This window comes from Mycobacterium celatum (assembly GCF_002101595.1).
In the GTDB taxonomy this organism is placed as follows: Bacteria; Actinomycetota; Actinomycetes; order Mycobacteriales; family Mycobacteriaceae; genus Mycobacterium; species Mycobacterium celatum.
On record NZ_LQOM01000010.1, the window covers coordinates 1 to 55,531 of the forward strand.

At 67.5% G+C, this 55,531-nt stretch carries 59 protein-coding genes and 1 riboswitch (1 of these 60 cut by a window edge); of the genes, 25 read left to right on the top strand and 34 right to left on the bottom strand.

Annotated features, from left to right (window positions below):
• Positions 1-12: 12 nt before the first annotated feature.
• Positions 13-231 (bottom strand): hypothetical protein, encoded by a 219-nt coding sequence (locus tag AWB95_RS01030; protein WP_169714619.1) that lies wholly within the window; start codon positions 229-231, stop codon positions 13-15.
• 412 nt (positions 232-643) lie between these two features.
• On the opposite strand from AWB95_RS01030, the gene AWB95_RS22830 reads away from it, so the two are divergent.
• On the top strand, positions 644-1,780 hold the full coding sequence (locus tag AWB95_RS22830; protein WP_142358465.1) for a hypothetical protein: 1,137 nt from the start codon (positions 644-646) through the stop codon (positions 1,778-1,780).
• 21 nt (positions 1,781-1,801) lie between these two features.
• Here the strand turns inward: AWB95_RS22830 and AWB95_RS01035 are convergent, their stop codons facing one another.
• Both AWB95_RS01035 and AWB95_RS01040 read right to left on the bottom strand, forming a co-directional pair.
• The gene (locus tag AWB95_RS01035) at positions 1,802-2,218 is read right to left on the bottom strand and encodes a type II toxin-antitoxin system VapC family toxin (RefSeq protein WP_062538846.1); all 417 of its coding nucleotides are present in this window, start codon (positions 2,216-2,218) and stop codon (positions 1,802-1,804) included.
• Complete coding sequence (locus AWB95_RS01040) at positions 2,215-2,463, bottom strand: FitA-like ribbon-helix-helix domain-containing protein (RefSeq protein WP_062538845.1); 249 nt, start codon at positions 2,461-2,463, stop codon at positions 2,215-2,217. The genes AWB95_RS01035 and AWB95_RS01040 overlap by 4 nt, the downstream gene beginning before the upstream one ends.
• Before the next feature lie 158 nt (positions 2,464-2,621).
• On the opposite strand from AWB95_RS01040, the gene AWB95_RS01045 reads away from it, so the two are divergent.
• Positions 2,622-2,876, top strand: a complete 255-nt coding sequence (locus tag AWB95_RS01045; protein WP_062538844.1) for a DUF2191 domain-containing protein — start codon at positions 2,622-2,624, stop codon at positions 2,874-2,876.
• Positions 2,876-3,103 carry a PIN domain-containing protein gene (locus AWB95_RS23425; protein WP_198157749.1) on the top strand — a complete coding sequence of 76 codons (228 nt, stop codon included), beginning with the start codon at positions 2,876-2,878 and terminating at the stop codon, positions 3,101-3,103. Before AWB95_RS01045 ends, AWB95_RS23425 begins: the two co-directional genes overlap by 1 nt.
• 20 nt (positions 3,104-3,123) lie before the next feature.
• Here the strand turns inward: AWB95_RS23425 and fadA6 are convergent, their stop codons facing one another.
• From fadA6 to ipdE1, 4 genes are read right to left on the bottom strand one after another with little or no spacing between them, the layout of a single operon-like run.
• The gene (gene fadA6 / locus AWB95_RS01055; protein WP_062538843.1) at positions 3,124-4,272 is read right to left on the bottom strand and encodes a steroid 3-ketoacyl-CoA thiolase FadA6; all 1,149 of its coding nucleotides are present in this window, start codon (positions 4,270-4,272) and stop codon (positions 3,124-3,126) included.
• Positions 4,265-4,852: a TetR family transcriptional regulator KstR2 gene (kstR2, locus tag AWB95_RS01060; protein WP_062538842.1), complete on the bottom strand. Its 588-nt coding sequence runs from the start codon at positions 4,850-4,852 to the stop codon at positions 4,265-4,267. Before kstR2 ends, fadA6 begins: the two co-directional genes overlap by 8 nt.
• On the bottom strand, positions 4,849-5,637 hold the full coding sequence (gene ipdF, locus AWB95_RS01065) for a (5R,7aS)-5-hydroxy-7a-methyl-1-oxo-2,3,5,6,7,7a-hexahydro-1H-indene-carboxyl-CoA reductase (protein ID WP_085167460.1): 789 nt from the start codon (positions 5,635-5,637) through the stop codon (positions 4,849-4,851). Before ipdF ends, kstR2 begins: the two co-directional genes overlap by 4 nt.
• A complete protein-coding gene (gene ipdE1, locus AWB95_RS01070; protein WP_062538841.1) occupies positions 5,634-6,782 on the bottom strand; it encodes an acyl-CoA dehydrogenase IpdE1 in 1,149 nt (382 codons plus the stop codon). Before ipdE1 ends, ipdF begins: the two co-directional genes overlap by 4 nt.
• 88 nt (positions 6,783-6,870) lie before the next feature.
• On the opposite strand from ipdE1, the gene fadD3 reads away from it, so the two are divergent.
• From fadD3 to AWB95_RS01100, 6 genes are read left to right on the top strand one after another with little or no spacing between them, the layout of a single operon-like run.
• Positions 6,871-8,391, top strand: a complete 1,521-nt coding sequence (gene fadD3 / locus AWB95_RS01075; RefSeq protein ID WP_062538840.1) for a 3-((3aS,4S,7aS)-7a-methyl-1,5-dioxo-octahydro-1H-inden-4-yl)propanoate--CoA ligase FadD3 — start codon at positions 6,871-6,873, stop codon at positions 8,389-8,391.
• Positions 8,392-9,525, top strand: a complete 1,134-nt coding sequence (locus AWB95_RS01080; protein WP_085167462.1) for an acyl-CoA dehydrogenase family protein — start codon at positions 8,392-8,394, stop codon at positions 9,523-9,525. It begins immediately after the preceding gene.
• Positions 9,522-10,475 (top strand): acyl-CoA dehydrogenase family protein, encoded by a 954-nt coding sequence (locus AWB95_RS01085; RefSeq protein ID WP_085167464.1) that lies wholly within the window; start codon positions 9,522-9,524, stop codon positions 10,473-10,475. Before AWB95_RS01080 ends, AWB95_RS01085 begins: the two co-directional genes overlap by 4 nt.
• A complete protein-coding gene (gene ipdE2 / locus AWB95_RS01090; protein ID WP_062538904.1) occupies positions 10,472-11,413 on the top strand; it encodes an acyl-CoA dehydrogenase IpdE2 in 942 nt (313 codons plus the stop codon). The genes AWB95_RS01085 and ipdE2 overlap by 4 nt, the downstream gene beginning before the upstream one ends.
• A 9-nt stretch (positions 11,414-11,422) precedes the next feature.
• On the top strand, positions 11,423-12,586 hold the full coding sequence (locus AWB95_RS01095; protein ID WP_062538903.1) for a pyridoxal phosphate-dependent aminotransferase: 1,164 nt from the start codon (positions 11,423-11,425) through the stop codon (positions 12,584-12,586).
• Positions 12,583-13,836 carry a hypothetical protein gene (locus AWB95_RS01100; RefSeq protein ID WP_062538902.1) on the top strand — a complete coding sequence of 418 codons (1,254 nt, stop codon included), beginning with the start codon at positions 12,583-12,585 and terminating at the stop codon, positions 13,834-13,836. The genes AWB95_RS01095 and AWB95_RS01100 overlap by 4 nt, the downstream gene beginning before the upstream one ends.
• On the opposite strand, the gene AWB95_RS01105 is transcribed toward AWB95_RS01100, so the two are convergent.
• Genes AWB95_RS01105 through hsaA form a run of 5 tightly spaced genes read right to left on the bottom strand, consistent with a single transcriptional unit; the run spans position 13,833 to position 17,846 of the window.
• Complete coding sequence (locus AWB95_RS01105; protein ID WP_062538901.1) at positions 13,833-14,279, bottom strand: Rv1419 family lectin; 447 nt, start codon at positions 14,277-14,279, stop codon at positions 13,833-13,835. The two genes, AWB95_RS01100 and AWB95_RS01105, sit on opposite strands and share 4 nt — an antisense overlap.
• A gap of 48 nt (positions 14,280-14,327) precedes the next feature.
• Positions 14,328-14,894, bottom strand: coding sequence for a 3-hydroxy-9,10-secoandrosta-1,3,5(10)-triene-9,17-dione monooxygenase reductase subunit (gene hsaB, locus AWB95_RS01110; protein ID WP_062538900.1), 567 nt, complete (start codon positions 14,892-14,894; stop codon positions 14,328-14,330).
• The gene (gene hsaC / locus AWB95_RS01115) at positions 14,891-15,796 is read right to left on the bottom strand and encodes an iron-dependent extradiol dioxygenase HsaC (protein ID WP_062538899.1); all 906 of its coding nucleotides are present in this window, start codon (positions 15,794-15,796) and stop codon (positions 14,891-14,893) included. The genes hsaB and hsaC overlap by 4 nt, the downstream gene beginning before the upstream one ends.
• The gene (hsaD, locus tag AWB95_RS01120) at positions 15,796-16,662 is read right to left on the bottom strand and encodes a 4,5:9,10-diseco-3-hydroxy-5,9,17-trioxoandrosta-1(10),2-diene-4-oate hydrolase (protein WP_062538898.1); all 867 of its coding nucleotides are present in this window, start codon (positions 16,660-16,662) and stop codon (positions 15,796-15,798) included. Before hsaD ends, hsaC begins: the two co-directional genes overlap by 1 nt.
• Complete coding sequence (gene hsaA / locus AWB95_RS01125) at positions 16,659-17,846, bottom strand: 3-hydroxy-9,10-secoandrosta-1,3,5(10)-triene-9,17-dione monooxygenase oxygenase subunit (RefSeq protein WP_062538897.1); 1,188 nt, start codon at positions 17,844-17,846, stop codon at positions 16,659-16,661. Before hsaA ends, hsaD begins: the two co-directional genes overlap by 4 nt.
• Before the next feature lie 119 nt (positions 17,847-17,965).
• On the opposite strand from hsaA, the gene AWB95_RS01130 reads away from it, so the two are divergent.
• Positions 17,966-19,033 (top strand): ferredoxin--NADP reductase, encoded by a 1,068-nt coding sequence (locus tag AWB95_RS01130; protein ID WP_062538906.1) that lies wholly within the window; start codon positions 17,966-17,968, stop codon positions 19,031-19,033.
• Between the two features lie 25 nt (positions 19,034-19,058).
• Positions 19,059-19,586 carry a hypothetical protein gene (locus AWB95_RS01135; RefSeq protein ID WP_180276023.1) on the top strand — a complete coding sequence of 176 codons (528 nt, stop codon included), beginning with the start codon at positions 19,059-19,061 and terminating at the stop codon, positions 19,584-19,586.
• 111 nt (positions 19,587-19,697) lie between these two features.
• Here the strand turns inward: AWB95_RS01135 and AWB95_RS01140 are convergent, their stop codons facing one another.
• Complete coding sequence (locus AWB95_RS01140; protein WP_085167465.1) at positions 19,698-21,800, bottom strand: acyl-CoA dehydrogenase family protein; 2,103 nt, start codon at positions 21,798-21,800, stop codon at positions 19,698-19,700.
• Between the two features lie 239 nt (positions 21,801-22,039).
• Here AWB95_RS01140 and kstR point away from each other — a divergent pair, with 239 nt between their 5' ends.
• Positions 22,040-22,645: a cholesterol catabolism transcriptional regulator KstR gene (kstR, locus tag AWB95_RS01145; RefSeq protein WP_163659790.1), complete on the top strand. Its 606-nt coding sequence runs from the start codon at positions 22,040-22,042 to the stop codon at positions 22,643-22,645.
• A gap of 9 nt (positions 22,646-22,654) precedes the next feature.
• Here the strand turns inward: kstR and AWB95_RS01150 are convergent, their stop codons facing one another.
• A complete protein-coding gene (locus AWB95_RS01150) occupies positions 22,655-23,728 on the bottom strand; it encodes an Rv3575c family transcriptional regulator (protein ID WP_062540359.1) in 1,074 nt (357 codons plus the stop codon).
• 19 nt (positions 23,729-23,747) lie between these two features.
• Positions 23,748-24,593: a sulfurtransferase gene (locus AWB95_RS01155; RefSeq protein WP_085167467.1), complete on the bottom strand. Its 846-nt coding sequence runs from the start codon at positions 24,591-24,593 to the stop codon at positions 23,748-23,750.
• Positions 24,594-24,610: 17 nt separating this feature from the next.
• Here AWB95_RS01155 and AWB95_RS01160 point away from each other — a divergent pair, with 17 nt between their 5' ends.
• Genes AWB95_RS01160 through AWB95_RS01170 form a run of 3 tightly spaced genes read left to right on the top strand, consistent with a single transcriptional unit; the run spans position 24,611 to position 27,543 of the window.
• The gene (locus AWB95_RS01160) at positions 24,611-25,372 is read left to right on the top strand and encodes a LamB/YcsF family protein (RefSeq protein ID WP_085167469.1); all 762 of its coding nucleotides are present in this window, start codon (positions 24,611-24,613) and stop codon (positions 25,370-25,372) included.
• Positions 25,372-26,292 (top strand): MBL fold metallo-hydrolase, encoded by a 921-nt coding sequence (locus AWB95_RS01165; protein ID WP_062541673.1) that lies wholly within the window; start codon positions 25,372-25,374, stop codon positions 26,290-26,292. Before AWB95_RS01160 ends, AWB95_RS01165 begins: the two co-directional genes overlap by 1 nt.
• 6 nt (positions 26,293-26,298) lie before the next feature.
• Positions 26,299-27,543 carry an SLC13 family permease gene (locus AWB95_RS01170; protein ID WP_062541674.1) on the top strand — a complete coding sequence of 415 codons (1,245 nt, stop codon included), beginning with the start codon at positions 26,299-26,301 and terminating at the stop codon, positions 27,541-27,543.
• Here AWB95_RS01170 and AWB95_RS01175 read toward each other — a convergent pair.
• The 6 genes from AWB95_RS01175 to carD all read right to left on the bottom strand — a co-directional run bounded on the left by AWB95_RS01175 (position 27,537) and on the right by carD (position 32,501).
• A complete protein-coding gene (locus tag AWB95_RS01175) occupies positions 27,537-28,397 on the bottom strand; it encodes a glycerophosphodiester phosphodiesterase family protein (RefSeq protein WP_062541675.1) in 861 nt (286 codons plus the stop codon). The genes AWB95_RS01170 and AWB95_RS01175 overlap by 7 nt on opposite strands.
• Before the next feature lie 75 nt (positions 28,398-28,472).
• Complete coding sequence (gene rlmB, locus AWB95_RS01180) at positions 28,473-29,408, bottom strand: 23S rRNA (guanosine(2251)-2'-O)-methyltransferase RlmB (protein WP_085167471.1); 936 nt, start codon at positions 29,406-29,408, stop codon at positions 28,473-28,475.
• The gene (gene cysS / locus AWB95_RS01185) at positions 29,398-30,810 is read right to left on the bottom strand and encodes a cysteine--tRNA ligase (protein ID WP_062541876.1); all 1,413 of its coding nucleotides are present in this window, start codon (positions 30,808-30,810) and stop codon (positions 29,398-29,400) included. The genes rlmB and cysS overlap by 11 nt, the downstream gene beginning before the upstream one ends.
• 70 nt (positions 30,811-30,880) lie before the next feature.
• Positions 30,881-31,351 carry a 2-C-methyl-D-erythritol 2,4-cyclodiphosphate synthase gene (gene ispF, locus AWB95_RS01190; protein WP_085167473.1) on the bottom strand — a complete coding sequence of 157 codons (471 nt, stop codon included), beginning with the start codon at positions 31,349-31,351 and terminating at the stop codon, positions 30,881-30,883.
• On the bottom strand, positions 31,348-32,016 hold the full coding sequence (gene ispD / locus AWB95_RS01195) for a 2-C-methyl-D-erythritol 4-phosphate cytidylyltransferase (protein ID WP_062541701.1): 669 nt from the start codon (positions 32,014-32,016) through the stop codon (positions 31,348-31,350). The genes ispF and ispD overlap by 4 nt, the downstream gene beginning before the upstream one ends.
• Complete coding sequence (carD, locus tag AWB95_RS01200; RefSeq protein ID WP_045382876.1) at positions 32,013-32,501, bottom strand: RNA polymerase-binding transcription factor CarD; 489 nt, start codon at positions 32,499-32,501, stop codon at positions 32,013-32,015. Before carD ends, ispD begins: the two co-directional genes overlap by 4 nt.
• Positions 32,502-32,775: 274 nt before the next feature.
• Here carD and AWB95_RS01205 point away from each other — a divergent pair, with 274 nt between their 5' ends.
• From AWB95_RS01205 to disA, 3 genes are read left to right on the top strand one after another with little or no spacing between them, the layout of a single operon-like run.
• Positions 32,776-33,351 carry a copper chaperone PCu(A)C domain-containing protein gene (locus AWB95_RS01205; protein ID WP_062541702.1) on the top strand — a complete coding sequence of 192 codons (576 nt, stop codon included), beginning with the start codon at positions 32,776-32,778 and terminating at the stop codon, positions 33,349-33,351.
• 35 nt (positions 33,352-33,386) lie between these two features.
• Complete coding sequence (gene radA, locus AWB95_RS01210) at positions 33,387-34,802, top strand: DNA repair protein RadA (protein WP_062541703.1); 1,416 nt, start codon at positions 33,387-33,389, stop codon at positions 34,800-34,802.
• Positions 34,803-34,816: 14 nt separating this feature from the next.
• Positions 34,817-35,926 (top strand): DNA integrity scanning diadenylate cyclase DisA, encoded by a 1,110-nt coding sequence (gene disA / locus AWB95_RS01215; RefSeq protein WP_085167475.1) that lies wholly within the window; start codon positions 34,817-34,819, stop codon positions 35,924-35,926.
• 4 nt (positions 35,927-35,930) lie between these two features.
• Here the strand turns inward: disA and AWB95_RS01220 are convergent, their stop codons facing one another.
• Genes AWB95_RS01220 through AWB95_RS01230 form a run of 3 tightly spaced genes read right to left on the bottom strand, consistent with a single transcriptional unit; the run spans position 35,931 to position 39,917 of the window.
• A complete protein-coding gene (locus tag AWB95_RS01220; RefSeq protein ID WP_238600937.1) occupies positions 35,931-36,734 on the bottom strand; it encodes a hypothetical protein in 804 nt (267 codons plus the stop codon).
• A gap of 20 nt (positions 36,735-36,754) precedes the next feature.
• Entirely contained in the window at positions 36,755-39,598 is a 2,844-nt protein-coding gene (locus tag AWB95_RS01225) for an MMPL/RND family transporter (protein WP_085167479.1), read from the bottom strand.
• Complete coding sequence (locus AWB95_RS01230; protein ID WP_062541591.1) at positions 39,591-39,917, bottom strand: hypothetical protein; 327 nt, start codon at positions 39,915-39,917, stop codon at positions 39,591-39,593. The genes AWB95_RS01225 and AWB95_RS01230 overlap by 8 nt, the downstream gene beginning before the upstream one ends.
• Positions 39,918-40,050: 133 nt before the next feature.
• On the opposite strand from AWB95_RS01230, the gene AWB95_RS01235 reads away from it, so the two are divergent.
• The 3 genes from AWB95_RS01235 (at position 40,051) to AWB95_RS01245 (ending at position 42,311) form a co-directional block, all read left to right on the top strand.
• A complete protein-coding gene (locus AWB95_RS01235; protein WP_062541592.1) occupies positions 40,051-41,253 on the top strand; it encodes a sensor histidine kinase in 1,203 nt (400 codons plus the stop codon).
• Positions 41,254-41,255: 2 nt separating this feature from the next.
• Entirely contained in the window at positions 41,256-41,921 is a 666-nt protein-coding gene (locus tag AWB95_RS01240; protein ID WP_062541593.1) for a response regulator transcription factor, read from the top strand.
• A gap of 63 nt (positions 41,922-41,984) precedes the next feature.
• On the top strand, positions 41,985-42,311 hold the full coding sequence (locus AWB95_RS01245; protein WP_062541594.1) for a DUF732 domain-containing protein: 327 nt from the start codon (positions 41,985-41,987) through the stop codon (positions 42,309-42,311).
• A gap of 3 nt (positions 42,312-42,314) precedes the next feature.
• Here AWB95_RS01245 and AWB95_RS01250 read toward each other — a convergent pair whose 3' ends face one another.
• Positions 42,315-42,941, bottom strand: a complete 627-nt coding sequence (locus AWB95_RS01250; RefSeq protein ID WP_062541595.1) for a carbonic anhydrase — start codon at positions 42,939-42,941, stop codon at positions 42,315-42,317.
• Between AWB95_RS01250 and AWB95_RS01255 the strand changes: the two genes are divergently transcribed.
• The gene (locus AWB95_RS01255) at positions 42,940-43,842 is read left to right on the top strand and encodes an HhH-GPD family protein (protein ID WP_085167489.1); all 903 of its coding nucleotides are present in this window, start codon (positions 42,940-42,942) and stop codon (positions 43,840-43,842) included. The genes AWB95_RS01250 and AWB95_RS01255 overlap by 2 nt on opposite strands.
• Here the strand turns inward: AWB95_RS01255 and AWB95_RS01260 are convergent.
• The gene (locus tag AWB95_RS01260; RefSeq protein ID WP_099539719.1) at positions 43,822-44,595 is read right to left on the bottom strand and encodes an alpha/beta fold hydrolase; all 774 of its coding nucleotides are present in this window, start codon (positions 44,593-44,595) and stop codon (positions 43,822-43,824) included. The two genes, AWB95_RS01255 and AWB95_RS01260, sit on opposite strands and share 21 nt — an antisense overlap.
• 14 nt (positions 44,596-44,609) lie before the next feature.
• On the opposite strand from AWB95_RS01260, the gene mhuD reads away from it, so the two are divergent.
• The 3 genes from mhuD (at position 44,610) to nicT (ending at position 47,522) form a co-directional block, all read left to right on the top strand.
• Positions 44,610-44,927, top strand: coding sequence for a mycobilin-forming heme oxygenase MhuD (gene mhuD, locus AWB95_RS01265; protein ID WP_045382847.1), 318 nt, complete (start codon positions 44,610-44,612; stop codon positions 44,925-44,927).
• Positions 44,902-46,263, top strand: a complete 1,362-nt coding sequence (locus AWB95_RS01270; RefSeq protein ID WP_062538944.1) for a serine hydrolase — start codon at positions 44,902-44,904, stop codon at positions 46,261-46,263. Before mhuD ends, AWB95_RS01270 begins: the two co-directional genes overlap by 26 nt.
• Positions 46,264-46,317: 54 nt before the next feature.
• Positions 46,318-46,408: riboswitch (adenosylcobalamin (AdoCbl) riboswitch) on the top strand.
• 37 nt (positions 46,409-46,445) lie between these two features.
• Positions 46,446-47,522: a Nickel transporter NicT gene (gene nicT, locus AWB95_RS01275; protein WP_062538943.1), complete on the top strand. Its 1,077-nt coding sequence runs from the start codon at positions 46,446-46,448 to the stop codon at positions 47,520-47,522.
• A 34-nt stretch (positions 47,523-47,556) separates the two neighbouring features.
• Here nicT and clpC1 read toward each other — a convergent pair whose 3' ends face one another.
• The 8 genes from clpC1 to AWB95_RS01315 form a co-directional block, all read right to left on the bottom strand.
• On the bottom strand, positions 47,557-50,112 hold the full coding sequence (gene clpC1 / locus AWB95_RS01280; RefSeq protein WP_062538942.1) for an ATP-dependent protease ATP-binding subunit ClpC: 2,556 nt from the start codon (positions 50,110-50,112) through the stop codon (positions 47,557-47,559).
• Between the two features lie 212 nt (positions 50,113-50,324).
• Positions 50,325-50,660, bottom strand: a complete 336-nt coding sequence (gene lsr2 / locus AWB95_RS01285; RefSeq protein ID WP_045382835.1) for a histone-like nucleoid-structuring protein Lsr2 — start codon at positions 50,658-50,660, stop codon at positions 50,325-50,327.
• Between the two features lie 118 nt (positions 50,661-50,778).
• Positions 50,779-52,278, bottom strand: coding sequence for a lysine--tRNA ligase (gene lysS / locus AWB95_RS01290; RefSeq protein WP_062538941.1), 1,500 nt, complete (start codon positions 52,276-52,278; stop codon positions 50,779-50,781).
• Positions 52,279-52,302: 24 nt separating this feature from the next.
• On the bottom strand, positions 52,303-53,127 hold the full coding sequence (locus AWB95_RS01295; RefSeq protein ID WP_062538940.1) for a type III pantothenate kinase: 825 nt from the start codon (positions 53,125-53,127) through the stop codon (positions 52,303-52,305).
• 2 nt (positions 53,128-53,129) lie between these two features.
• A complete protein-coding gene (gene panD / locus AWB95_RS01300; protein ID WP_062538947.1) occupies positions 53,130-53,537 on the bottom strand; it encodes an aspartate 1-decarboxylase in 408 nt (135 codons plus the stop codon).
• Positions 53,537-54,451 (bottom strand): pantoate--beta-alanine ligase, encoded by a 915-nt coding sequence (gene panC, locus AWB95_RS01305; RefSeq protein WP_062538939.1) that lies wholly within the window; start codon positions 54,449-54,451, stop codon positions 53,537-53,539. Before panC ends, panD begins: the two co-directional genes overlap by 1 nt.
• On the bottom strand, positions 54,448-55,335 hold the full coding sequence (locus AWB95_RS01310) for a Rossmann-like and DUF2520 domain-containing protein (protein WP_085167481.1): 888 nt from the start codon (positions 55,333-55,335) through the stop codon (positions 54,448-54,450). The genes panC and AWB95_RS01310 overlap by 4 nt, the downstream gene beginning before the upstream one ends.
• A 116-nt stretch (positions 55,336-55,451) precedes the next feature.
• On the bottom strand, positions 55,452-55,531 hold the 3' end of the coding sequence (locus AWB95_RS01315; protein ID WP_085167491.1) for a DUF6779 domain-containing protein. 1,309 nt of this gene lie beyond the right edge of the window; the window shows 80 of its 1,389 coding nt (coding positions 1,310-1,389); its start codon lies off the right edge, out of view; it ends in the stop codon at positions 55,452-55,454.

Sequence of the window (55,531 nt, forward strand, 5' to 3'; positions counted from 1 at the left end):
AGCCCTGACCGCCTAAACTGCCAGCCGAAGGGTCACGCGATCGAGCGAACTCTTACACCACGCCTCCGGACTTGGCCTGATCCCGTCCAGCCATGGTTGCTCCGGTAGCGCTAAGTAGTTCTGCGGATTTCTGCTCAGGTGCTCACTCCACGGGTTGCCGGTGATCGCACACAGCTTGCCGATACCGACCTGTAGGGCGGCCAGGTCGTCGACACGGAACGAGAGCCACATGGCTTCTCGCTGGTAGATCGGAGCATCACCCCGCCATGGTGCAGCGGAACACGCGGTAGTTCGTGGGGGCTCCATCGAGCGGTGGGTTGCATTCGGCAAAAGCGCAATTGACGACGCTTACCGGCTGCGGCTGACCGCGAGCCGACTACTCGAGACACAAGTTGTCCCGGTTATCGAACAGCTCGGTCCCGAGGTTTGCCTTGAAGTACCACATGTTGTCGTGCAATCGGGACGCGTCTTTTACGCCGCGTGGTCGGTAAACGAACTCGGCATTTCAGGCCGAAGCGCCACGCCGTTGGTTAACACCGACAGTGTTCTTGCACGCGTGGTGGCCCGCGAATTCCCGGCGGCCACACAACTACCCCACCCCCTCGATGGGACGCCGAGCCAAGTGCAGCGTGTTGTCGCATCGATGCCACAACCACATACAGTCACGCTTGAGATGCGCTGGCATCGCATGGGGCGCGACGTTGCGGTTTCAGATGTCGGGCTTATCACCCGCACACTCAATGGAACTGCGGTCGACGAGTCGGTAACGGCGTGGGATGGCGCCGACATCACGCCGACCTGGGTAGCCGAAGCCTGGGAGCCGGTACCGACGCTTCGTGCACACGCGGCGACGAACTCGGTCGAAGCCGTCATCGTCGAAATCGCGTCACTGCTTGCACTGGGTATTCACGTTGACGATCAATCAGGGTGGTACGCCATATCGATCTCGCAACAAGCGCCCGCGGCGACAGCGCTCGCACGGTGGATTCGCGTCAGCGACGCGGACGACGTCAGCGTTTTCACCGATCCGGCGAAGATCATCCGCTCATCGATAACAAACGCGACGGACGTCTCTGTCAGAGTGCACCCGCTGGGCTCTGTCAAGCCGACCTCTGGGCAGCCGCATCCCCGAACAACCTCCGATGCGCTGGCTGCCTGGTTACCGAATGCGCGGGTAGTGACACCCAACCTTGGCGAACTGCCGCAAGAAATCCGCATCTTGCTGGAGCAGCGTTTCAAGACTTCGGCGACTCGAACCACGTTGCTTATCGGTGCCCGCGTCGCGGAAGTCGTCACCGTTGAGGACGGCCAAGTCTGGCACTACGCAACGAATCTTATGCCAGGCCAGACGGATGCTCGTCGATCCGACAGCATTACACGGGTTTTGCGAGACGAAGGCGTCATCGATCGTGAGGGCCACTTTGGCCCTGACGGGTCGAAATGCCCTTACTGCGAAGGCAGGATCTGCCCAATTTGTGCAGACGATATGGCCTCATGTGACTGTTGCAGCCAACCGATTTGCCGACGGTGCATTCATGAGCCGCAGCCCGGCCTCTGGCTCTGCCCGGCTTGCGCCACGATCCGCCCACCGACCCGCAATGAGGCCCGTCAACATGGACGGATCGTATCGACGCGACACATGCTTATCGGAATCGACGCCCAACACGTCGTCGCTGTGGAGCATGCGAAACACCGATGGCATCGGCGAGGAGCAGATGGCGAAAAGCACGCTATCGCTAGCCCTTCTGTCTCAAAGTTCCTAAGCGAGCGCTTGCCCTGAATCCGCCGGGGCCGCCGCCGTTCATCCCCACGGGTTGACCAGATGGACTCCAGTTTCCGCGAAATGTCGGGTGTTGCGTGTGGCAAGTGCCGCGCGGCGGGATGTTGCGATGCCGGCGATCTGGACATCGCGAATCTCCACCGTGCGGCCAGCGCTCTGGCGCGTCGCTGCAATGGACCCGGCGGCGAGAGCTGCCGATTGGTCGAAGGGCTGGACACGACCATTGAGATCCTCGGCCAGCAGTTGCGAAAACATCTGCTCAAGGCGCTTGCGGCGCCGCCCGCGTTCCAATAGCTCGATGCCGGTGCGTATTTCGAAGACCGTGATCGAAGTAGTCCATATCGACTCGACGGGTTGATCGTCGAGCCATTCCACGACTCGCGGATCAGGGGTGCGCTGCATCAGCGCCGAGAGCACATTGGTGTCGAGCAGAATCATGACTCGAACTGCGCCGGCTGTACCGGCTGGCCCCGTAGCTCGGATATCTCTTGTCTGAGGCCCACACCAGAAAAGCGGGCGGCGATGCGTGAGCCCAGCCTCGCGGGCGGTTCATCGACGCTTCGCACCGCGTTACGCAGGATTTCGCGGACCTCTTCCTCGGTACTGCGCCCGTGCTGGCGGGCCAGGCGCTGCAGTTTGTTTTTGGTGTCGTCGTCGAGCTGACGGATCAGGATCTGTGCCACAACTAAATGCTATCATGCTATCAAATTTGCGGGCCGATCATTTCCACGCACCTTCCCCGCAGGTCAGCCACCGACCATCCCCGCGATCGACGATGGTGCGCCAATTCGCCTGATCTTTGGTCCGCAGCTGCCAATGAGCTTGGTGTACCCGTGCGCGCATGACTCGCATCACGGTCGACGTGAATGACGACTGGCTCAACGCCGCCAAAGAAGTGCTCGGCACCGACACCAAGGTCGCAACCATCAATGCGGCCCTGCGTTCTTTCGCGCTGCGCACGCAAGCCCGCAAGATCGTCGCCGCTCTCGACAGTGTCCCCATGGACTTCACCGATTCGCCGAACTCGTGGCGCTACGGCGCCGGCCGCGACCTGACTCGACTCGAACAGGAGGCACGGGAACCTGAAACGGTCTGATGGCGGGTGACGTCTACCTGGCCGACACAATGAACCGGGCATTGAATGTACATCGCGAGCTGGCCACCACCAGCCAGCACCGCCATTTCCGGCTACCAGACCTGATCATAGCGGCGACAGCGGAGCTAAACGGGGCCACCGTCCTGCATTACGACGCCGATTATGACCGCATCGCCGCCGTGACAGGCCAGGCGACCGAATGGGTGGCGGCCAAGGGATCGCTGTAATGCCCTAACCAGCTGCATGCTTACAGCCGCTCGATGATCGTGACGTTGGCCGTGCCGCCGCCCTCGCACATCGTCTGCAGGCCGTAGCGACCGCCGGTGCGCTCCAACGTGTTGAGCATCGTGGCGAACAGCTTGGCCCCGGTGGCGCCCAGCGGGTGACCTAAAGCGATCGCTCCGCCGTTGGGATTCACCTTTGCCGGGTCGGCCTTGATCTCCTTGAGCCAGGCCATCACCACCGGCGCGAACGCCTCGTTGATCTCGACGGTGTCGATGTCGTCGATGGACAGCCCGGTCTTCTCCAGCGCGTAGCGGGTGGCCGGGATCGGGCCGGTCAGCATGAACACCGGGTCGGCACCGCGGGCACTGATGTGGTGGATGCGGGCGCGGGGCGTGAGCTTGTGGTCCTTGACCGCCTGCTCGGAGGCCAGCAGCACCGCGCTTGCACCGTCCGAAATCTGGCTGGCCACTGCCGCAGTCAGCCGCCCGCCCTCCGACAGCGTTTTCAGCGCGGCCATCTTCTCCAGCGACGTCTCGCGCGGGCCCTCGTCGATCCGGAAACCGTCCACGTCGACGATCTCGTTGTCGAAGTGCCCGCCGCGGATCGCCGCGAGCGCGCGCTGGTGGCTGGTCAGCGCGAATCGCTCCATCTCCTCGCGGGAGATGTTCCACCGCTCGGCGATCAACTCCGCGCCGCGGAACTGCGAAATCTCCTGGTCGCCGTAGCGGTGCAGCCAGTGCTTCGACTCGTTCGTCGGCGAGGTGAAGCCGAATTCCTTGCCCACCACCATCGCCGACGCGATCGGGATCTGGCTCATGTTCTGCATGCCACCGGCCAGGATCACATCGGCGGTCCCGGACATAATCGCTTGCGCACCAAAGGAAACCGCCTGCTGGCTGGAGCCGCATTGCCGGTCGACGGTGACGCCGGGGACCTCCTCGGGATAACCGGCCGCCAGCCACGCGTTGCGGCCGATGTTGCCGGCCTGCCCGCCGAGGGCGTCGACGCAACCGACGATCACGTCGTCCACCGCCGCGGGGTCGACGTCGACGCGGCCGAACAGCCCGTGAAAAGCGGCCACCCCCAAGTCGATCGGATGTACGCCGGCCAGTGATCCGTTGCGCTTGCCGACAGCGGTCCGCACAGCATCGATGACATAGGCCTCAGGCATTTTCAGCTCCTTCTTTGGTGATTCCGCCGAGCACGATGGCGAGGTATTGGCGGCCCACCTGTTCGGCGGTGAGCGGTCCGCCGGGTTGATACCAGCGCACCGACACCCAGGTGGTGTCGCGGATGAATCGGTAAACCAGGTCGACGTCGAGGTCGGGCCGAAAATAGCCCTCTTCGATGCCTTGTCGCAGCACCTCGACCCACATCTTGCGCTGTTCTTTGTTGCGTTGCTCGATGTAGGAGAACCGCGGCTGCGACTGCAAGCGTTTGGCCTCGTCCTGGTAGATGACGACCTGCGCATGGCGGTGTTCGATCGCGTCGAACGACGCCATGAACAGTCCCTTGAGCCGCTCCAGCGGATTGGGTTCGGTGTCAACGATTTCCTGGTAGCGCGCGAATAGCCAGTCCAGAAATCCGCGCAGCACTTCGTCGACCATCTCCTCCTTGGAGGAGAAGTGGTGATACAGGCTGCCGGACAGGATGCCGGCGCCGTCGGCGATGTCGCGCACCGTGGTCGCGCGCAGGCCTCGTTCGGCCATCATCGTCGCGGCCAGTTCGAGAAGTTCCTCGCGGCGGGTCATGGGTGCTGGCTCGAAACCGAAATCACTTCTCCAGTCAGGTAACTGGAGTAGTCACTGGCGAGGAAGGCGATCGTGGCCGCCACCTCCCACGGCTCGGCGGCCCGCCCGAACGCCTCCTCGGCCGACAGCCGGTCGAGCAGCTCCGGCGAACTGGTCTTGTCCAGGAACTTGTGCCGGGCGATGCTGGGTGACACCGCGTTGATCCGCACGCCGTAGTCGACGGCCTCGATCGCGCTGCACCGTGTCAACGCCATCACGCCGGCTTTGGCTGCGGCGTAGTGCGCCTGCGAATGCTGTGCCCGCCAACCCAATACGCTGGCGTTGTTGACGATCACGCCGCCATGGTCGGCGTCGCGGAAGTAGCGCAGCGCCGCCCGGGTGGCTCGGAACACCGACGAGAGCGTGACGTCGAGCACCCGGTCCCATTCTTCGTCGGTCATGTCGACCACCGGGGTCTGCCCGCCCAGCCCGGCGTTGTTGACCAGGACGTCGACGCGGCCCAATCGCGCCGTGGCCGAGGCGATCAGGGCGTCGACCTGCACGCTGGAGGTGACGTCGCACAGCACGTGCTCCACCCGGCCGAGGCCCAGCGCGGAGAGCTCGTCGGCGATCTCGGTGAGGCGCCGTTCGTGGTGGTCGGAGACGACGACGTCGGCGCCCTCGAGCAGCGCGCGGCGCGCGGTCGCCGATCCGATGCCGGTGCCCGCCGCCGCGGTGACGATCACGACTTTCCCGGTCAGAAGTCCGTGTCCGTCAATCTCTTTCGGCGCGACGGCTAACGTCATCCTTTAACCTCTCGGGGTAGGCCGAGCACCCGCTCGGCGATGATGTTCCGCTGGATCTCGTTGGAGCCGCCGTAGATGGTGTCGGCGCGGGTGAACAGGTAGAGCCGCTGCCACTCGTCGAAGTCACCGTCGGCCAACACCAGGCCGGCCTTGCCCTGCACTTCCATCGCGATCTCGCCGAGTTCTCGATGCCAGTTGGCCCACAACAGCTTTGACACGTTGTCTTGTCCGGGCTGCTCAGCGTCCATGGTCGCCAGCGCGTACGACCGCATCGCCCGTAGGCCCGCCCAGGATCGGGTGAGCCGTTCGCGGATCAACGGATCATCGGCGGCGCCAGTGCGTTTGGCGAGTTCCACCACGCCGTTCAGCTCGCGCGCGTAGACGATCTGCTGCCCGAGCGTCGACACCCCGCGCTCGAAGGTCAGGGTGCCCATCGCCACCCGCCACCCGTCGCCGGGCGCGCCGACCACCAGGTCGGCGTCGGTGCGGGCGTCGTCGAAGAACACCTCGTTGAACTCCGAGTCGCCGGTCAGCTGCACGATGGGCCGGATCTGCACCCCGGGCTGGTCCAGCGGCACCAGCAGATACGACAACCCGGCGTGGCGCTTGGAGCCCTTCTCGGTGCGCGCGATCACGAAGCACCACTGCGCCCAGTGCGCCAGCGACGTCCACACCTTCTGCCCGTTGATCACCCACTGGTCGCCGTCGAGCACCGCCGTGGTGGACACATTCGCCAGGTCGCTGCCCGCGCCCGGCTCGGAGTAGCCCTGGCACCACAGTTCGGTGACGTCGAGGATCCGCGGCAGAAACCGGCGCTGCTGGTCGGGTGTGCCGTATTCGATCAGCGTCGGCCCGAGCAGCTCCTCACCGAAGTGGTTGACCTTGGCGGGCGCGTTGGCGATCGCGTATTCCTCGTAGAACGCGACCCGGTGCGCGACCGACAGGCCGCGTCCGCCGTGCTCGACGGGCCAGCCCAGGCAGGTCAGCCCGGCCTTGGCGAGATGCTGGTTCCAGGCGCGGCGCTCTTCGAACGCCTCGTGCTCGCGTCCCGGACCGCCGAGGCCCTTGAGCTTGGCGAATTCGCCGACCAGGTTCTCGGCCAGCCACTCCCGGACCTCGGCCCGGAACTCCTCGACCTGCTGCACCCCTGTAGGCTAACCTACCAAGCACTTGCTTTGTTAGTCCGGTGACGAATTCGCGGAAGAGCCGGGCGTTAAGTCCAGAGGAGCGTCGATGTCGAGCCAGCCGCGGACGATTCCTGCGGCACTGGATCGCATAGCGGGCGAGCTTCCCCGCCACAACGCGCTGGTCACGTCGGATCGCACGCTCACCTTCGCGGAGTTGCGCGACGAGGTGCGCCGGGCCGCGGCCGCGCTGATTGCGCTCGGCGTGGACCCCGGCGATCGGGTGGCGATCTGGTCGCCGAACACCTGGCACTGGGCGGTGGCCTGCCTGGCCACGCACTATGCGGGCGCCACCGTGGTTCCCCTGAATACCCGCTACACCCCCTCGGAAGCCGCCGATATCCTGGCCCGCACCGCCGCTCCGGTGCTGGTGGCGATGGGCGAGTTCCTCGGTTCGGACAGGGTCGCCGGCCTGGATCGCGGCGCCCTCCCCGATTTGCGGCACATCGTGCGGGTGCCGGTCGACAATGACGACGGGACGTGGGACGAATTCGTCGCGCACGGGACCGGCCTGCAGGCCGCCGACGCGCGCGCCGCCGCGGTCAGTCCCGACGACGTCTCCGACATCCTGTTCACCTCGGGAACCACCGGACGCAGCAAAGGCGTGCTGTGCGCGCACCGCCAGTCGCTGGCCGGGTCGGGGGCGTGGGCGGCCTGCGGCAAGATCACCGCCGACGACCGCTACCTGTGCATCAACCCGTTCTTCCACAACTTCGGCTACAAGGCGGGCATTCTGGCGTGCCTGCAGACCGGCGCCACGTTGATCCCGCAGCTGACCTTCGACCCCGAGCAGGCCATGCGCGCGGTGGCCGAACACCGGATCACGGTGCTGCCCGGTCCGCCCACCATTTACCAGACGCTGCTCGACCATCCCAAGCGCGGCGATTACGACCTGAGCTCGCTGAGGTTCGCGGTCACCGGCGCGGCGACCGTGCCGGTGGTGCTGATCGAGCGGATGCAGTCCGAACTCGACATCGACATCGTTCTGACGGCCTACGGCCTCACCGAATCCAACGGGTTCGGCACCATGTGCCGCGCCGACGACGACGCGGTCACCGTGGCCACCACCTGCGGGCGTCCGATCGCCGACTTCGAGCTGCGCATCGGCGAACAAAACGAGGTGCTGCTTCGCGGGCCCAACGTCATGCTGGGCTACCTCGACGACCCATCAGCGACCGCGGCTGCCATCGACGCCGACGGCTGGCTGCACACCGGCGACGTCGGGAAGCTCGACGCCGCAGGCAATTTACAGATCACCGATCGCCTCAAGGACATGTACATCTGCGGCGGGTTCAACGTGTACCCCGCCGAAGTGGAGCAGGTGCTGGCCCGGCTGGACGGTGTGCTCGACGCCGCGGTGATCGGCGTGCCCGACGAGCGGCTCGGCGAAGTGGGTCGGGCGTTTGTGGTAACGCGTCCGGGATTTGAGCTCGACGAGCAGGCGGTGATCGCCTACACCCGTGAGCATCTGGCGAATTTCAAGACCCCCCGTTCGGTGAGGTTTGTCGACACGCTGCCCCGCAACGCGGGCGGCAAGGTGGTCAAACCGCTACTGCGAGAGATGCCCTAGATGGACCTTGACTTCGACGACGAAACCCTGGCGTTTCAAATGGAGGTGCGTGAGTTCCTTGCCGCGCACCGTGATTCATTCCCCTCCAAGTCCTACGACACCGCCGAGGGCTTCGAGCAGCACCGGCGTTGGGACAAGGTGCTCTACGACGCCGGGTTGTCGGTGATCACCTGGCCGGAGCGTTACGGCGGCCGCGACGCGACACTGTTGCAGTGGGTGGTCTTCGAGGAGGAGTACTTCCGCGCGGGCGCCCCCGGGCGGGCCAGTGCCAACGGCACGTCGATGCTGGCACCGACATTGTTCGCGCACGGCACCGAAGAGCAACTCGACCGGGTGCTGCCGAAGATGGCCAGCGGCGAGGAGATCTGGGCGCAAGCATGGTCGGAGCCCGAGTCCGGCAGCGACCTAGCGTCGCTGCGGTCGACTGCCACGCGCACCGACGGCGGCTGGCTGCTCAACGGGCAGAAGATCTGGAGCTCGCGGGCACCGTTCGGCGACAAGGCATTCGGGCTGTTCCGCTCAGACCCTTCCGCCGAACGGCACCGCGGGCTGACCTACTTCATGTTCGACCTGAAGGCTGACGGGATCACCGTGCGGCCGATCGCCCAGCTCGGCGGCGACACCGGTTTCGGCGAGATCTTCCTGGACGACGTGTTCGTCCCCGACAACGACGTCATCGGCCAGGTGAACGACGGCTGGCGGGCCGCGATGAGCACGTCGAGCAACGAGCGCGGCATGTCGCTGCGCAGCCCGGCACGGTTCTTGGCCGCCGCGGAGCGGCTGGCCGGATTGTGGAAAGACAGCGGCGACAAGGCTTTCGGGGACCAGGTGGCCGACGCCTGGATCAAGGCGCAGGCCTACCGGCTGCACACGTTCGGCACCGTGACCAGGCTGGCCGAAGGCGGCGAGCTCGGCGCCGAGTCGTCGGTGACCAAAGTGTTCTGGTCGGACCTCGACGTCGCGCTGCATCAGACCGCGCTGGATATCCGCGGCGCCGACGGCGAGCTGGCCGACTCCTGGACCGACGGGTTGCTGTTCGCGCTCGGCGGCCCGATCTACGCCGGCACCAACGAGATTCAGCGCAACATCATTGCCGAGCGGCTGCTGGGCCTGCCCCGGGAGAAGACCAAATGAGATTCGACCTCGACGAAGGGCAGTGCGATTTCGCGGCCAGCATCGACGCGGCGCTCGCGGCGGCAGACGTCCCGGCCGCGGTGCGGGCCTGGGCCGCAGGCGACACCGCGCCCGGCCGCAAGGTGTGGGCGCAGTTGGCCGACCTGGGCGTCACCGCGTTGATGGTGCCCGAACGGTTCGACGGCATCGGCGCGCATCCGGTCGATCTGGTGGTCGCGGCCGAGCGGCTCGGACGTTGGTGCGTGCCGGGACCGGTCACCGAATCCATTGCGGTAGCACCGATTCTGCTTGCCGACGACGAGCGCTGCGCGGCGCTGGCCGCGGGCGAGCTGATAGCCACCGTCGCGCTGCCGCCGCAGGTGCCGCGGGCCGTCGACGCCGACACCGCGGGCCTGGTTTTGCTGGCCGGTGACGGACAGGTGAGTGCGGCTGAGCCCGGCGCATGCCACGAGTCCGTCGACCCCAGCCGTCGGCTCTTCGACGTCACCGCGGCCGGCTCGTCGTGGGCGGCCGATGTCGCGCGCGCCTACGAGTTCGGCGCGCTGGCCACCGCCGCCCAACTGGTCGGCGCCGGGCAGGCCCTGCTGGACGCCGCCGTCGAGTACGCCAAGCAGCGCACCCAGTTCGGCCGGGTGATCGGCTCGTATCAAGCGATCAAGCACAAGCTCGCCGACGTGCATATCGCGGTCGAGCTGGCCCGACCGCTGGTCTACGGCGCGGCGCTGTCGCTGGCCACCGGCTCACCGGACACTGTCCGCGACGTGAGCGCCGCCAAGGCCGCGGCGTCGGAGGCCGCGCTGCTGGCCGCCCGCTCGGCGCTGCAGACCCACGGGGCCATCGGCTTCACCGCCGAACACGACCTGTCGCTGTGGCTGCTGAGGGTCCAAGCGTTGCGGCCGGCCTGGGGCGATCCCGCCGCGCACCGGCGACGGGTATTGGAGGCCTTATGAGTGACGAACGAGAACTGCTGCGCGAGACCGTCGCGGCACTGGTCGCCAAACACGCGTCGCCGGACTCGGTCCGCCTGGCGATGGAATCGGAACGCGGCTACGACGAAACGTTGTGGCGGCTGCTGTGCGAACAAGTCGGTGCCGCCGCCCTGGTGGTACCCGAGGAATACGGTGGCGCCAGCGGCAGTCTCGGCGACGCCGCCGTCGTCGTCGAGGAACTCGGCAAGGCTCTGGTGCCCACCCCGTTGCTGGGCAGCACGCTCACCGAACTGGCGCTGCTCGCCGCCGACAAGCCGGACACCGACGCGTTGGAGCGGCTGGCTCAGGGCGCCGCGATCGGCGCCGTGGTGTTCGACCCCGACTACGTGGTGAACGGCGATATCGCCGACGTTGTTATCGCGGCCGACGGCGACAAACTCATCCGGTGGACCGCGTTCAGCGCCGAGCCCGTCGCCGCCATGGATCCGACCCGGCGGCTGGCCCGGGTTACCGCGCAGAGCACGGCGCCGCTCGGCGACGATCCCGGCCTCTCCGACACCGCAGCCATCCTGCTGGCCGCCGAGCAGATCGGCGCGGCGGCACGCTGCCTGGAGCTGACCGTCGCCTACACCAAGGAGCGGGTGCAGTTCGGCCGGCCGATCGGCAGTTTCCAGGCGCTCAAGCACCGGATGGCCGACCTGTACGTCGCGGTGCAGTCCGCGCGTGCGGTGGTCAACGACGCCGTCGCGAAACCATCGCCGACCTCGGCGGCGCTGGCCCGAGTGGCGGCCAGCGAAGCGTTGTACACGGTGGCCGCCGAAGGTATTCAGCTGCACGGCGGCATCGCGATCACCTGGGAACACGACATGCAGCTGTATTTCAAACGGGCACACGGCAGTTCGCAGTTGATCGGCCCGCCGCGCGAATACCTGCGCCGGCTGGAATCCGAAGTGTTCTAACGTGGCGCTATGAACGACCGCGTCGCGTTGCGCGCCGGGATCCCGCCGTTCTACGTGATGGACGTGTGGCTGGCGGCCGCCGAGCGTCAGCGGACCCATGGCGACCTGGTGAACCTGTCGGCGGGGCAACCCAGTGCGGGCGCCCCCGAGCCGGTGCGCACCGCCGCCAAAGCCGCGCTGGACAGCAGCCCGCTGGGTTACACGGTGGCGCTGGGCATTCCGGAGCTTCGCGCGGCGATCGCGGCGTCGTACCGAGACAGGTACGCGCTGGCGGTCAATCCCGACGAGGTGGTGATCACGACAGGGTCGTCGGGAGGGTTCCTGCTGACGTTCTTGGCGTGCTTCGACGTCGGCGACCGGGTGGTGGTCAGCAGTCCGGGCTACCCGTGCTACCGCAACATTTTGACGGCGCTCGGGTGTGAGGTGGTCGATCTCGAGTGTGGGCCGGAGACCCGATTTCAGCCCACGGCACAGATGCTGGCCGAACTCGACCCGCCGGTGGCCGGCGTGGTGGTGGCCAGCCCGGCCAACCCGACCGGCACGGTCATTCCGCCGGCGGAGCTGGCGGCGATCGCGTCGTGGTGTGATTCCGCCGGGGTGCGGCTGGTCAGCGACGAGGTCTATCACGGGCTGGTCTACGAGGGCGCGCCGGAAACAAGCTGCGCCTGGCAGACGTCGCGAAACGCGGTGGTGGTCAACAGCTTTTCCAAGTATTTCGCGATGACGGGCTGGCGGCTGGGCTGGCTGCTGGTGCCGGCCGAGCTGCGCCGCGCGGTGGACCGCCTGACCGGCAATTTCACGATCTGCCCGCCGGTGTTATCGCAGCACGCCGCCGTTGCAGCGTTCACCCCCGAGGCGGTGGCCGAAGCCGACGGACACCTGCACCAGTACGCAATCAACCGCAGGCTCTTGCTGGACGGTCTCCGCGGCATCGGCATCGACCGGCTGGCGCCCACCGATGGCGCCTTCTACGTCTACGCCGACGTGTCAGACTACACCGACGACTCGATGGCCTTCTGCTCGAAACTGTTGGCCGACACCGGTGTTGCGATTGCGCCCGGCATCGACTTCGACACCGTGCATGGTGGATCGTTCGTCCGGTTGTCGTTCGCGGGCCCGACCGGCGATATCGAAGAGGCGTTGCGGCGCATAAGGGTGTGGCTGCAAAGGTGAGCCTTGTCATCTCCGACCACGAACGGGCCGCACTGGCGCAGGTGAGTGAGTTCCCGTTGTTCGCGGCCATTACCGGACGGCGGTCACGGCGATTTCCCGTCGGCGGCCGGATCCCGGCCGGCGCGCTGGCCTACACCAGTCGACGGCCGGTCCAGCCGCTGTCGGAAGTCGAACGGGCGCTGATGATTTCGGTCACCGGCGGCGTCACCGGCTGGCACTACGGCATAACCCATAACCCGGGCTACGCGCCGTCACTGCCCAACTATTCGGGCAGCGCGACCGGTCGAACTTTCCCGTCGGCGGCGGGCTTTCACACCAGCCAGCTGTTCTTCACCGACGACACCGGCACGTACATGCTGCCCAGCCGCGACGCGCAGCCGCGCCAGTCCGACAGTATCGAGGACTGGATCAGCCACACTGCGGACTCGTATGTGCGGATTTCGGACACTCGCCTGGAGCTGCCGCGCGAGGAACCCCACATGGAGGGCCACAACCTCTGGATCGCCAACCACCCCGGCAGCCTGCTGGCATTTCCGGTGGCCGATCTCGCCGAGCACCTGATGGAAAACCTGTGGTTCTTCGCCGCCAACGGCTATCTGATCACCGATGACGTCACCGGTCGCAATATCCCGGGCACCGAACACTTTTCGTCACTACCCCATGCCGACGACCCGATCCCGTTGTCGTTTGTCGAGCAGTACACGCTGACGGAGGCGAGCGCAGAACTTGCCATCGCCGCCAACAACGGGGCCTTGGCGCTGCAGGCACTGGGACTGGGCGGCTGGATCTACGACGGCCTGAATCGATTGTCGGTGCTGGACGGGCTGGGATTCGTCGCAGACCAAGACGACCGTTGGCCCTTCCCGAACGTCACCGGGCTGCCCGGATACTTCGAGACGCTCAGCCCGCCGCATGTGCCGTCGGTCGCAGAAGGGGTGGACACGCTCGTCGCCCGCAAGTACGGCCCCGGTGGTCCCTTTCACCCGGACACACCCGGACCGTGGTCGGATACACCGACGGTGCGCGCCTCGGCGCTGCCGTTCGACGGTATACGGGAGCTCGTCACCCTCGAAGCGTCATATATCTACGACACCTTCGGCAAGTTGCCCGGCACCGTGCCGACCGTGCACGTGCTGATGTACCTACAGGCACAACACCTGGACACCGATTTCTACGACGAGTTCTTCGCGCCCGGCGCCTACCTGCCGACGCACGCCGAGCATCAGGCCCGCTGGCATTCCGAACGTTAATCCCACTGCTCGTCGGCCACGTCGGGAATGCAGTGGTAGGCGATCACCGGAGTGCCGGGCTGCGCCACGCCCCCGAACACATTGAGGCACGGACCGATCGGGCTGGTGATGTGGCCGTCGGGTTGGTGAGCCCACTGCTCGTTAGCCGTGTTGGCCTGACACGGCGCGAGGGTCACCGGGGTGTTATCCGCTGCGCCGCTGATGTTTACGCAATACCCCGGAAAGGCCGCGCTCTCGAGCTGCCCGGCAGAGTTGAAAAGCCACAGCTGGGATTTCGACCCGTCGCAGGGGTTGACCATCGTGGCGGCGTTGTTTCCGTTCGGACTGTCGAGGCACCAATTGCCCAGCCTGCTCCGTAACTGGACCGGGTCGGCACTCGCCACGCCTGCGCTCAGCAGCGCGGCACCCAAAACCGCGCCGACCAGGAGAACGATCCGGCGCATTTCAGTCCCATCATCGCACCGCAGCCGTCGCAGCGACAGACCAACGTCCTACAGCCAGGTGTCCTGGGTGGTCGTCGTCAGGAAGGCCTCGAGGTCGTCGCGCCACTGCGCCGGGGTGGTCTTGTCGGGTTCGATGCCGGTGTAGTCGCCGCGATAGAACAGCAGCGGCCGCGGCTTGATCTTGGGCACCTCGGACAGTGATTTCACCGCCCCGAATACCACGAAGTGGTCGCCGCCGTCGTGCACCGAGTGCACCGTGCAGTCGATGTAGGCAAGCGACCCGTCAATGACCGGCGAACCGAGTTCCGATGGGGTCCAGTCGATCCCGGCAAATTTGTCGGCCTCCTTGGAGCCGAACCGCGCCGAGATGTGCTTCTGCCCCTCGGTGAGCACGTTGACGCAGAACTTTCCGCTGGCCTCGATGGCCTGCCACGACCGCGACACCTTGGTGGGGCAGAACAGCACCAGCGGCGGCTCCAGCGACAGCGCCGCGAACGACTGGCAGGCGAAGCCGACCGGCGAGCCGTCGTGCACGGTGGTGATGATCGTGATCCCGGTGCAGAACTGACCCAGCACGTTGCGGAACGTGCGCGGGTCGATCGGCGCGGCGCTCACTGGTTCCGGGCACCTACCGTGAAGTCGTGGCCCCACAGGCTCACCGCGGTGCTTTCCCGGGCAATCCAGTCGCTGTCGTCGACTTTTCTTCCCTCACAACCGAATTCGACGTCGAATCCGCCGGGCGTCTTCATGTAGAACGACAGCATCAGGTCGTTGACGTGCCGGCCCAGCGTCGCCGACATCGGCACCTTGCGACGCAACGCCCGATCCAGGCACAGCCCGACGTCGTCGGAGTTCTCCACCTCGATCATCAGGTGCACGATGCCGCTCGGGGTCGGCAGCGGCAGGAAGGCGAGGCTGTGATGACGCGGATTGCAGCCGAAGAACCGCAGCCAGGCCGGGGCTCCGTCGGCGGGGCGACCGACCAATTGCGGCGGCATCCGCATCGAGTCGCGCAGTTTGAAGCCGAGCACGTCGCGGTAGAAGTGCAGCGCCTCGGCGTCGTCGCGGGTGGACAGCACCACATGGCCCAGGCCCTGCTCGCCGGTGACGAATTTGTGCCCGTACGGGCTGACGACCCGGCGGTGCTCGAGCGCGGCGCCGTGGAAGACCTCCAGGCAGTTACCCGACGGATCGGAGAATTGGATCATCTCGTCGACGCGCCGATCCGCCAGCTCGGCGGCGGTGGCTTCCTTGTACGGTGTGCCCTCGACGTCGAGGCGGTTGCGGATCTCTTGCAGCCCTTCGGCGTTCGCGCATTCCCAGCCGGCTGCAGACAGCCGGTCGTGTTCGCCGGGCAGGATCACCAGCCGGGCCGGGAAGTCGTCCATCCGCAGGTACAGCGCGCCTTCGGTGGTGCCGCTGCCCTCGACCATGCCGAGCACCTTCAGCCCGTATTCGCGCCAGGCCGCCACGTCGGTGGCCTCGATGCGCAGATAGCCCAGCGACCGGATGCTCATCACACGCCTCCCAGAAAGTCGATGGTCAGCTTGTTGAACTCGTCGAACTTCTCCACCTGTGCCCAATGTCCACACTGCCCGAAAACGTGGAGCTGCACACGCGGAATCGTCTTCACGGCGACCAGCGCGCCGTCGAGCGGGTTGACCCGGTCCTCACGGCCCCAGATCAGCAGCACGGGCTGGCGCAGCCGGTACACCTCGCGCCACATCATGCCGAGCTCAAAGTCGGCCCCAGCGAACGACTTTCCCATCGCGATCGTCGCGGCCAGCGATTCGGGTGTGCTGGCCAGCGCGAAGCGCTCCTCGATCAGCTCGGGCGTGATCAGCTTCTGGTCGTAGACCATCACCCGCAGGAAAGCCTCGAGGTTTTCCCGTGTGGGTTCGACGGAGAACTTGCCCAGCCGCTTGACCCCTTCGGTGGGGTCGGGCGCAAAAAGGTTGACGCTGAGCCCACCCGGGCCCATCAACACCAGCCGGCCGGCCCGGTCCGGGTAGTCGAGCGCAAAGCGGACGGCGGTGCCCCCGCCCAGCGAATTGCCCACGAGTGGAACACGTCCCAGCCCCAACTGGTCGAAAAGCCCGTGCAGCGCCCTGGCGGCGTAACGGTTGAACTGCCCGTGCTCGGCGCGTTTGTCGGAGTGGCCGTAGCCCGGTTGGTCGACGGCCAGCACGTGAAAATACTGCGCCAGCACGGCGATGTTGCGGGAGAAGTTCGTCCAGCTTGACGCCCCCGGGCCACCGCCGTGCAGCAGCACAATTGTCGGGCCGCTGCCGGCTTCGTGATAGTGCAGCTTCAGCGGCCCGTCGACGTCGACCTCGGCGAAGCGCGAGGTCGACTCGAACGTCAGCTCCTCGGTGGCGGTCATACCATCGTGTCGCCGGGCGGCAGCCCGAACTCGTGGTTCCCGAAGATCACGTAGGCCCGCTCGGGGTCGTTGGCGGCGTGCACCCGGCCGGCGTGTGCGTCGCGCCAGAACCGTTGGATCGGAGCATCGTTGGCCAGCGCGGTGGCGCCGGACGCCTCGAACAGGCGGTCAACGGAGGCGATCGCCCGGCCGGTGGCGCGTACCTGGTCGCGGCGGGCACGTGCCCGCAGCTCGAAGGGAATCTCCTTGCCGGCCACCAGACATGCGTACTCGTCGCTGACGTTGCCGATCAGCTGCCGCCACGCCGCGTCGATGTCGCTGGCGGCCTCGGCGATGCGGACCTTGGCGAACGGGTCGTCTTTGGCTTTCTCCCCCGCGAATGCCGCACGGATCCGTCTGCCCTGGTGCTCGACGTGCGCCTCGTAGGCGCCGTAGGCCATGCCGACAATCGGTGCCGAGATCGTGGTGGGATGCACTGTGCCCCAAGGCATCTTGTAGACAGGCGCGGTGTTGGTCTCATAACCGCCCGCGGTGCCGTCGTTCATCGCCTTGTAGGACAGGAAGCGATGGCGCGGCACGAATACGTCCTTGACGACGATCGTGTTGCTGCCGGTGCCGCGCAGCCCGACCACGTGCCAGACGTCTTTGATCTCGTATTCGGTACGCGGGATCAAAAAGCTGCCGAAGTCGACCGGCCGGCCGTCCTTGATGACCGGGCCGCCCAGGAAGCACCAGGTGGCGTGGTCGCAGCCCGACGACCAGTTCCACGACCCGCTGACCAGATAGCCGCCTTCGACGACGGTGCCGGCGCCCATCGGGGCGTACGACGAGGAGATCCGGACCGTCGGGTCCTCGCCCCATACCTCCTCCTGGGCCTTCTGGTCGAACAGCGCCAAGTGCCAGTTGTGCACCCCGATGATGGATCCCACCCAGCCGGTGGAGCCGCAGGCGCTGGCCAGCCGTCGCGCCGCCTCGTAGAACAGCGCCGGGTCGCATTGCAGGCCACCCCACTGCTCGGGCTGCAGCAACGTGAAGAAGCCGACCTCGTCGAGCGCCTTGACGGTCTCGTCGGGCAGTCGGCGCAGATCCTCGGTGGCCTGAGCGCGCTCGCGCAGCTGGGGAAGCAAGTCGTCGATGCCGGCTAGGACCGCCTGCGCGTCACGCTGTTGAATAGAGGCTGACATAGCAGCAAGACTAGAACACGTTCCGATTTGTGTCGAGCAGGGTATTCCTGCGGCAGGTAGCGCTACCTAGTGGGTTTTCTGTAACCTGTTCTAGTTATGACGGGAGGAAGGGCCGGGTGGTGACGGACATCGTTCCCGACGAGCCGCTCGGCAGCCACGTCCTGGAGCTGCAGGTCGCCGACGTCGTCGCCGAGACCGACGACGCGCGGTCTTTGGTGTTCGCCGTTCCGGACGGCGCAGATATTCCGGCCGACCGGCTGCGTTACGCGCCCGGCCAGTTCCTGACGCTGCGCATCCCCAGCGAACGCACCGGCTCGGTGGCCCGCTGCTATTCGCTGTGCAGCTCGCCGTTCACCGACGACGCGCTGACCGTCACCGTCAAGCGGGACAGGGACGGCTACGCGTCGAACTGGATCTGCGACCACGCCCACGCGGGCATGCGGATCCACGTGCTGGCGCCGTCGGGCAACTTTGTGCCCAAGACCCTCGACGACGACTTCCTGCTGATCGCCGGCGGCAGCGGGATCACCCCGATCATGTCGATCTGCAAGTCGGCGCTGTCGGAGGGCAGCGGACAAGTGGTGTTGCTGTACGCCAACCGTGACGATCGTTCGGTGATCTTCGGCGACGCGCTGCGCGAGCTCGCCGCCAAGTACCCCGACCGCCTGACGGTCGTGCACTGGCTGGAGTCGCTGCAGGGGCTGCCGAGCGCTACCGCGTTGGCGCAGCTGGCCGGCCCCTACACCGACCGGCAGGCGTTCATCTGCGGGCCCGGGCCGTTCATGCAGGCCGCACGGGAGGCCTTGGATGCGCTGAAAGTGCCTGCGGCCCAAGTACATCTCGAAGTGTTCAAGTCACTGGAGTCCGATCCGTTCGCCGCGGTGAAGGTCGAAGACTCCGGCGACGAGCCACCGGCTACCGCGGTGGTGCAGCTCGACGGCGAAACCCACACGGTGTCATGGCCGCGCGGCGCCAAGCTGCTCGACGTGCTGCTGGACGCCGGCCTCGACGCGCCGTTCTCCTGCCGCGAGGGCCACTGCGGCGCGTGTGCGTGCACCCTGCGCAAGGGCAAGGTGACCATGGAGGTCAACGACGTCCTCGAGCAGCAGGACCTCGACGAGGGCCTGATCCTGGCGTGCCAGTCGCACCCGGAGACCGATTCGGTCGAAGTCACTTATGACGAATAGCCGCGAGCGTTAGGTTCTTGTGGTGATCAAGCGGCTGGGTGTGGCACTGACGGGTCTCGTGGCGGCGTTGGCGTTGGCGTCCCCGTCGTCGGCGGCGAGCAATACCGCGACCACGTTGATGCCGGTCGACGAGGCGACCCAGCTGGAGACGCGCGTCCTGCTCGACTGCCATAAGCCGACCGGCAGCTGCGACTTCACCGTCGGGGCCGACTTGCGGACGCCCGACGGGGTGACCGGATTCCCGTCCGATCTCTGGGCGCGCCAAAGCACCGAATTCCGCTCGCCGAACCGGATGGCCTACCTCGACGTGCATGCCGACGGTCAGTACGAGCGGATCATGAAGCAGGGCGGCACCGACGTGATGACCGACATCTACATGGGTGAGGGCCCGCCGGAGAAATACCAGAGCAGCGGTCGGATCGACTCGACCGACTGGCACAACGGGCAACCGAAGACCGACGTGAGCGTCATCGTCTGCACGCACATCCAGGTGGTCTACAGCGGGGTCAACCTCACCTCGCCCAGCACCTGCGCGCAGACCACGTTTTCCTGAGTCGCGAAACGTCGCTCAGGGTCGTGATCCCGCACGAATCACGACCCTGGCAGCAATCTCGCGGGCACTAACCGCGCCTCGCCGTAATAGCTGGCATGCCCTGATTGACCGCTAGCCGCGCGGCAGGCCGAGCAGCCGTTCGGCGGCCACAGTCAACAGGATCTGCTCGGTCCCGCCGGCGATCGTCAGGCAGCGGGTGTTGAGGAAGTCGTGCACCGTCTTGTTCTCGACCAGCCCGCCTCCGTCGGACAGCTCCATCCGGAATTCGGACAGCGCCTGACGGTAGCGGACCCCAATCAGCTTGCGGGCGCTCGATTCTGCGCCGGGGTCCTGACCGCCCACAGCCAATTGGGCAATGCGCTGGTCTAGCAGCGAGCCGACTTGAGCCGACAGGATCAACGCGCCGAGCCGGTCCTGCTCGGCGGGATCGAGATCAAGCGCGGCGACCGTGCGAAGCAGCTCTTCCATCGGATTGCCCAGCGCGGTGCCGTGAGCCATCGCGACCCGCTCGTTGGCCAACGTGGTGCGCGCCAGCCGCCAGCCGTCGTTAACCGCGCCGACCACCATGTCGTCGGGCACGAACACGTCGTCGAGGAAGACCTCGTTGAACAGGTCGTCGCCGGTGATCTCGCGCAGCGGCCGGATCTCGATGCCGGGCGAGGACATGTCGACCAGGAAGTAGGTGATGCCTTTGTGTTTCGGGGCGTCGGGATCGGTACGCGCAAGACAGACGCCCCACTGCGCCTTGTGCGCCGCCGACGTCCACACCTTCTGCCCGGTCAGCTTCCAGCCGCCGTCGACGCGGACGGCCTTGGTTCGCAGCGACGCCAGATCCGAGCCGGCGCCCGGCTCGGAAAACAGTTGGCACCAAAGAATTTCACCGCGCAGGGTGGCCGGAATGAACTGCTCGATCTGGGCCGGTGTGCCGTGTTCGAGGATGGTGGGCGCAGCCCACCAGCCGATCACCAGATCCGGCCGCTCCACCCCGGCCGCGGCCAGCTCCTGATCGATCAGCAACTGCTCGGCGGGAGACGCGTTGCGCCCGTAAGGCTTCGGCCAGTGCGGCGCCTGCAGTCCCGCCTCGGCCAGCGCCGCCTGCCGCTTTTCGACGGGCAGCGCGGCGATCTTTCCGACCGCGGCGCTGATCTCCGGTCGTAAATGCGCGACGGAATCCAGGTCGATGTGCAGTTCGCGCCGAATTCCCTGCTGCGTCAACGCCGCAACGCGGCGCAGCCAGCGTGACCCGCCACCGAGAAACTGCCCGATGCCGTAGGCGCGGCGCAGGTACAGATGCGCGTCGTGTTCCCAGGTGATGCCGATGCCGCCGAGCACCTGGATGCAGTCTTTGACGTTGGCCTTGGCGGCCTGGATACCGGTGGCGGCGGCGACCGCGGCGGCGATGGACAGCTGCTGGTCGCCGACTTCGCTGGCGGCGCGGGCGGCGTCGGCAGCTGCGACGGATGCCTGCTCAGCCCGCAACAGCATCTCGGCGCAGAGGTGCTTGACGGCCTGGAAACTGCCGATCGGCTTACCGAACTGCTCGCGGACCTTGGCGTAAGCGACAGCGCTCTCCAGCGCCCACCGCGCCACCCCGGCCGTCTCGGCAGCCAGTACCGTCGCGGCCAGGTCCTCCAGCTGCGGGGCGTCGAGCACGGTGGCCGGCGCCGACGTCAGCACCACCCGCGCCAGCGGCCGGGAGAAGTCGGTGGCCTGCAGGGGCTCGACCGTCACGCCGTCTGCGGTGGCGTCGACGAGCAGCCACGTGTCGCCGGCCGGCAGCAGCAACAGGCCCTGGGCGTCGGCCCCCAGCACCCACGGCAGGCTGCCCGACGCCCGCGAGCCGTCGAAGTCCACGTCGCCGACCAGCGCCACCCCGGCGACGCGGTCACCGGACGCCAGCGCGCCGCGCAGTTGCGGGTCGGTCACCACCAGTGTGGCCAGCGCCGTCGTCGCAACCGGGCCGGGAACCAGCGCCTTTGCCGCCTCGTCGACCATGGCGCACAGATCGTCGATGCTGCCGCCCGCGCCGCCGCAGTCCTCCGGAACCGCCACACCGAACAGCCCGAGCCCGGCCAGGCCGTCGTACACGGTCCGCCAGGCCTCGGGCTTGCCCTGCTCGATGTCGCGGACCGCGGCCGTCGTTCCTGCGCCGCCGGCCCAATCGCGCACCAACTCACGCGCCGCGAACTGTTCGTCGGTGATGGTGGCTGGCACGTTGAGGCTCCTCGGTCGACTAGAACGTGTTCTAATAGTGCCAGCGATCGGCCGTCAAGTCGAACGCCATCGCAGCAGGACGCTCCGGTGTCCGCGTTGCAGCGAGATGGGAAATTCGCGCTCTGCGTGCGTATCGTTTGAGCGGGAACGCAACAGAAGGAGCTGCCCGTCACATGTCGTCGCCAGCGAACGCCAATTCGGGCCGCCCCGGGGATGCACAGCCCCGCGAGGTCATGAACGTGGCGGTTTTGGCCGAGTCCGAGCTCGGGTCCGAGGCGCAGCGGGAGCGTCGCAAACGCATCCTGGACGCGACGATGGCGATTGCCTCCAAGGGCGGCTATGAGGCGGTTCAGATGCGCGCGGTGGCAGACCGGGCGGACGTCGCGGTCGGCACGCTGTACCGCTATTTCCCGTCGAAGGTGCATTTGCTGGTCTCGGCGCTGGGCCGGGAGTTCGAGCGCATCGACGCCAAGACCGACCGGTCCACGCTGACCGGCGGAACGCCGTATCAGCGGCTGAACTTCATGATCAACAGGCTCAACCGCGCCATGCAGCGCAATCCGCTGCTGACCGAGGCCATGACCCGTGCGTACGTGTTTGCCGACGCGTCCGCGGCCGGCGAGGTCGACCACGTCGAGAAGGTCATCGACTCGATGTTCGCCCGGGCGATGGCCGAAGGCGAACCGACCGAGGAGGAGTACCACATCGCCCGGGTGCTCTCGAATGTGTGGACCTCCAACCTGCTCGCCTGGCTGACCCGTCGCGCATCGGCGACCGACGTGAGCAAGCGGCTGGACCTGGCGGTGCGGCTGCTGATCGGCGACCAGGAGCACCCGAAGATTTAGCTGCGGCGGCTAGCCCGGCGGACCGGCCGTGCGTCCTCGGACCAGCGTGGTTTCCAGCAGTTCGACCGACGGGTGGGTTATATCGCCGCGCAAGAGCTCACCGGCGCGACGGCCCTTGTGCAGGCTCGGCTGTGCGACCGTGGTCAGTCCGCGGCGGCGTGCGTCGGGCACGCCGTCGAAGCCGGTGACCGTCATCTGACCCGGCACATAGATGCCCCGGCCGCGCAAGTAGTCCATCGCCGACAGAGCGAGCACGTCGGCCGTGCACATCAGCGCTGTAATCCGCGGGTTCGCCTGCAGCGCGATCTCGGCGGCGACGCCGCCCGACGTCGGCGTGTGCTCGTAGCTTTCGACGACAGTCAGCGAGTCCGGGTCCAGTCCGGTCGCCGTCATCGCATCACGCACGCCGTGAATGCGCTCGGCTTGCACCTGGAACGTGGCAGACCTCAGCCGGCCCACGTTGACCACCCCTTCGCGGCGGTCCCGCCGTAGCCGCATGCTCAGCAGCCCAATCTGCCGATGGCCCAAGCCCAGTACGTGGTCGGCGAGTTCGCGCATCGCCGCCCGGTCGTCGATCCCGACCCGCGACGTGCCCGGAACGTCTTTGGGCTGGTCGACCACGACGACCGGCAGCCGTCGCTGCAGCGCGACCTGCAAGTAGGGGTCGTCGTCGGACACCGAGTACACGACGAAGCCGTCGACGCCCGCCGCGAGCACCGACTCGGAGCCCTTGGCCACCGTCCGGCTCGGCCCGACGGCAATCAGCATCAGCCCCTGACCCCGTTCCTCACACGACTGTGCCAGTCCCGCAACGAAATCCAGCGCTGCGGGGTCGCTGAACGAATAAGTCAGCGGTTCGGTGCTGACCAGACCGACCGCGCCGGCCTTGCGGGTACGTAGTGACCTCGCCACCGGATCGGGGCCCGGATACCCCAGCCGTTTCGCGGCGGCCAGCACCCGCTCCCGCAGTTCGGGCGACAGTTGGTCGGGCCGGTTGTAAGCGTTCGAGATGGTGGTCCGCGACACCTTGAGCTCAGCGGCGAGCGATGCCAGGGTCGCCCGCCGTCGCGGCGTGGGACTCATGTCCCGTGACGCTACCGGGTCAGGTTCGCTCGCCACGGGCTACCGGCCGCGCGGGATCCGAAATCCACTCCGACCACGAGCCGGGAAACAACGCCGCGTCCACCCCGACGGCGGCCAGCGCCGCGACGAGCACCGAGGCAGTGATCCCTGAGCCGCAGTAGGCGCCGGTGTCTGCGTCATGTCCGGCGAACAGCCGGGCCAGCTCGTCGTCGGGCAGGAAAGTTCCATCGCCGGCCAGCAGGCTGGTGCTCGGCACGTTGGTGGCACCCGGGATGTGGCCGGCGACCGGGTCGACTGGCTCGACATCACCGCGAAAGCGTTCGGGTGCTCGCGCGTCGAGCAGCACGCCCACGGCGGCTACCTGCTCTGCCGTCAGCGTGCGCCGGGCTCCGGCGTACAGGTCACTGTGCGACACCGTGACGTCTGAAGGCTCGGGTGTGACACTGCGGGCCTCGAGCGCGCCGCCGGCCGCGACCCATGCACTCAAGCCGCCGTCGAGGATGCGGACGTCGTCGAGCCCCGCCGCCGTCAACACCCACCAGGCCCGCGCCGAACCGGCCCGATTCCAGTCGTCGTAGGCCACCACCGGCACACCTCGACGGACGCCCCACCGTCGCGCGGCCGCCTCCACGCTGCGGCCGGACGGCAGCGGATGGCGGCCCCGGCCGGTGACCGCATGATCGGTCAGCTCGTCCTCCAGCGACACGTACACCGCGCCCGGCAGGTGGGCCTGCCGGTAGGCGGCACGTCCGTCGGGCTCGCTGAGCTGCCAGCGCACATCGAGAATCGTCACCGGTTGACCCTCGTCGAGCTGCTTCGCCAACTCGGTCGCGGTGATCAAGACCTCGGCACGCGTGCTCTCCACAGCCCTAAGCTAGCGACGTGGCCTCCGCCGTGGATCTCAACGCCGACCTGGGTGAGGGCTTCGGCGTCTGGCGCCTCGGTGACGACGACGCCATGCTCGGCATTGTCACCAGCGCCAACGTGGCGTGCGGCTTTCACGCGGGCGACCCGGCCGGGCTGTTGCGGGTCTGCCGCACCGCGGCCGAACGGAATGTGCGCATCGGCGCGCAGGTGAGCTACCGCGATCTGGCCGGCTTCGGCAGACGCTTCATCGACGTCACCGCCGACGACCTGCTCGCCGACGTCGTCTACCAGATCGGCGCCCTGCAGGGGCTGGCACAGGCCGCCGGCTCGGCGGTGTCCTACGTCAAACCCCATGGCGCGCTGTACAACACGATCGTCACCAACCGCGAGCAGGCCGCCGCGGTCGCCGAGGCGGTGCGCTCGGTGGACCCCGGATTGCCGGTGCTGGGGCTGGCGGGTTCGGTGTTTTTCGACGAGGCCCGTCAACGCGGGCTTCGCGCCGTGCCGGAGGCGTTCGCGGATCGCGCTTACCGGCCGGACGGCCGGCTGGTGTCCCGACGCGAGCCCGGCGCGGTGCTGCACGATCCGGCGGCGATCGCCGAACGGGTGGTGGGTATGGTGACCAACGGCTCCGTCACCGCCGTCGACGGCTCGATGATCTCCATAAGCGTGGAATCTGTTTGCGTACACGGTGATTCACCGGCAGCGGTACAGATCGCCGAGGCGGTGCGCGATCGGCTCGACGCCGAAGGTATCGACCTGAAGGCGTTCAGCTGATGTGGCTGCGGCCCGGTCGCCCCGACATCGCCCGGTACGCGCACCGCTTCACCGTGCCGGCCGCGGATTCCGGTACGCCGCTGGCGGTGACGTGGATGGGAGTATCCACGCTGCTGCTCGACGACGGGTCGTCGGCGCTGATGACCGACGGCTACTTCTCCCGCCCGAGCCTGGCAAGGGTCGCGTTGCGCAAGGTAGCTCCCTCGCCGGCCCGGGTCGACGGCTGCCTGGCCCGCGCCAAGGTCTCGCGACTGGAGGCCGTGATCCCGGTGCACACACACATCGACCACGCGCTGGATTCCGCGTTGGTGGCCGACCGCACCGGCGCGCTGTTGGTCGGCGGCGAATCGGCCTCCAACGTGGGCCGCGGCTACGGCCTCCCCGCCGACCGCATAGTTGTGGCGGCGTCCGGTGCGCCAATTGTGTTGGGCGCCTTCGAGGTGACGTTGATCGAGTCGCATCACTGCCCGCCCGATCGGTTTCCCGGCGCGATCACCGCGCCGGTGGTCCCGCCGGTGAAGGCGTCGGCCTACCGGTGCGGCGAGGCCTGGTCGGCGATCGTGCACCATCGACCGTCGGGCCGGCGCTGCTTGATCCAGGGCAGCGCCGGTTTCGTCACGGGCGCGCTATCCGGGCAGCGCGCCGACGTCGCCTACCTCGGCGTGGGACAGCTTGGCCTGCAGCCGGAAAACTACCTCGCTGACTACTGGGCCGAGACCGTGCGTGCGGTGGGTGCGCGCCGAGTGGTGCCGATACACTGGGACGACTTCTTCCGCCCGCTGTCGAAACCGTTGCGGGCGTTGCCCTATGCCGGCGACGATCTGGACGCTTCGATGCGTGTCCTCGACCGGCTGGCCGCGCAGGACGGAATCAAACTGGATATGCCGACGGTGTGGCGACGCGAAGATCCTTGGAACTGAAGAACATTGGCCCTATTTCTCGCGCTGCTGCTTCTTGCTGTCGTGCTGGGGTTCGCGGTCGCCCGGCCGCGGGGCTGGCCGGAGGCGTTTGCCGCGGTCCCCGCCGTCGTCGTCCTGCTCGGCGTCGGTGCGATCTCGGTGCATCAGGCCGTGGCCGAAGTGGCGAGCCTGGCGCGGGTGGTCGCGTTCCTGGGCGCGGTGCTGGTGCTGGCCAAGCTGTGCGACGACGAGGGACTGTTCGAAGCGGCAGGCGCGGCGATCGCGCACTCCCGGTTCGGGCCGCAACGGCTGCTGCGGCAGGTTTTCGTGATCGCCGCCGTGATCACCGCCGCGCTGAGCCTGGACGCCACCGTCGTCCTGTTGACACCGGTGGTCCTCGCCACGGTCCGGTGGCTACGGGCGCCGGTGCGCCCACATGCTTATGCCAGTGCGCATTTGGCCAATGCCGCCTCGCTGCTGCTTCCGGTGTCGAATTTGACCAACCTGCTCGCCTTCCACGTCGCCGACCTGTCGTTCACCAAGTTCACTGTGCTGATGGCGCTGCCCTGGCTGGCCGCGGTGACCACCGTGTACGTCGTCTTCCGGTGGTTTTTCAGGCGTGATCTCAGCGTGGTTCCGGAGCGGCAGGAAGTCGGGCCGCCGGCCCGGCCACCGGTGTTCGTGCTGGTGGTGGTCGCGCTGACGCTGGCCGGGTTTGCGATCGCCGAGGCTGCCGGCGTGGCACCGGCCTGGGCGGCGCTGGCTGGCGCGCTGGCACTGGCCGTGCGCAGCCTCGCTCGCCGACACACCTCGGTGGTGGAGATCGTGCGCGCGGTCAACATGCCGTTCCTGTTGTTCGTTCTGGCGCTCGGCGTCGTGGTGCAGGCCGTCATGCTCAACGGGTTCGCCGACGGAATGCGGGCCGTGCTGCCGACGGGTTCGAGTCTGCCCGCGCTGCTGGGCATAGCAGCCGTTGCCGCGGTGCTGGCAAACATTGTCAACAATCTGCCCGCGACGCTGGTGCTGGTGCCGCTCGCCGCGAGCAGTGGACCGGCGGCCATTCTGGCGGTACTGATCGGAGTGAACATCGGACCCAACCTGACTTACGTCGGCTCACTGTCGAACCTGCTGTGGCGCAGGGTATTACGCCGCCATGATGTTCCGGCCAGTGTCGGCGAATACACCCGGCTCGGGCTGTGCACGGTGCCCACCGCGCTGGTCGCCGCGGTGCTGGCGCTGTGGGCCAGCGTGCGGCTGCTCGGTGGTCAGTAGCTGGGCGGCAGCGGCATACCGAGGTCGGCCATCACCGCACGCAGGGCCGCGGGATCGTCGGTGATGATGCCGTCGACGCCGTCGTCGATCTGCTGGCGCATGGTCGCGGTGTCGTTGATGGTCCACGGAAGCACCTTGAGCCCCAACGCATGTGCCCGGTCGACAAACGGCTTGTCGACCAGCGAGTAGGCGGGCGAGACGATGCTTGCGCCGATCATCCTGGCGGCGATCACCGGATCACCGACGACGGCGGGGTTGATCCCGGCCAGCCACGGCGAATCCGGTTGCCACGTCGCCTGATTCCACAGCGCTACCACCGGAATCGACGGTTCCGCCTGCCGCACCATCGGCAGCGTTCGCCAGTCGAAGCTTTGTATCTCGACACGGTCGGTCTTGCCGGCCGCCCGGACCGCGGCAACGATCACGTCGACGAACTCCTGCGGGCTGGCCGTTGCGGTCGGCTGCTCGGGATCCACCTTGGTTTCGATGTCGTAGCGGACGTCGGCGCGATAGGAGTCGCTCAGCGCGAAGATCTCCGGCAACGTCGCGATCCGGTCGCCGCAGTCAAGTGTGCGGATCTGCGCCAGCGTGAGCTCGTGCACCAGCTTTCCGACGTACGGGTACTGCGGGTCGGCGGCCGACGCGGGCCCGGTGTCGGTGCACTTCTGCAGCTGCAGGTCTTGGTCGTGCCATACCACGGGTTGGTGGTCTTTGGTAATACCGATGTCGAATTCCAAAGTGCTGACCCCGATTTCGAGCGCAGCGGCGCCACCGCGGTGCGCCACCACGTCGAAGTCCGGTTGTTGTGCGGCCGCCGTCGGCGCCGGACCGAGAAGACCGACGGCCAGCACCAGTCTTGCCGAGCAGACACAAAAGGCCCGAAATCCTCGGCGTGTCGGGGAACTTTGCGTCTGCTCGCTCAGAGGAAGCTACCCCCTGCGCTGGCGCGCGATTTCGGCGAGCACCACCCCGGCCGCCACCGAGGCATTCAGCGACTCGGCGGGTCCGGCCATCGGGATCGACACCACCGCGTCGCAGTTCTCCCGTACCAGCCGGGAGAGCCCCTTGCCTTCCGATCCGACCACCACGGCCACCGGGCCAGTGCCGTCGAGGTCGTCGAGTGTGGTGTCGCCGTCGGCGTCCAACCCGACCAGCTGCACACCGCGATCGGCCCAATCCTTGAGCGTGCGAGTCAGATTGGTTGCCCGCGCAATGGGGACCCGGGCAGCCGCGCCCGCGCTGGTCCGCCACGCCACCGCCGTCACCGAGGCCGAGCGCCGCTGCGGGATCAGCACGCCATGACCGGCGAACGCGGCCACCGACCGCACGATCGCACCCAGGTTGCGCGGGTCGGAGATGTTGTCCAGCGCAACCAGCAGTGCGGGCTGGGATTCCATCGCCGCCGCAAGCAGGTCGTCGGGATGGGCATAGTCGTACGGCGGAACCTGCAGCGCGATGCCCTGGTGCAGGCCGTTGGTGGTCATCCGGTCCAGGTCTGCGCGCGGCACCTCGAGGATCGCAATACCGGAATCGGCTGCGCGGGTGACGGATTCGGTGAGCCGCTCGTCTGCCTGAGCACCGAGCGCAACGTAGAGCGCGGTGGCCGGCACACCGGCCCGCAGGCATTCCAGGACGGGGTTGCGGCCGAGCACCGTCTCGACCTCGTCCCGGGTGTGTTTGGCCGGCCGATGCGGACGTTGCTTGGCGGCGCGCTTGGCGGCCGGATGGTTGGGCCGCATGTGTGCCGGCGGCGTCGCGCCCCGGCCCTCCAGCCCCCGCCGGCGCACGCCCCCCGAGCCGACGGTCGGACCCTTCTTGGTGCCGGGTTTGCGGACCGCGCCGCGGCGCCGCGAATTACCGGGCATCAGTTTCGGCCCCCAGTGACCACTGCGGTCCGTCGGCGGTGTCGGTGACCTCGATGCCGGCGTCCTTGAGCCGGTTGCGGATCTCGTCGGCCAGTGCCCAGTCGCGCTGCTCGCGGGCCTTCTCGCGGCGTTCCAGCTCGGAGCGCACCAGCACGTCGAGGGCGGCCAGCGCGGCCGAGGCCTCGTCGTGGGATTCCCACCGCTCGTCGAGCGGGTCGCAGCCCAGGACGCCCATCATCGCCCGGATCGCGGCGGCATGGGCCAGCGCGCCTTCGTGGTCACCGGCGTCGAGCGCCCGGTTGCCCTCCGCGCGCGCATGGTGCACTTCGGCCAGCGCGATCGGCACCGCAAGATCGTCGTCGAGTGCTTCGGCGAACCGCGGGGTCCACTGCCCGGGCACGACGGCACCAACCCGGTTGCGCACCCGGTGCAGGAAGTCCTCTATGCCGAGGTAGGCCTTGACCGCGTCCTGCAGGGCGGTCTCGGAGAATTCCAGCATCGAGCGGTAGTGGGCGCTGCCGAGGTAGTAACGCAGCTCGGCGGCCCGCACCCGCTCCAGCATCGCCGGGATGGCCAGCACGTTGCCCAGCGACTTGCTCATCTTCTCGCCGCCCATCGTGACCCAGCCGTTGTGCAACCAGTAGCGGGCAAACCGGTCGCCGGCCGCGCAGCTCTGCGCGATCTCGTTCTCATGATGCGGGAATACCAAATCCATTCCGCCGCAATGGATGTCGAACTCCGGGCCGAGGTAGGTGCGGGCCATTGCCGAGCATTCCAAATGCCAGCCGGGCCGCCCCCGCCCCCACGGGGTGGGCCAGGACGGCTCGCCGGGCTTGGCGCCCTTCCACAGTGTGAAGTCGCGTTGGTCGCGCTTGCCGCTGGCCACGCCCTCGCCCTGGTGGACGTCGTCGATCCGGTGCCCGGAGAGCTGCCCGTACTCGGGGTAGCTCAGCACGTCGAAGTACACGTCGCCGTTGCCGGGGTAGGCGTGGCCGGTGCAGATCAGCCGCTCGATCAGCTCGATCATCTGGGTGATGTGCCCGGTGGCGCGCGGCTCGGCCGACGGCGGCAAGACGCCCAGCGCGTCGTAGGCGGAGGTGAACGCCCGTTCGTAGGTGGCCGCCCATTCCCACCACGGCCGGCCGGCGGCGGCGGCCTTGTTGAGGATCTTGTCGTCGATGTCGGTGACGTTGCGGATGAACGCGACGTCGTAGCCGCGGGCCATCAGCCAGCGACGCAAGATGTCGAAGGCCACCCCGCTGCGGACATGGCCGATGTGCGGCAGGCCCTGCACGGTGGCGCCGCACAGATAGATGGAGACGTGGCCCGGCCGCACCGGGACGAAATCACGCACGGCGCCGGTAGCCGTGTCGTGTAGCCGCAGCTGGGCGCGATCGGTCACGACGTGCCAGCTTACCGGCCGCAAGGTTGCTGGCGGCGACCCGCTGCGCCCGGCTTCGCCGCGCTTGCGGTCACCGCCGGACCAGGAGCGCCGTTGCTATGGCCGCCAGTCCCTCGCCGCGGCCGGTGAGGCCCAGGCCGTCGGTCGTGGTGGCCGACACCGACACGGGCGCGCCCAGCAACCCGGACAGCAGCTCCTGCGCCTCGGCGCGGCGCGGGCCGACTTTCGGACGGTTTCCGATGACCTGGACGGCGGCGTTGCCCAGGCGCCACCCGCCGGACCCGATGAGATCGGCGACGTGGCGCAGCATGTCGGCCCCGCTGACGCCGGCCCACCGGGGCTCGTCGACACCGAACACGCTGCCGATATCGCCGAGCCCGGCTGCGGACAACAGCGCGTCGCACAGCGCGTGCGCGGCGACGTCGCCGTCGGAGTGTCCGGCGCAGCCGTCAGCGTCGGGGAAAAACAGGCCGAGCAGCCAACATGGCCGCCCCCGCTCGATCGGGTGCACGTCGGTGCCCAGACCGATCCGGACGTTCATTGGTTGACGATCGCTTGCGCCAACAGGAGGTCCAGCCGGGTGGTGATCTTGAAAGCCAGCGGGTCGCCGTCGACCACGTAGACCTGCCCACCGATGTGCTCGACCATCGACGCGTCGTCGGTGAAATCAGCCGTTGCAGCCCGCTCGTAAGCACGCTGCAGCAGTTCGGTGGCAAACCCCTGCGGGGTCTGCACCGCCCGCAGACCGGCCCGCTCCGGCGTACCCAGAACCACCCCGTTGGCGTCGACGGCCTTGATGGTGTCGGGCACCGGCAGGGCGGGCACGACGGCCGAGTGACCGGACCGCAGCGCCTCGACCACGCGGACAACCAGCTGCGGGGGCGTCAAGGCCCGCGCAGCGTCATGGACCAGCACAAACTCCGGTTCGCCGGCGGCCGCCAATGCTCGCGCGACCGACTCGCTGCGGTTGGCCCCGCCGGCCACGATCGTCGCGACGTGACCCAGGATCAGCTTGCCCTGGTCGGTGCGATCCGCAGGCACCGCCACCACCACGCGATCGACCACTCCGGATTCCAGCAGGCCGGTGACGGCCCGTTCGACGAGGGTTCGCCCGTCGAGGTGAAAGAACGCTTTGGGAACACCCGCGGCCAGCCGCTCACCCGATCCAGCGGCCGGGACTACCGCGACCGTGCCCGTCACAGTCAGGAGGCTGCGGCCAAAACCTCGTCGAGGATGGTCTCCGCCTTGGCGTCATCGGTGCTTTCAGCCAGGGCCAGCTCTCCGACCAGGATCTGCCGCGCCTTGGCCAGCATGCGCTTCTCGCCGGCGGACAGGCCGCGCTCCTGGTCGCGGCGCCACAGGTCACGCACGACCTCGGCGACCTTGTTGACGTCGCCGGAGGCAAGTTTCTCCAGGTTGGCCTTGTAGCGGCGGGACCAGTTGGTGGGCTCCTCGGTGTGCGGTGCGCGCAGCACCTGGAACACCTTGTCGAGGCCTTCCTGTCCAACCACATCGCGGACGCCGACGTACTCGGCGTTCTCGGCAGGGACTCGAACTGTGAGGTCGCCCTGCGCCACTTTCAAGACGAGATATTCCTTTTGTTCGCCTTTGATGGTCCGGGTTTCGATCGCCTCGATTAGCGCAGCACCGTGGTGTGGATAGACAACGGTGTCACCGACCTTGAAAATCATCTGGTTCGAGCCCCTTTCGTTGGTTCAATCCTAACACGCCGCCTCGACACGCGCGGAACAACGGTGCAGGTCAGGGGCACCGCACGCGAAGAGTGGGGGTTGACAGAAGGCTGAATTCGTGCATGGCACCGATCTTTTGGGAACCCGGCAGAGCGCACCGAAAGATCGTACTGCGCTGCCCCGAGCGACCTCCAGCGCCCTGCGCTTCCGCCCACCCAACCGACCTACTACTCTGCATAGTCGAACTGCGACGAGGCCGAGCAGGAGGCTTTGAGTGAACCGCTTAGACAACCGCCGCTCGACGACCGTCGCTGCCCTGGCCGCCGGCGCCCTGGCGGCCAGCCTCGTGTTCACCGGCTGCGGCAGCGGCCAGCTCTCCCAGACCGCCGCCCAGGTCCCCGCCGTCGACGGCGCTTCGGCGGCGGTCCACGACGTCGCGCTGCGCAATGTCCACATCCAGGCGGTGCAGACGGGCGACTTCCTGCGGCCGGGCCAGTCGGTGGACCTGGTAGCGGTGGTCAGCAACCAATCGCCGGATACCGCCGACAAACTGGTCGCCATCACCACCGACATCGGCACCGTGACGCTGTCCGGCGACACCCGGCTGCCGTCGGCCGGGATGCTGTTCGTCGGTACCGCCGACGGTCAGAACATCAAGGCCGTCAACGCCGTCGAGCCCGCTCACACCGCGAAGGCGACCGTGGCGTTGACCAAGCCGATCACCAACGGCCTCACCTACAACTTCACCTTCATTTTCGAGAAGGCGGGCAGCACCAGCGTGCCGGTGCCGATTTCGGCCGGACTGGCCCCGCGCAAGAGCGAAACACCGGTGCCGGCCCAGCATCCTTAGGCCCCGATGTCGTACCCGGCGGATACCGTCGGTCCGTGGCCAAGGCGCGTTCGCAATACCGCTGTTCGGAATGCCACCACGTCACCGCCAAGTGGGTGGGCCGCTGCGCGGAATGCGGTACCTGGGGCACCGTCGACGAGGTGGCGATGCTGTCTGCCGTCAGCGGCAATGCCCGTCGCTCGGTAGCGCCGGCCTCGGCGGCCGTGCCGATCAGCTCGATCGAGCCGCGTAGCGCCCGGCACTGCCCCACCGGAGTTGACGAGCTCGACCGGGTGCTCGGCGGCGGTGTGGTGCCCGGCTCGGTGACGTTGCTGGCGGGCGACCCGGGGGTAGGCAAGTCGACGTTGCTGCTGCAGGTCGCCCACCAATGGGCGCAATCAGGTCGCCGGGCGTTGTACGTGTCCGGCGAGGAGTCCCTCGGGCAGATCCGGATGCGCGCCGACCGCACCGCCTGCAGCCACGACGAGGTTTTCCTGGCAGCCGAGTCCGACCTGCACGCGGTGCTCGGCCACATCGACGTCGTGCAGCCCACGCTGGTCGTGGTGGACTCCGTGCAGACCATGTCGAGCACCGAGGCCGACGGTGTCACCGGCGGGGTCAACCAGGTGCGCGCGGTGACCACCGCGCTGACGTCCGCGGCCAAGACCACCGGGGTGGCGACGATCCTGGTCGGCCACGTCACCAAGGACGGCGCCATCGCCGGGCCGCGCTCGCTGGAGCACCTGGTCGACGTGGTGCTGCACTTCGAGGGCGACCGCAACTCCGCGCTGCGCATGGTTCGCGGGATCAAGAACCGGTTCGGCGCCGCCGACGAAGTCGGCTGCTTCCTCCTGCACGACGGCGGCATCGACGGCGTCACCGACCCTTCGGGCCTGTTCCTGGATCAGCGGCCGCACCCGGTTCCGGGAACCGCTATCACGGTGACGCTCGACGGCAAGCGTCCGCTAGTCGGCGAGGTCCAGGCGCTGCTGGCCACGCCGGCCGATGGCCGTCCCCGGCGCGCCGTCAGCGGCATCGACCATGCCCGGGCCGCGATGATCATCGCAGTGCTGGAAAAGCATGCACGACTGAGGATTTCGGTCAACGACACCTTCCTTTCCACTGTCGGCGGAATGCGGTTGACCGACCCGTCGACCGACCTGGCGGTGGCCACCGCATTGGCTTCGGCCTACGCGAGCCTGCCGCTGCCCACCACGGCGGTGATGATCGGCGAGGTCGGGTTGGCGGGCGACCTGCGCCGGGTCGCCGGGATGGACCGCCGGCTGGCCGAAGCGGTCCGGCAGGGCTTCACCACCGCCTTGATTCCGCCCGGATGCGGCGCGGCGCCGACTGGTTTGCGGGTCCTGGAGGCGCCCACCATCGTGGCGGCGCTGCACCACATGCTCGACATCGTCGACCACGCCGGCAACACACCACCGTCACTGCGCCTGCTTGATCCGCCGCCCGCATAGCACAATGGCTGGTGATGACTGCGAGCAAGGCGACCAGAATCGGCGTGGTGCCGGCGGCGCGCCCCACCCTGCGTGAGGCCGTCGGCTGGCTGGCGCCGGGCACCGCCCTGCGCGACGGCCTGGAGCGCATCCTGCGCGGCCGCACTGGTGCCCTGATCGTGCTCGGCTACGACGACAGCGTGGAAGCCATCTGCGACGGCGGCTTCTCCCTCGACGTCCGCTACGCGCCGACCCGGCTGCGCGAGCTGTGCAAAATGGACGGGGCCGTCGTGCTGTCCACCGACGGCAGCCGCATCCTGCGCGCCAACGTGCAGCTGGTGCCCGACCCGTCGATACCCACCGACGAGTCCGGCACCCGGCATCGCTCCGCCGAGCGGGCCGCCATCCAGACCGGCTACCCGGTGATCTCGGTCAGCCACTCGATGAACATCGTGACCGTCTACGTCGCCGGCGAGCGCCACGTGCTGGCCGACTCGGCGACCATCCTGTCGCGGGCAAACCAGGCCATCGCCACCCTGGAGCGCTACAAAATCCGGCTCGACGAGGTCAGCCGCCAACTCTGCAGGGCGGAGATCGAAGACTTCGTCACGCTGCGCGAGGTGATGACCGTGGTGCAGCGGCTGGAGTTGGTCCGGCGGATCGGCCTGGTGATCGACTACGACGTCGTCGAACTGGGCACCGACGGTCGTCAGCTGCGGCTGCAGCTCGAGGAGCTGCTCGGCGGTAACGACACCGCGCGCGAGCTGATCGTGCGCGACTACCACGCCAACCCCGAGCCGCTGTCGGTGGCCGAGGTCACCGCCACACTCGACGAGCTGGACGCCCTCTCGGACACCGAGCTTCTCGACTTCACCGTGCTGGCAAAGGTTTTCGGATACCCGTCCACGGCCGAAGCCCAGGACTCGTCGATGAGCCCCCGCGGCTACCGCGCGATGGCCGGTATCCCGCGGTTGCAGTTCGCCCACGTCGACCGGCTGGTCCGCGAGTTCGGCTCGCTGCAGGGGCTCCTGGCGGCCAGCGCCCGCGACCTGCAGTCGGTGGAGGGCATCGGCGAGATGTGGGCCCGGCACGTGCGCGAGGGGCTCTCGCACCTGGCCGAGACCATCGCCGACCCGATCAGGTAGCTACTCAGTTGCCGCCGGGAGCGGCCGGGCCGGGCGGTGGGCCCAGCTCACCGGGCGCGGGCAAGCCCGGCGGCGGCGGGGTCCCGGGCGGCGGCGCACCCGGTGCGCCCGGCGGTCCTGGCTCGGCCAGGATGAACGGCACCGGCGCCGAGCGCAGGTTGCCCAGCTGCACCACGAGGTTGTAGGTGCCCGGTCCGATCGGCTGGCGCGGTAGCGGGCAGTGCGGCGCGGACCCCATGCCGGTCCAGGTCACCGCCGTGGTCACCTGTTCTCCCGGCGCAAAGGTCTTCACCAGCGTCTCGTTGGACGGCGCGCAATCCAGGTTGGACCACAGCCGCTTGTTGTCCAGCGAATACACGTAGGCGGCCAGCACCGCGGCACCCACGTCGCGTTTGCAGGCCACCAGCCCGATGTTCGTGACGACCATGGTGAACTTCGGCTGGTCGCCGATCACGTATTGGGGCGCGTTGGTCAGACCCTTGACGGCCAGCGTCGAGTCGGGGCAGTCGTCGCCCTCCTTGAGCACCGGCGGCGGCTGAACGGCCGCGGTCGGCGTCTCGGAGGGGGCTTGGTTCTGCGCTGCCGGCGGCGTCACCGGCGTCTCGACCTGGGGCTGCTGAATCGGCGACTTCGCCGGCGGCGCGGCACTGGGCTTGTCGGTGGTCTTGGCGCCCGCGTTGCTGCTCATGATCGCGACGATGGTCGCGACCACTATTCCGATCACGACGACCGCGATGCCCAGCGCAAGCCCCCTGCGCCGCCAGTAGATCTCCGGCGGCAACGGGCCTTGCGGTTCCAGATCCAGCACATTCACACCGTAAGCCCAGGTCACACTGACACGAGCGACCGTTCTCGGCGTGTCGCGAGGCTGGTCCGGTGGACGGTGACCCGGCGGGGCCACCAAAACCACCGATTCAGCAGCGCCACCAGAGCGGGAAGCAGGAACGTCCGGACGATCAAAGTGTCCAGCAGCAGTCCGACACCGACGGTCAGCCCGGTCTGCGCGACGGGCTGCACGGTGCTGGCCATCAGGGCGAACATCGTGATCCCGAAGACGACGCCGGCTGTCGTCACCACCCCGCCGGTGCCGGCGAAGGCACGCACGATGCCGGTCCCGATACCGGCGCGGACCTCCTCGCGGATCCGCATCGCCAACAACAGGTTGTAATCGGCGCCGACGGCCACCAACGCGATGAACGCGATCGGCGCGACCGCCCAATGCATTTCCTGACCAAGCAGGTACCGGCACACCAGGCCGCTGACCGCCACCGCCGAGGTATACGAGACGATGACCGTTCCCATCACCGCCGCTGCCGCCACCGGGCTGCGCAGCATCATCGCGACGATCAAGAAGATCAGCGCCAGCGTCGCCACCACCAGCAGCCGGAAGTCGTGGGCGACGAAGACCTGCAGATCGCTGGTCACCGGGCCGACCCCGGCCAGGTCCACCTCCGTAGGCGTCAGCGTGCCCTCCTTGGTGGCTTCGGCGACCGCGGTGCGGACCTGCTCGGCGCGCCGCGCGCCGTCGGCCCCCCACTCGTTGTGGTCGCCGTAGACCAGCAGATAGGTTGCGCGTCCGTCGGCAGACATCAAGTATTTCAACACTTCTCGGTATCTCGGGTCCGAGAGGGCGCGCGACGGCAGGTAGAAGCCGCCCGCGGCGCTGCTGCGGAAACCGGCGTCCAGCTCGCGCAGGTAATCGGTGAGCTCACGCACCTGCGGGCCGAGCGACCCCATGGTTTCCCGCAGCTCGCCGGTGGCGGCCCGGGCCTGGCCGAGCACGTCGCGCATCGACTGCAAGGTCCGTGGCAGCCCGGCCAAACCCGCCGTCGCCGTGCCCGATCCTGACGTCAATTTGACTGCCCCGCTTGATAATTCGGCCGAGCTATGGACCACGGCGTCGACGGGCTCGACGACGCGCGCCACCACCGAGCAAATCGGGTTCGCCGGGCAGTCGGCGGTGTTGCTGACGAATCCGCGCAACGGGTCCAGGTACTCCGACACGGTACTGATGCTGGTCTGCAAACCGTCCAAACCGGCCCGCATATCGTCGGCGCCCGAGTTGATTTCGCCCAGACCCGCGGCGCTGCCGGCCATGCCCCGGCCCAGCTGGTCCACCGTCGCGGCCATCCGCGACAACATGGCGTCCAGATCACCCACCCGCTGGAGCCGTTGCACCAGCGAATCGATGCCCGCGCCGAATCGCTCGCCGAGCAGGCCAGCCTGATGACTCAGGGTCGCCTCGTCGGGCACCGTGCCGACCGGTCGGCTCGCCGATTGCACCATCCGCACACCCGGTATCGCCATGACCTGGCGGCTGATCCGCTCGATGGCGATCAGGCCCGCGGGATTGCGCAGGTCGTGGTCGGCCCCGACGGTCACCACATCGGGAAACAACTGGTTCGCCGGGAAATGCCGGTTGGTCGCCTGATACCCGCGGCTGGAATCGGCGCCAGCCGGGGTGGCCGCGGGTTCGTTCCAGCAGGGCCGCAGCCCGACCACCGGCAACGCCAAGACGAGGACAACCAGGCCACTGGCAACCAAGACCGGTCCGGGCCAGCGCGCGACGATCACCCCGATCCGCCGCCAGCGGCGGGCGATCGTCGACGGTCGGGGTTCCAGCAGGCCACGACGCCCGGCCAGGCTGATCAACGCCGGGGTCAGCGTAAGAGCTGCCACCATCCCCGCTAAAATCCCTATCGCGCAAGGCATTCCGACGCTGCGGAACATTCCGACTTTGGCCAGGTTCAGGCACGCCAACGCGACGGCCATCGTCAGCGCGGAACCCACGACGACAGGCGCCACGCCGCGGTACGCCTGCTCCAGCGCGGCCGCCCAGCCTATTCCGCGTCTGCGGCCCTCGTGGTAGCGACCGATCATGAAGATCGCGTAGTCGGTTCCCGCACCGAGCAGCATCGCCGCGATCAGCGCCACCGAGAACAGAGACACCTCGACCGCGCCGTGCTGCCCCAACACCGCCACCAGTGGGCGCGCCACGGCCAGGGCCAGACCCACCGTAATCAGCGGGATGGCAGCGGCGATCGGTGAGCGGTAGACGATCAGCAGCAAGGCCAGGATCACCGCGATTGTGGCCGCAGTGATCAGCAGCATCTGACGGTCGATGGCGGCGAACTCGTCGGAGATGGTGGCGCCCGGCCCGGTGACGTAGACATGCAGACCTTCGGGCGGCGCCAGCCGGGCTACCGTGTGGCGGACCGCGGTGACCGCGTCGGCGGCCGTCGAGGTGCCCAGCATCCCCGACAGGCGCAGCATCACGTTCGCAGCATGCCGGTCATGGCTCAACGCGGCCGATTCGGTGAGCGGTACCGCCCACAGGTCGGTGACGGCGTTGACGTGGGCGGTGTCGGATCGCAACGCCGACACCAGGGCGTCGTAGTAGTGACGATCTGTCGGTTGCAATGGCTGATCGCGTTCCAGCACAACGTAATTGATGTTGTTGCTGGGGACGATGCCGAACTGTTCGGCCGCCCGCGTGGCCGCGGTCTGGCTCGCCGCTGACGCCGGCATGAACGACCGGGAGTGCGACGCGACCACCCGCTCCAATTGCGGCACCAATACGTTGGCCAGTCCGGCCACGACAACCCAGCAGACCACGACCAGAACCGCGTGACGGCTGGTGAAACGCGCGGCGCGGCCGAGCAGTTCACGCAACGGTTTGCTCCTCGCGCTGTAGGGACCGCAGCCGTCGCGACCGCTGCGCGGCCACGTCCAGCAGTGCCCGCAGCCCCGGCTCGGCGGCGGCGATCTCGGCGCGGGCCTGTTCGACCGAGATGTCGCTGTCCAGCCGTGCGGTCACCGCCGTCATCCAGCGCTGCTGCAGCGCCAGCAGCAGACCCTCCTCGCCGCCGAAAAGCCGCTCGACGTCGGGCAGATTACCGTTGAAATACATTGCCGCCTCGGCGTTTTCGGCGGCTCGGTCGATCAGATCGGCCATGAAGGCCATTCGCTCGTGCAGTTGTGTCCACGTCATGTCAGTGACGCTAGGGAAATGCCGCGCGCCCGTCGTCGTGCCTGGGTTCGGTTTTCCGACTCCTACTGCAGTCGGAGTCAGGGTCCGTCCGTAGCATGATGTGCGCGGCCACAAACCCTTCTACGATGGGCCGATGAGGCGCGTGATCGATTTTGTGCGCGATCTGATCCGACGGCGGGGTGAGCTGATCCCGGTCGGCCATTCGTGGTCGTTCGTTGTCAGATTCGAGTCCGCCATGGTGCTGGTCTTGATTGCGTCTACCCTGCAACGAAGCAGCGCCGATCTGCCGGCGGCCGCGCTCGCAACGCTCGTCGCCCTTTCACCGTTGGTGCTTTTCCTCGTGGGGGGCATGGGGTTCAATCCGGCATTCGTCTGGATGGCATGGTGGGCGGCGGGCGCAATCCTGCTGTTTACGACGTCCACACCCGTTACAACGGATTTTGCTCCGCTGATGCTGGTGCTGACGGTGGGATGCGTCGCGTCGCTGGCTCCCACGGTATGGGGGGCACTTTCCTTCGGGTCGGGTGTGGTAACGCTCATTGCGGCCTCGGCGGCGCACCGACTGGATGGTGTCGCGTTATACCTGAGCTTCGTCGCGCTCGGTTGGCTTGTGGGGCATCAAATGCGCACCCAGGCCCAATTGCTGGTCAAACAACAGGAACTACAAGCGGATCTGGCCGAGCACGCCGTGGCCGACGAGCGGCGCCGGATCGCCCGCGAGGTGCACGACGTCATTGCCCATTCCCTTTCCGTCACACTGCTTCACGTGACAGGGGCGCGGCACGCGCTGCAGCAAGACCGCGACATCGACGATGCGGTCGACGCGCTGACCGATGCCGAGCGGCTGGGCCGCCAGGCGATGGCCGACATCCGCCGCACGGTCGGGTTGCTCGATGCCGGCCCGGCAAAAATGGCCCCCGAGCCCGGAATCGCAGACATCCCTGATCTCGTCGACGATTTCGTCCAGGCCGGACTGCCGGTCACACTTCGCGCCGAGGGAAACCCCGACCGGGTGTCGGCGGCGGTCGGGTTGGCGCTCTACCGGATCACCCAGGAATCGCTGGCCAACGTCGCCAAACACGCGCCTGAATCGAAAGTCACGGTGCAGCTGGTGATTTCGCCATCCGCGGCGGCGCTTTCGGTGGTCAACGCGGTGCCGGTGACGGTGGGCGCCGCGCTGGCATCCCAAGGCGGTCGCGGGCTGTCCGGCATGCGCCAACGAGTGGAGCTGGTCGGCGGCGTGATCGACACCGGGCCGTCCGGCAACGCGTGGTCGGTGCGCGCCGAGATTCCGTTGACCGACCCGAGCCCCCGAACGCGACGGTGTCCACTGTAGACATGGACACCACCGAGATTTCCGTCTTGCTGGTCGACGACCAGGATCTGGTGAGGTCCGGTCTCCGCCGGATTCTGCGCCGCAAGGACGGATTCGTCATTGTCGCCGAATGCGCTGACGGCGACGAGGTTTGCGACGCGGTCGCCGAGCATCGCCCCGACGTGGTGGTGATGGATCTGCGGATGAAGCGGGTCGACGGAATCGAGGCCACCCGCAGGCTCGCCGCCATCGATTCCCCACCGGTGTTGGCGCTGACCACGTTCAACGACGACGAGCTGCTTTCCGGCGCGCTGCGGGCCGGTGCGTCGGGATTCGTGCTCAAGGATTCCTCGGCCGAGGAGCTGATCCGCGCGGTGCGGGCCGTCGCAGAAGGCGACAGCTACCTCGACCCGGCTGTCACTTCACGAGTGTTATCCACCTATCGGCGGGTCGCCGGTGAACACCGGCCCGAAGCCGTCGCCGAACTGACTGCGCGTGAGCGCGACGTGCTGCGGCTGGTCGGGCAGGGCCGGTCGAACGCCGAAATCGCCGGCGAGCTATGCATTTCCGAGCTGACTGTCAAAAGCCACATCGGCCGCATCTTCGTCAAACTCAACCTGCGCGACCGCGCGGCGGCCATCGTCTACGCCTACGACCACGGCATCGTCACGCCGCGCTACACGGGTTGAGCCAAGGTGGTTGACAACGACCTTGCAGCCCGTTCTGAGGTTGGCTCATTAACGTAACCGACCGTGAAGATATTCGTGTGCGTCTTCGCGGCGGTGCTGGCAATCGCGCTGACACCCACAGCCGTCGCATACGCGGACTCGGCCGATGGCACCTTCCTGAAAGCCCTTGCCGATCAGGGCATTACCGGAGATCCGGGAGAGCTGATCGCAGCGGGTCGCGGCGTTTGCGACAACGTTTCGGGGCTGGCCACCACGTTGCCCAAGTGGTCGAAGGCCCCAGCGCTGGGTCCTGTCATGAGCGCGCTGAACCTGTCGCTCTTCCAGGCAGAGTTCGTCGTCAGCGCCGCCGAAAGCGCCTATTGCCCGCAGTACCTGGGACTCGGACGCTGACCCCTACGATGCCTCGTCGCCGATCTCGCCGATGTGGTTGCGCAATACCGCCCGCCCGTCGGCAAGGTGGTAGGTGACTCCAACGATCGCCAGCGTGCCGGCGGTGACTCGCTCGGCGATGGCCGTCGACCGCGCCATCAGCTGCGCGCCGGTCTCGACAACATGGCGCGCCTCGAACTCGTCGACCCTGCTCATGCCCTCCCGGCGGCCCAGCAGGATGGACGGCGTCACCCGCTCGACCAGGTCGCGCACATAGCCGCCGGGCAGCACACCGTCGTCGAGTGCGGACAGCGTCGCCTTCACCGCGCCGCAGCTGTCATGGCCCAGGACCACGATCAGCGGCACGTCGAGCACCGTCACCGCGAACTCAATCGAGCCCAGCACCGCGGAGTCGATCACGTGCCCCGCGGTGCGCACCACGAACACGTCGCCCAGGCCCTGGTCGAAGATGATCTCGGCGGCCACCCGGCTGTCGCCGCAGCCGAACACCACGGCGGTGGGCTTTTGGCCCTCGGCCAGTTTCGCCCGATGCTCGATGCTCTGGCTGGGATGTTCGGGCTTGCCGGCGACGAAGCGCTCGTTACCCTCTTTGAGTGCCTTCCACGCGGTTATGGGATTGGTATTCGGCATGGCGCACATTCTGCCGTACGCGCCGATGATCGTCGCGGCGGAGGACCTCCTGAGGTGGTACGAGCGATCGCGGCGCGACCTGCCGTGGCGCGATCCCGGCGTCAGCCCGTGGCAGATCCTGGTCAGCGAGTTCATGCTGCAGCAGACGCCGGTGGCCCGGGTGCTGCCGATATGGACGGAGTGGGTGGCGCGCTGGCCGACGGCGTCGGCGACCGCGGCGGCAAGCCCCGCCGACGTGCTGCGCGCCTGGGGCAAGCTGGGTTATCCGCGGCGGGCCAAACGCCTGCACGAGTGCGCCACCGTGATCGCCCGCGACTACGGCGATGTGGTTCCCGACGACGTCGACACCCTGATGACACTGCCCGGGGTCGGTGCCTACACGGCGCGGGCGGTGGCGTGTTTCGCCTATCGCCAGCCGGTGCCGGTGGTGGACACCAATGTGCGACGGGTGGTGGCCCGCGCCCTGCACGGTCGGGCCGACGCCGGCACGCCGTCGGCGGCCCGCGATCACGCCGACGTCGCCGCGCTGCTGCCGGAAAATGGGGTGGCACATCAGTTTTCGGCGGCACTGATGGAACTGGGCGCGACGGTGTGCACCGCCCGGGCGCCAAAATGCGGACTGTGCCCGGTTACCCGGTGCCGATGGCGGCAAGCCGGACATCCACCGGCCGAGGAGCCGGCACGCCGCCCGCAAACCTACGCCGGCACCGACCGCCAGGTCCGCGGCCGGCTACTGGATGTGTTGCGGGACAACGCTTCTCCGGTCACTCGTGCGCAGCTGGACGTGGCGTGGCTGACGAACAACGAGCAGCGCGACCGCGCGCTGAATTCGCTGCTGGCCGACGGCCTGGTGACACAGACGTCTGACGGTCGGTACGCGTTAGGGGGAGACGCTCCGTAAGAAGGACTCCACCGCTTCGCGGTATACCTCCGGCGCGTCGTCGTGCACCAGATGGCCGGCTTGCGGAACCCGCAAATAGCTTGTCCGATAGCCGGTTTCGCTCATCTGAAGCATCTGGCCGGGCGGCGTGACCGAGTTCCCGGCCTCGATCAGCAGCGCCGGCACGCGCACCGCTTGCCATTGCGCCCAGTAGTCGCGAGTGCCCCACTCGGCGGCGATCTCGATCCAGCGTTCGACTTGACCATGCAGCCGCCAGCCGGTCGCGGTGCGGTCGAAGGATTCCAGGAAGTACCGGCCGGCGATGTCGCCGAATTCGGCGAATACCTTTTCGGCAGAGTCGAATTCGACGGGCAGGGCATGCAGCCACGGCTCCCACGGCCCGGTGGTGCGGCCGCGGAAATCCGGCGCCATGTCCTCGACCACCAGCGCCGACACTAGGTCGGGCCGCTCGGCGGCCAGGCACCACGAGTGCAGCGCGCCCATCGAATGGCCGACCAACCGTGCCGGGCCGCCCAGGGCGGCCACCGCGTCGCCCAGATCCGCCACGAACCGTTCGGTGCTGATCGGGTGCGGATCGGCGATGTCGCGGCCCCGGTGCCACGGCGCGTCGTAGGTGTACACGGCGCCCAGCCCGGTCAGCCAGGGCAGCTGACGCGACCAGGTGGTCCCGCGTCCCATCAGCCCGTGCACCAGCACCACCGGTTCGCCGCGCCCACCGCGACGGGTCAGCAGGTCGGCGGTCATGCCGGGCACGGTAGCCTGACGGCATGCCAGTGGTGAAGATCAACGCAATCGAGGTGCCTGCCGACGCCGGCCCCGAGCTGGAGAAGCGGTTCGCACACCGCGCGCACGCCGTCGAGAACTCGCCCGGCTTCCTCGGCTTCCAGCTGCTTCGCCCGGTCAAGGGCGAAGACCGCTACTTCGTGGTGACCCAGTGGGAATCCGAGGAAGCCTTCCAGGCATGGGCCACCGGGCCCGCCATCGAGGCCCACGCCGGCCACCGGGCCAACCCGGTGGCGACCGGGGCGTCGCTGCTGGAATTCGAGGTTGTGCTGGACGTTGCCGGCTCTGGCTCGAAGGCATAGCCCGCGCCGGGGACGGCACCGCGCGGCGGCACTGGGTGTCGTCGCCACGCTGGTCACCTCCCTGGCACCGGGTTGCAGCCCACCACCCACTCCGTCCGCGAACGCCGCGGATCCCGGCATACGAATAGACACCCGGACGCCGCCCGGTCTGCGGGCCAAGCAGACCGTCGACATGCTCAACTCGGACTGGCCGATCGGACCGGTCGGAGTGCGTACGCTGGCCGCACCCGACGTCGTGGAGTCGGTCGAGCACTCGATGGAAGAACTCTGGTGGGATCGTCCCTTCACCGTGGGCGGCGTCGCGATCGGCGCCGGCGCGGCCACGCTGCAGCTCATCACGTCCTACGGCGCGCGCCAAAACGTCCGCATTCACACTGGCGATGACACGCTGGTCGACGGGTTCGACGTCACCACGCAGTCGCCCGTCATCTCCTCCTGGCGCGACGTGGACGCCACGTTGACACGGACCGGCGCCCGGTACTCATGGCAAGTCGCCAAAGTCGACGACGGCCGCTGCGATCGCGTCGCGGGCACCAACACCGCCGAATCTCTGCCGCTGGCATCGATTTTCAAGTTGTACGTGCTCTACGCCGTGGCCCAGGCGGTCAAGGACGGTACGGTTTCCTGGGATGACCGGCTGACCGTCACCGACAAGGGCAAGGCGGTCGGTTCCGGATTGGAATTGCCGGTGGGAGCGCAGATTTCGGTCCGTACCGCCGCCGAGAAGATGATCGCCACCAGTGACAACATGGCCACCGACCTGCTGATCGGAAAGGTGGGGTCGCACGCCGTCGAGAACGCACTGGTTGCGGCCGGCCATCACGACCCGGCCAGCATGACACCATTCCCGACCATGTACGAGTTGTTCTCGGTCGCCTGGGGACAACCGGATGTGCGTGAGCAGTGGAAGCAGGCCGCCAATCCGGCGGCCCGCGCCCAGTTGCTGCAGCAGGCTAATTCCCGTGTATACCAACCGGATCCGACGCGTGCGCACACGCCGGCATCAGAATTCGGCGCCGAATGGTATGGCAGCGCCGAGGACATCTGCCGGGTGCACGCGGCGCTGCAGGCCGGCGCGGTCGGCAAGGCCGCTCCCGTCAAGCAGATCATGTCCGCGGTGCCCGGCGTCGACTTGGACCGCCGGGTGTGGCCGTACATCGGCGCCAAAGCCGGTGGCCTGCCCGGGGACCTGACGTTCAGCTGGTATGCCGTGGACCGGACCGGCCAGCCGTGGGTGGTCAGTTTCCAGCTGAACTGGGGCCGCGACCACGGGCCGAGGGTGACCGGCTGGATGCTGCAGATCGCCAAACAGGTCTTCGGGCTGCTGCAACGCTAGGCGGGCCCGTCGTCGACATGCAGCGGTGACCCGTATAGCGTCTTTCGCGTAGTCATGTGACGACGAGGAAACCGGTGCATATTCCGGTGCGGTCGCGCCACTGTGACCAGCGTTCGACGCTGGAAGTCAGACCTTCTCGTCACATCGCGGATGAGGACGCGCAATCCTCGGAAGGCGGTCTGATGTTTCCGTTGGCGTCGTCGGGCTGGACTCGCCGCGACCGAATCGAGATCGGCGTCCTGCTGGGCGTCATCGCATTGATGCATCTCGTCGGCTTCGTGACGTTGTTCATGATCATCGCGCCACGCCACTATCACGCCGGAAGCCAGATCTTCGGTGTGGGGCTGGGGCTCACCGCCTACCTGTTCGGTCTGCGGCACGCGTTCGACGCCGACCATATCGCCGCGATCGACAACACCACTCGCAAGCTGATGACCGATGGCCAAAAACCGAAATCGGTCGGGTTCTGGTTCGCCATGGGCCATTCCACCATCGTGCTGGTGATGGCGGTGCTGGTAATTGTCGGCGCCCACGCGGTCGGGGCCCTTGTCGACGGCGACTCGCCGGCCCGGCACGCGCTCGGCGTCGCCGGCACCCTGGCGTCGGGATTGTTCCTCTACCTGATCGCGATCGTCAACATCATCGCACTGGTCGGAATCACCCGTGCTTTCGCCAAGCTTCGGCGCGGCTGCTACTCGGACGAAGAACTCGAAGCGACACTCAACGACCGCGGCCTCCTGGCCCGGCTGCTGCGCCCGGTCATGAACCGCATCCGGCGGCCGGTGCAGATCTATCCGGTCGGGCTGCTGTTCGGGCTCGGCTTCGACACCGCCACCGAGGTCGCGCTGTTGGCACTCGCCGGCAGCGGAGCGGCATCCGGTCTGCCCTGGTACGCAGTCTTGGTATTGCCGTTGTTGTTCGCAGCGGGCATGAGTCTGCTGGACACCGCCGACGGGCTGCTGATGACGGCCGCCTACGACTGGGCGTTCACGGCGCCGGTCCGCAAGATCTACTACAACCTCACCGTCACCGGGCTGTCGATCGCGGTGGCGTTGCTGATCGGGTCGATCGAGTTGGTGTCGATATTGCACGACGACCTCGGCTGGGTCGATCCGGTCAGCAATTGGATCTCCGGCATCGACCTCAACAACGCCGGGTTGGCGATTGTCGGCCTGTTCGCCGTGACGTGGCTGGCCGCGATCGGCTACTGGAAATTAAGTCGCCGCGAAAGTGCAACTGCCGACGCGTATTCCGAGTGAATGCGTCGGCAGCTGCACCCTCGACGGACGTGGCCTACTCGGTGGCGGCGCTGTGCGCTCCGCCCGCGCTGTGCACTCCGGCCTTGGCCAGATCCGGCTCGACCGGCTCGACCGGCTTGGGGCTGCCGGCGAACGTGAACTTCGCGTCCTCGCCGGAGCCTTCACCGTCCCAGTTGTCCACGTCGACGGTGACGATCTGACCCGGCCCGACCTCCTCGTAGAGGATCTTCTCGGAGAGCGCGTCCTCGATCTCGCGCTGGATGGTGCGCCGCAGCGGACGAGCGCCCAGCACCGGGTCGAAGCCCCGCTTGGCAAGCAGCGACTTGGCCTTGTCGGTGAGCACCAGCGCCATGTCCTTGCTCTTGAGCTGCTTTTCCAACCGGTTGATCATCAGCTCGACCATCCGGATGATCTCCTCGCGAGTCAGCTGGTGGAAGACGATGATGTCGTCGATGCGGTTGAGGAATTCAGGCCGGAAGTGCTTCTTGAGCTCGTCGTTGACCTTCTGCTTCATCCGCTCGTAGTTGTTCTCGCCGCCGCCCTGGGTAAAGCCCAGCCCGACCGCCTTGGAGATGTCGGCGGTGCCCAGGTTGGACGTGAAGATCAGCACGGTGTTCTTGAAGTCCACCGTGCGGCCCTGCCCGTCGGTGAGCCGGCCGTCCTCGAGCACCTGCAACAGGCTGTTGTAGATCTCCTGGTGCGCCTTCTCGATCTCGTCGAACAAAACCACCGAGAACGGCTTGCGCCGCACCTTCTCGGTGAGCTGGCCGCCCTCCTCGTAGCCGACGTAGCCCGGCGGGGCGCCGAACAGCCGCGAGGCGGTGAACCGGTCGTGGAACTCACCCATGTCGATCTGGATGAGCGCATCCTGGTCGCCGAACAGGAACTCCGCCAGCGCCTTGGACAGCTCGGTCTTCCCGACACCGGACGGCCCTGCGAAGATGAACGAACCGGACGGACGCCGCGGATCCTTCAGCCCGGCGCGGGTGCGGCGGATCGCCTTCGCGACGGCCTTGACGGCGTCCTCCTGGCCGATGATCCGCTTGTGGATCTCTTCCTCCATGCGCAACAGCCGGCTGGTCTCGGCCTCGGTGAGCTTGTACACCGGGATACCGGTCCAGTTGCCCAGCACCTCGGCGATCTGCTCGTCGTCGACCTCTGCGACAACGTCGAGATCACCTGAGCGCCACTGCTTTTCGCGCTCAGCGCGCTGCGCCACGAGTTGCTTTTCGCGATCGCGCAGGCTGGCCGCCTTCTCGAAGTCCTGCGCGTCGATCGCGGACTCCTTCTCGCGGCGAGCCTCGGCGATCTTCTCGTCGAACTCGCGCAGATCCGGCGGAGCCGTCATCCGGCGGATCCGCATCCGCGCACCCGCCTCGTCGATCAGGTCGATCGCCTTGTCCGGCAGGAACCGGTCGTTGATGTAGCGGTCGGCCAGCGTGGCCGCGGCTGTGATCGCCGTGTCGGTGATCGAGACCCGGTGGTGCGCCTCGTAGCGGTCGCGCAGGCCCTTGAGGATCTCGATGGTGTGCTCGACCGTCGGCTCACCCACCTGCACCGGCTGGAAGCGGCGCTCCAGGGCGGCGTCCTTCTCGATGTACTTGCGGTACTCGTCGAGCGTGGTGGCGCCGATGGTCTGCAGCTCGCCGCGGGCCAGCTTGGGCTTAAGGATGGACGCGGCGTCGATGGCGCCCTCGGCGGCACCGGCACCGACCAGCGTGTGCAACTCGTCGATGAACAAGATGATGTCGCCGCGGGTGTTGATCTCCTTGAGCACCTTCTTCAGACGCTCTTCGAAGTCACCGCGGTAGCGCGAGCCGGCCACCAGCGAGCCGAGGTCCAGCGTGTAGAGCTGCTTGTCCTTCAGCGTCTCGGGCACCTCGCCGTGCACGATGGCCTGCGCCAGGCCCTCGACGACGGCGGTCTTGCCGACACCCGGCTCGCCGATCAGCACCGGGTTGTTCTTGGTGCGCCGGCTCAAGACCTGCATGACCCGCTCGATTTCCTTTTCCCGGCCGATGACCGGGTCGAGCTTGCCCTCCATTGCCGCTGCGGTCAGGTTGCGGCCGAACTGGTCGAGCACCAACGACGTCGAAGGGGAGCCGGACTCGCCGCCCCGTCCGCCGGTGCCGGCTTCGGCCGTCTCCTTGCCCTGGTACCCACTCAGCAGCTGGATCACCTGCTGACGCACCCGGGTCAGCTCGGCGCCGAGCTTGACCAGCACCTGGGCCGCGACGCCCTCACCCTCCCGGATCAGGCCGAGCAGGATGTGCTCGGTGCCGATGTAGTTGTGGCCGAGCTGCAGCGCCTCCCGCAGGGAGAGCTCCAGCACCTTCTTGGCGCGCGGCGTGAACGGGATGTGGCCCGACGGCGCCTGCTGCCCCTGGCCGATGATTTCCTCGACCTGGCTGCGCACGCCCTCGAGCGAGATGCCCAGCGATTCCAGCGACTTGGCCGCGACGCCTTCACCCTCGTGGATCAGGCCCAACAGGATGTGCTCAGTGCCGATGTAGTTGTGGTTGAGCATCCGGGCCTCTTCCTGCGCCAGGACGACGACCCTGCGGGCACGGTCCGTAAATCTTTCGAACATTGGCGGTTACCTGCTCTCCCTCACCATCGGTACTGCGGCGGGCTTTAGGACGGTCCCTGCGTACCTGCCATCCACTGTAATGGGCGGCCGGCCGGGCTTCCTACCTCACGGTCGGCCGCACCACAGCGACACCAATGGAACGCGGTAAATCGCCGAAACGTTTCCCGCGCTACCGGGTGATCAGTTCGCCACCAGCGAAAGCGTTAGCAGCCTTAGGTGGCCGCGTGGAATGCGTCGATGACATCGGCCGGGATGCGGCCCCGGGTCGACACGTTGTGCCCGTTGCGGCGAGCCCATTCCCGGATCGCAGCGCTCTGTTCGCGGTCGATGGCCCCCCGCCCGCGCCCCGAGGAACGTCCGCGCCGACGGCCACCGACACGACGGCCGGCGTCAACCCATTTCTTCAGGTCGCTACGCAGTTTGTTGGCATTCTTGCTTGAAAGATCAATCTCATAGGTCACTCCGTCGAGCCCGAATTCGACGGTTTCGTCGGCGGCGCCCTCACCGTCGAAATCATCGACCAAGGTGACGGTCACTTTCTTCGCCATTAGCTCCCTCAACTTCTTCCTGTGCACTTACTGTGCACGTCACATTGTCCGCCCCGTGGCACTAATCTGCCATAACGGTGCATGGTATTCAATACCACGACCATAGCCGCCGAGTAGTTCAGTTGGTGTGCGGACGAACAATCGGGAACAAAACTGTCTCTCTAATTGACAGGCCAGTCAAAGCCATCAACAACCGATCGATACCCATTCCCGTTCCGGTACACGGCGGCATCGCGTACTCGAGGGCGGCCAAGAAATCCTCGTCTAGCGCCATCGCCTCGTCATCACCGGCAGCGGCCGCGCGCGCCTGCGCCGCGAACCGCTCACGCTGCACCACCGGGTCGATCAATTCGGAGTATCCGGTGGCCAGTTCGACACCGCGCAGGTATAAGTCCCATTTTTCGGTTACACCCGGGATGCTGCGGTGCTGACGGGTCAAAGGCGTTGTCTCCACCGGGAAATCCCGGACAAAGGTGGGGGCCGTAAGGCCGGCGCCGACGGTGTGCTCCCACAGTTCCTCGACCAGCTTGCCGTGTCCATAACCGCGGTCGGCGGGTATCTCGACGCCGAGCCGGTCGGCAATGCTGAGCAAGTGCTCGACAGTGGTCTGCGGCGTGATCTCTTCACCGAGCGCGTTGGATAGGGACGGATACATTTGTATCGAGGCCCATTCTCCGTCGATGTCATAGATACTGCCATCGGGCAACGGAAGTTGTCGGGTGCCGATCGCCTCGTCAGCCACCTGTTGAATAAGCTCGCGGGTCACAACTGCCGAATCGTCATAGGTTCCATACGCCTGGTAGGTCTCCAACATGGAGAATTCCGGCGAATGTGTGGAATCGGCTCCTTCGTTTCGGAACACGCGATTAAGTTCGAACACCTTGTCAAACCCGCCGACGACACAACGCTTGAGGAAGAGTTCCGGCGCGATCCGCAGGTAGAGATCGATGTCGAGCGCATTGGAGTGTGTGACGAACGGCCGAGCCGCCGCGCCGCCGGCCAATGTCTGCAACATCGGCGTCTCGACCTCGAGAAAGCCGCGTTGTTCGAGTGCGGTGCGTATCGCGCGGACGACGGCAATTCGCTGGCGTGCCACGGTGCGGGCCTGCGGGCGGACGATCAGGTCGACGTAGCGTTGCCGCACCCGCGACTCTTCGTTCATTTCTTTGTGCGCAACCGGCAGCGGTCGCAACGCCTTGGACGCCATGTGCCAGGAATCGCCGAGCACCGATAACTCACCGCGCCGTGAGCTGATCACTTCACCGTGCACAAAGACGATGTCGCCGATGTCGACGTCGGTCTTCCACGCGTCGAGCGCTTCCGCGCCGACGCCCGCGAGGCTGATCATCACCTGCAGTTGGGTGCCGTCGCCCTCCTGGAGCGTCGCAAAGCACAATTTGCCCGAATTCCGGACAAAGATCACTCGTCCGGCTACGCCGACAATGTCACCGGTGGTCGAATCGGCCGGCAGGTCGGGGTAGGCGGCCCGGATCTGGGCCAGCGTGTGGGTGCGTTCCACGACCACCGGGTAGGGGTCGTGGCCCTCCGCCAGCAGCCGAGCACGCTTGTCGCGGCGGACTCGATACTGCTCGGGAATATCCGGATCGGCGGAGTTCACGACGTGCCAGCTTAAAACAGCCCGTTAGCGGGCGGTCTTGAGCCGTCCGCGCTGGCTGTCGCGGTTGCGTTCGAACACCAACCGCAGCCCGTGCAGGGTGAGGTGCTGGTCGTAGTCGTCGACACAGTGCAACTCGGGCAGCAGCAGCGGCGCGGTGTGCCCGGTTGCTACAACCGTGACCTGGTTTCCTGGGCCGCCGGCGAAACCCTCCACGTCGTCGCGGATGCGGCCGACCAGACCGTCGACCAGCCCGGCGAAGCCGAACACCGCGCCGGCCTGCATGCACTCGACGGTGTTCTTGCCGACCACCGAACGCGGACGGGACAGCTCGACCCGCCGCAACGCCGCCGAGCGGGCCGCAGCGGCGTCGGACGACACCTGCACGCCCGGCGCGATCGCCCCGCCGAGGAATTCACCTTTGGCCGACACCACGTCCACACAGATCGACGAACCGAAGTCGATCACGATTGCCGCCGACCCGTATTTCTGAAATGCCGCCAGGCAGTTCACAATCCGGTCGGCGCCGACTTCTTTGGGGTTGTCGACCAGCAGCGGGATGCCGGTGCGCACTCCGGGCTCGATCAGCACGTTGGGCACCGACGGCCAGTACTGGCCGAGCATGACCCGTACCTCGTGCAGCACCGACGGGACCGTGGACAGCGCGGCGGCGCCGGTGAGCCGCTCCGAATCGTCGCCGATCAGGCCGTCGATGGTCAGCGCCAGCTCATCGGCCGTCGCTTCGGCCTCGGTGCGGATGCGCCACTGCTGCACCACCTTCGCGTGCTCTTTGGATCCGGAGAGCAGCCCGACGACGGTGTGCGTATTGCGGACGTCGATTGCGAGGAGCACGACTACCGCGGGGAGAGCAGGTCGGATGCGTCGTCGGGCACGAACGCCGGGTCGTGCCCCAGGTCAACCTGGCGATTGGCGGCGTCGACGAACACGATCCGCGGCTGGTAGGTGCGGGCCTCGGCGTCATCCATCGTGGCGTAGGCGATCAGGATCACCAGGTCGCCGGGATGCACGAGATGCGCTGCGGCGCCGTTGATTCCGATCACACCGCTGCCGCGCTCCCCGGTGATGGCGTAGGTGACCAGCCGGGCGCCGTTGTCGATGTCGACGATGGTCACCTGCTCGCCCTCGAGCAGGTCTGCGGCGTCCATCAAGTCGGCGTCGATGGTCACCGAGCCGACGTAGTGCAGGTCGGCTTGCGTGACGGTAGCCCGGTGGATCTTCGACTTGAGCATTGTCCGTAACATCAGTTCCTCCAGCATGTTTCGAGTCGACCGTCGGCGCCGACTGTGCTTCCTATTTCTATGGCGATGTTGTCGAGAAGTCTGGTTGGGCCCAGCCGGGCGGCGACCAGCAGCCTGGCCGGCCCGTGGGCCGGTGTGGGCCCGAGCGCCGGATCACGCAGTTGCAGATAGTCGACGTCGATGCTGGGCACCGCAGACAGCACCGCACGAGCCGCCGCCAGCGCGGCCTCGGCCCCGGCCGGCGCGGCATGCATGCCGGCCAACAGCGCCGCTGAGAGCGTGCTTGCGAGTTCCCGCTGCGCCGGGTCGAGGTAGCGGTTGCGGGAAGACATTGCCAGCCCGTCGTTTTCGCGCACGATCGGTACACCTACTACCCGCACATCGATATTCAGGTCGGCGACCATCTGCCGGACCAGCACGAGTTGCTGATAGTCCTTCTCGCCGAAGAAGATCCGGTCGGGGTGCACGATCTGCAGCAGTTTCAGTACTACGGTCAACATCCCGGCGAAATGCGTTGGGCGCGCGGCACCTTCGAGCTCGGCGCCCAGCGGACCGGGCTGCACTGCGGTACGCGGCCCGTCGGGATACATCGCAGCGACGGTCGGGGTGAAGGCCACCTCGACCCCTTCGCCGCGCAGCAGCGCCAGGTCGTCGTCGAGGACGCGCGGGTAGGCGTCGAGGTCTTCGCCGGCGCCGAACTGCAGTGGGTTGACGAAGATCGACACCACGACCACCGCGCCGGGCACCCGTTTGGCCGCCCGGACCAGCGCCAGGTGGCCGTCGTGCAACGCGCCCATCGTGGGCACCAGCATCACCCGCCGGCCGGTGTGGCGCAGCGCACGGCTGACCGCGGCCACGTCATCGGGTGCGGCATAGACGTTGAGCTCGCCTGCGCTGAATTTCGGTGTCGTCTTCATTGCGCCAGCACCTCGAATACGTCGGCGGGGGCGTGCGCCCGCTCGGCGGTACGCAGGGCGTTGACCCGATACGCCTGGGCGAGCTGCGGGTCGACCGCGGCCAGCGCGTCCAGGTGGGCGACCAGCGCGTCGGCGTCACCGCGCGCGACCGGCCCGGTGAGCGCGGCCTGACCACGCTGCAGGGTGTTCTCCAGCGCCGCCCGGGCCAGCGGCCCAAGAACGCGTTCGGCGACGCCGTCGGGGTCGTCGAGGCCGAGTTCGCCGGGCAGCGCGGCCCGAAGCGCGTCCAGCGCGTCGCCGAGCACCGTGACGACATGGTTGGCGGCGTGGGCCAGCGCGGCGTGATACAGCGGGCGGGCCTCTTCGCGGACCCGGAACGGCTCGCCGCCGATCTCCAAAACCAGCGACTCGGCGATCGCGTAGCCGACCTCGTCGGCCGCGGTGATCCCGAAGCAGGCGTCGGACAGCCGGGCGATGTCCTCGTCGGATCCGGTGAACGTCATCGCCGGGTGAATTGCGAGCGGGGCGCAGTCGGTCAGGGGCGCCAGCACACCGACGCCGTTGGCGCCGGATGTGTGGGCGACGATCGTGCCGGGCCGCACCGCCGAAGTGGCGGCCAAACCGGACACCAGCCCGGGTAATTCGGTGTCGGGCACCGCCAATAGCAGCAGTTCGGCGCTGCCGGCCACGTCGGGGACGGGGAAGATCGGGGTGTCAGGCAGCCGCCGCTCCGCCCGCTCCCGCGATGCCCGGGAGATGGCGCTGCACGCCACCACGACATGGTCGACGCGCTCCAGCGCGACGCCTAACGCGGTGCCCACCCGGCCCGCGGAGATGATTCCCACCTTGAGCCGGGCCGGGCGCAATCCGTCGAACTGCACCATCGCAGACGACCCTCGCAAGTTCCTTGGTTCGTTCCAGTCCCGCGTGGCGGGTACCGGACGGTCACGAAGACTTTACCTGGTGGACGATCTTCGCCGCGACGTGGCGTTCGCCACGCTCACTCTTCGCGGCGCCGGCGCCGGCCGCCTCCGGTCGGGGTGGCCTGCAGCCGCGCCAGCAGCTCGGCGACCGATTGGC

Bases quoted from the DNA above. Each gene is read 5' to 3' on its own strand.
- clpC1 (WP_062538942.1), bottom strand. From the start codon at position 50,112: ATGTTCGAAAGATTTACGGACCGTGCCCGCAGGGTCGTCGTCCTGGCG.
- carD (WP_045382876.1), bottom strand. From the start codon at position 32,501: ATGATTTTCAAGGTCGGTGACACCGTTGTCTATCCACACCACGGTGCT.
- nicT (WP_062538943.1), top strand. From the start codon at position 46,446: ATGTTTCCGTTGGCGTCGTCGGGCTGGACTCGCCGCGACCGAATCGAG.
- rlmB (WP_085167471.1), bottom strand. From the start codon at position 29,408: ATGCCCGGTAATTCGCGGCGCCGCGGCGCGGTCCGCAAACCCGGCACC.
- AWB95_RS01250 (WP_062541595.1), bottom strand. From the start codon at position 42,941: ATGCCGAATACCAATCCCATAACCGCGTGGAAGGCACTCAAAGAGGGT.
- kstR2 (WP_062538842.1), bottom strand. From the start codon at position 4,852: ATGACCCGCCGCGAGGAACTTCTCGAACTGGCCGCGACGATGATGGCC.
- panC (WP_062538939.1), bottom strand. From the start codon at position 54,451: ATGAAGACGACACCGAAATTCAGCGCAGGCGAGCTCAACGTCTATGCC.
- AWB95_RS01255 (WP_085167489.1), top strand. From the start codon at position 42,940: ATGGCGCACATTCTGCCGTACGCGCCGATGATCGTCGCGGCGGAGGAC.
- AWB95_RS01030 (WP_169714619.1), bottom strand. From the start codon at position 231: ATGTGGCTCTCGTTCCGTGTCGACGACCTGGCCGCCCTACAGGTCGGT.
- AWB95_RS01045 (WP_062538844.1), top strand. From the start codon at position 2,622: ATGACTCGCATCACGGTCGACGTGAATGACGACTGGCTCAACGCCGCC.
- fadA6 (WP_062538843.1), bottom strand. From the start codon at position 4,272: ATGCCTGAGGCCTATGTCATCGATGCTGTGCGGACCGCTGTCGGCAAG.
- hsaC (WP_062538899.1), bottom strand. From the start codon at position 15,796: ATGAGCATCCGGTCGCTGGGCTATCTGCGCATCGAGGCCACCGACGTG.
- AWB95_RS01080 (WP_085167462.1), top strand. From the start codon at position 8,392: ATGGACCTTGACTTCGACGACGAAACCCTGGCGTTTCAAATGGAGGTG.
- AWB95_RS01310 (WP_085167481.1), bottom strand. From the start codon at position 55,335: ATGGTGCAGTTCGACGGATTGCGCCCGGCCCGGCTCAAGGTGGGAATC.
- AWB95_RS01035 (WP_062538846.1), bottom strand. From the start codon at position 2,218: ATGATTCTGCTCGACACCAATGTGCTCTCGGCGCTGATGCAGCGCACC.
- ipdE2 (WP_062538904.1), top strand. From the start codon at position 10,472: ATGAGTGACGAACGAGAACTGCTGCGCGAGACCGTCGCGGCACTGGTC.
- AWB95_RS01240 (WP_062541593.1), top strand. From the start codon at position 41,256: ATGGACACCACCGAGATTTCCGTCTTGCTGGTCGACGACCAGGATCTG.
- lsr2 (WP_045382835.1), bottom strand. From the start codon at position 50,660: ATGGCGAAGAAAGTGACCGTCACCTTGGTCGATGATTTCGACGGTGAG.
- AWB95_RS01150 (WP_062540359.1), bottom strand. From the start codon at position 23,728: ATGAGTCCCACGCCGCGACGGCGGGCGACCCTGGCATCGCTCGCCGCT.
- mhuD (WP_045382847.1), top strand. From the start codon at position 44,610: ATGCCAGTGGTGAAGATCAACGCAATCGAGGTGCCTGCCGACGCCGGC.
- hsaA (WP_062538897.1), bottom strand. From the start codon at position 17,846: ATGTCAGCCTCTATTCAACAGCGTGACGCGCAGGCGGTCCTAGCCGGC.
- AWB95_RS22830 (WP_142358465.1), top strand. From the start codon at position 644: ATGCCACAACCACATACAGTCACGCTTGAGATGCGCTGGCATCGCATG.
- AWB95_RS01230 (WP_062541591.1), bottom strand. From the start codon at position 39,917: ATGACGTGGACACAACTGCACGAGCGAATGGCCTTCATGGCCGATCTG.
- AWB95_RS01085 (WP_085167464.1), top strand. From the start codon at position 9,522: ATGAGATTCGACCTCGACGAAGGGCAGTGCGATTTCGCGGCCAGCATC.
- AWB95_RS01105 (WP_062538901.1), bottom strand. From the start codon at position 14,279: ATGCGCCGGATCGTTCTCCTGGTCGGCGCGGTTTTGGGTGCCGCGCTG.
- disA (WP_085167475.1), top strand. From the start codon at position 34,817: ATGACTGCGAGCAAGGCGACCAGAATCGGCGTGGTGCCGGCGGCGCGC.
- AWB95_RS01235 (WP_062541592.1), top strand. From the start codon at position 40,051: ATGAGGCGCGTGATCGATTTTGTGCGCGATCTGATCCGACGGCGGGGT.
- AWB95_RS01095 (WP_062538903.1), top strand. From the start codon at position 11,423: ATGAACGACCGCGTCGCGTTGCGCGCCGGGATCCCGCCGTTCTACGTG.
- fadD3 (WP_062538840.1), top strand. From the start codon at position 6,871: ATGTCGAGCCAGCCGCGGACGATTCCTGCGGCACTGGATCGCATAGCG.
- ipdF (WP_085167460.1), bottom strand. From the start codon at position 5,637: ATGACGTTAGCCGTCGCGCCGAAAGAGATTGACGGACACGGACTTCTG.
- AWB95_RS23425 (WP_198157749.1), top strand. From the start codon at position 2,876: ATGGCGGGTGACGTCTACCTGGCCGACACAATGAACCGGGCATTGAAT.
- panD (WP_062538947.1), bottom strand. From the start codon at position 53,537: ATGTTACGGACAATGCTCAAGTCGAAGATCCACCGGGCTACCGTCACG.
- hsaD (WP_062538898.1), bottom strand. From the start codon at position 16,662: ATGACCGCCACCGAGGAGCTGACGTTCGAGTCGACCTCGCGCTTCGCC.
- AWB95_RS01165 (WP_062541673.1), top strand. From the start codon at position 25,372: ATGTGGCTGCGGCCCGGTCGCCCCGACATCGCCCGGTACGCGCACCGC.
- ispF (WP_085167473.1), bottom strand. From the start codon at position 31,351: ATGAACGTCCGGATCGGTCTGGGCACCGACGTGCACCCGATCGAGCGG.